This is a genomic window from Shinella zoogloeoides (assembly GCF_030733845.1).
Classification (GTDB): Bacteria; Pseudomonadota; Alphaproteobacteria; order Rhizobiales; family Rhizobiaceae; genus Shinella; species Shinella zoogloeoides_C.
Genome location: NZ_CP132311.1, coordinates 3,561,401 through 3,618,012 on the forward strand (window position 1 = coordinate 3,561,401; position 56,612 = coordinate 3,618,012).

Annotated in this window: 51 protein-coding genes and 1 tRNA gene (2 of these 52 running past the window's edge); 30 read left to right on the plus strand and 22 right to left on the minus strand. The window is 65.0% G+C overall.

What is annotated here, in order from left to right; genetic code table 11:
• The 4 genes in view from Q9316_RS18480 to Q9316_RS18495 are tightly spaced (each overlapping or abutting the next) and all read right to left on the minus strand, a layout consistent with a single transcriptional unit that may run on beyond the window.
• Window positions 1–1,194, minus strand: partial view of a lipopolysaccharide biosynthesis protein gene (locus Q9316_RS18480; RefSeq protein ID WP_306033023.1) — the 5' portion only. 330 nt of this gene lie to the left of the window's left edge; only the first 1,194 of its 1,524 coding nucleotides appear in the window; its start codon is at window positions 1,192–1,194; its stop codon lies off the left edge, out of view.
• Entirely contained in the window at window positions 1,194–3,440 is a 2,247-nt protein-coding gene (locus tag Q9316_RS18485; protein ID WP_306033024.1) for an N-acetylneuraminate synthase family protein, read from the minus strand. Before Q9316_RS18485 ends, Q9316_RS18480 begins: the two co-directional genes overlap by 1 nt.
• Window positions 3,437–4,114 (minus strand): acylneuraminate cytidylyltransferase family protein, encoded by a 678-nt coding sequence (locus tag Q9316_RS18490; protein ID WP_306033025.1) that lies wholly within the window; start codon window positions 4,112–4,114, stop codon window positions 3,437–3,439. Before Q9316_RS18490 ends, Q9316_RS18485 begins: the two co-directional genes overlap by 4 nt.
• Window positions 4,111–5,067 (minus strand): UDP-glucuronic acid decarboxylase family protein, encoded by a 957-nt coding sequence (locus Q9316_RS18495; RefSeq protein WP_306033026.1) that lies wholly within the window; start codon window positions 5,065–5,067, stop codon window positions 4,111–4,113. Before Q9316_RS18495 ends, Q9316_RS18490 begins: the two co-directional genes overlap by 4 nt.
• A 366-nt stretch (window positions 5,068–5,433) precedes the next feature.
• Between Q9316_RS18495 and Q9316_RS18500 the strand changes: the two genes are divergently transcribed.
• Window positions 5,434–6,354 carry an NAD-dependent epimerase/dehydratase family protein gene (locus Q9316_RS18500; RefSeq protein ID WP_306033027.1) on the plus strand — a complete coding sequence of 307 codons (921 nt, stop codon included), beginning with the start codon at window positions 5,434–5,436 and terminating at the stop codon, window positions 6,352–6,354.
• Window positions 6,355–6,391: 37 nt separating this feature from the next.
• Here the strand turns inward: Q9316_RS18500 and Q9316_RS18505 are convergent.
• A tRNA-Ser gene (locus tag Q9316_RS18505) sits at window positions 6,392–6,481 on the minus strand.
• A gap of 345 nt (window positions 6,482–6,826) precedes the next feature.
• Here Q9316_RS18505 and rplU point away from each other — a divergent pair.
• From rplU to Q9316_RS18525, 4 genes are all read left to right on the plus strand, one after another.
• Window positions 6,827–7,198 (plus strand): 50S ribosomal protein L21, encoded by a 372-nt coding sequence (gene rplU / locus Q9316_RS18510; protein WP_306033028.1) that lies wholly within the window; start codon window positions 6,827–6,829, stop codon window positions 7,196–7,198.
• 25 nt (window positions 7,199–7,223) lie between these two features.
• A complete protein-coding gene (rpmA, locus tag Q9316_RS18515; RefSeq protein ID WP_306033029.1) occupies window positions 7,224–7,493 on the plus strand; it encodes a 50S ribosomal protein L27 in 270 nt (89 codons plus the stop codon).
• Window positions 7,494–7,620: 127 nt separating this feature from the next.
• On the plus strand, window positions 7,621–8,253 hold the full coding sequence (locus Q9316_RS18520; protein ID WP_306033030.1) for a GNAT family N-acetyltransferase: 633 nt from the start codon (window positions 7,621–7,623) through the stop codon (window positions 8,251–8,253).
• The gene (locus Q9316_RS18525; protein ID WP_306033031.1) at window positions 8,250–8,840 is read left to right on the plus strand and encodes a GNAT family N-acetyltransferase; all 591 of its coding nucleotides are present in this window, start codon (window positions 8,250–8,252) and stop codon (window positions 8,838–8,840) included. Before Q9316_RS18520 ends, Q9316_RS18525 begins: the two co-directional genes overlap by 4 nt.
• Before the next feature lie 40 nt (window positions 8,841–8,880).
• Here Q9316_RS18525 and Q9316_RS18530 read toward each other — a convergent pair whose 3' ends face one another.
• Complete coding sequence (locus Q9316_RS18530) at window positions 8,881–9,741, minus strand: endonuclease/exonuclease/phosphatase family protein (RefSeq protein WP_306033032.1); 861 nt, start codon at window positions 9,739–9,741, stop codon at window positions 8,881–8,883.
• A gap of 85 nt (window positions 9,742–9,826) precedes the next feature.
• On the opposite strand from Q9316_RS18530, the gene obgE reads away from it, so the two are divergent.
• The 10 genes from obgE to Q9316_RS18580 all read left to right on the plus strand — a co-directional run bounded on the left by obgE (window position 9,827) and on the right by Q9316_RS18580 (window position 19,709).
• Window positions 9,827–10,837, plus strand: coding sequence for a GTPase ObgE (gene obgE / locus Q9316_RS18535; protein WP_306033033.1), 1,011 nt, complete (start codon window positions 9,827–9,829; stop codon window positions 10,835–10,837).
• Between the two features lies 1 nt (window position 10,838).
• Complete coding sequence (proB, locus tag Q9316_RS18540) at window positions 10,839–12,008, plus strand: glutamate 5-kinase (protein ID WP_306033034.1); 1,170 nt, start codon at window positions 10,839–10,841, stop codon at window positions 12,006–12,008.
• Complete coding sequence (locus Q9316_RS18545) at window positions 12,001–13,278, plus strand: glutamate-5-semialdehyde dehydrogenase (protein ID WP_306033035.1); 1,278 nt, start codon at window positions 12,001–12,003, stop codon at window positions 13,276–13,278. The genes proB and Q9316_RS18545 overlap by 8 nt, the downstream gene beginning before the upstream one ends.
• A 40-nt stretch (window positions 13,279–13,318) precedes the next feature.
• Window positions 13,319–13,927, plus strand: coding sequence for a nicotinate-nucleotide adenylyltransferase (locus tag Q9316_RS18550; RefSeq protein ID WP_306035356.1), 609 nt, complete (start codon window positions 13,319–13,321; stop codon window positions 13,925–13,927).
• 81 nt (window positions 13,928–14,008) lie between these two features.
• Complete coding sequence (gene rsfS, locus Q9316_RS18555) at window positions 14,009–14,440, plus strand: ribosome silencing factor (protein ID WP_306033036.1); 432 nt, start codon at window positions 14,009–14,011, stop codon at window positions 14,438–14,440.
• A gap of 76 nt (window positions 14,441–14,516) precedes the next feature.
• Window positions 14,517–14,999 (plus strand): 23S rRNA (pseudouridine(1915)-N(3))-methyltransferase RlmH, encoded by a 483-nt coding sequence (gene rlmH, locus Q9316_RS18560; RefSeq protein WP_306033037.1) that lies wholly within the window; start codon window positions 14,517–14,519, stop codon window positions 14,997–14,999.
• A 160-nt stretch (window positions 15,000–15,159) separates the two neighbouring features.
• Window positions 15,160–16,593, plus strand: a complete 1,434-nt coding sequence (locus Q9316_RS18565; RefSeq protein WP_306033038.1) for a murein hydrolase activator EnvC family protein — start codon at window positions 15,160–15,162, stop codon at window positions 16,591–16,593.
• Window positions 16,583–17,905, plus strand: coding sequence for a S41 family peptidase (locus Q9316_RS18570; RefSeq protein WP_306033039.1), 1,323 nt, complete (start codon window positions 16,583–16,585; stop codon window positions 17,903–17,905). Before Q9316_RS18565 ends, Q9316_RS18570 begins: the two co-directional genes overlap by 11 nt.
• Window positions 17,906–17,969: 64 nt before the next feature.
• Entirely contained in the window at window positions 17,970–19,172 is a 1,203-nt protein-coding gene (locus Q9316_RS18575) for a divergent polysaccharide deacetylase family protein (protein WP_306033040.1), read from the plus strand.
• A gap of 9 nt (window positions 19,173–19,181) precedes the next feature.
• Window positions 19,182–19,709 carry an RNA pyrophosphohydrolase gene (locus tag Q9316_RS18580; RefSeq protein WP_306033041.1) on the plus strand — a complete coding sequence of 176 codons (528 nt, stop codon included), beginning with the start codon at window positions 19,182–19,184 and terminating at the stop codon, window positions 19,707–19,709.
• Window positions 19,710–19,766: 57 nt separating this feature from the next.
• Here the strand turns inward: Q9316_RS18580 and bfr are convergent, their stop codons facing one another.
• Together bfr and Q9316_RS18590 are read right to left on the minus strand one after the other, a co-directional pair.
• Window positions 19,767–20,252 (minus strand): bacterioferritin, encoded by a 486-nt coding sequence (gene bfr, locus Q9316_RS18585; RefSeq protein WP_306033042.1) that lies wholly within the window; start codon window positions 20,250–20,252, stop codon window positions 19,767–19,769.
• Window positions 20,218–20,529 carry a (2Fe-2S)-binding protein gene (locus tag Q9316_RS18590; protein WP_306033043.1) on the minus strand — a complete coding sequence of 104 codons (312 nt, stop codon included), beginning with the start codon at window positions 20,527–20,529 and terminating at the stop codon, window positions 20,218–20,220. The genes bfr and Q9316_RS18590 overlap by 35 nt, the downstream gene beginning before the upstream one ends.
• A 390-nt stretch (window positions 20,530–20,919) precedes the next feature.
• Between Q9316_RS18590 and Q9316_RS18595 the strand changes: the two genes are divergently transcribed.
• Window positions 20,920–21,354 (plus strand): metallopeptidase family protein, encoded by a 435-nt coding sequence (locus Q9316_RS18595; RefSeq protein ID WP_306033044.1) that lies wholly within the window; start codon window positions 20,920–20,922, stop codon window positions 21,352–21,354.
• Between the two features lie 23 nt (window positions 21,355–21,377).
• Here the strand turns inward: Q9316_RS18595 and Q9316_RS18600 are convergent, their stop codons facing one another.
• The gene (locus Q9316_RS18600) at window positions 21,378–21,584 is read right to left on the minus strand and encodes a DUF1737 domain-containing protein (RefSeq protein WP_306033045.1); all 207 of its coding nucleotides are present in this window, start codon (window positions 21,582–21,584) and stop codon (window positions 21,378–21,380) included.
• Window positions 21,581–22,492: an HpcH/HpaI aldolase/citrate lyase family protein gene (locus tag Q9316_RS18605; RefSeq protein ID WP_306033046.1), complete on the minus strand. Its 912-nt coding sequence runs from the start codon at window positions 22,490–22,492 to the stop codon at window positions 21,581–21,583. Before Q9316_RS18605 ends, Q9316_RS18600 begins: the two co-directional genes overlap by 4 nt.
• A 108-nt stretch (window positions 22,493–22,600) precedes the next feature.
• On the opposite strand from Q9316_RS18605, the gene Q9316_RS18610 reads away from it, so the two are divergent.
• The 5 genes from Q9316_RS18610 (at window position 22,601) to Q9316_RS18630 (ending at window position 26,034) form a co-directional block, all read left to right on the plus strand.
• The gene (locus Q9316_RS18610) at window positions 22,601–22,849 is read left to right on the plus strand and encodes a hypothetical protein (RefSeq protein WP_306033047.1); all 249 of its coding nucleotides are present in this window, start codon (window positions 22,601–22,603) and stop codon (window positions 22,847–22,849) included.
• Between the two features lie 157 nt (window positions 22,850–23,006).
• Complete coding sequence (gene leuD / locus Q9316_RS18615; RefSeq protein ID WP_306033048.1) at window positions 23,007–23,612, plus strand: 3-isopropylmalate dehydratase small subunit; 606 nt, start codon at window positions 23,007–23,009, stop codon at window positions 23,610–23,612.
• Window positions 23,613–23,617: 5 nt separating this feature from the next.
• Window positions 23,618–23,998: a RidA family protein gene (locus Q9316_RS18620; protein WP_306033049.1), complete on the plus strand. Its 381-nt coding sequence runs from the start codon at window positions 23,618–23,620 to the stop codon at window positions 23,996–23,998.
• Between the two features lie 108 nt (window positions 23,999–24,106).
• Window positions 24,107–25,216: a 3-isopropylmalate dehydrogenase gene (gene leuB / locus Q9316_RS18625; protein ID WP_306033050.1), complete on the plus strand. Its 1,110-nt coding sequence runs from the start codon at window positions 24,107–24,109 to the stop codon at window positions 25,214–25,216.
• Window positions 25,217–25,338: 122 nt separating this feature from the next.
• Window positions 25,339–26,034, plus strand: coding sequence for a phosphatase PAP2 family protein (locus tag Q9316_RS18630; protein WP_306033051.1), 696 nt, complete (start codon window positions 25,339–25,341; stop codon window positions 26,032–26,034).
• Window positions 26,035–26,091: 57 nt separating this feature from the next.
• On the opposite strand, the gene Q9316_RS18635 is transcribed toward Q9316_RS18630, so the two are convergent.
• Entirely contained in the window at window positions 26,092–27,981 is a 1,890-nt protein-coding gene (locus Q9316_RS18635; RefSeq protein ID WP_306033052.1) for an MFS transporter, read from the minus strand.
• A 472-nt stretch (window positions 27,982–28,453) separates the two neighbouring features.
• Here Q9316_RS18635 and Q9316_RS18640 point away from each other — a divergent pair, with 472 nt between their 5' ends.
• Entirely contained in the window at window positions 28,454–29,488 is a 1,035-nt protein-coding gene (locus Q9316_RS18640) for an aspartate-semialdehyde dehydrogenase (protein WP_306033053.1), read from the plus strand.
• Window positions 29,489–29,708: 220 nt separating this feature from the next.
• The gene (locus tag Q9316_RS18645; protein ID WP_306033054.1) at window positions 29,709–30,530 is read left to right on the plus strand and encodes a lytic murein transglycosylase; all 822 of its coding nucleotides are present in this window, start codon (window positions 29,709–29,711) and stop codon (window positions 30,528–30,530) included.
• Window positions 30,531–30,625: 95 nt separating this feature from the next.
• On the opposite strand, the gene Q9316_RS18650 is transcribed toward Q9316_RS18645, so the two are convergent.
• Window positions 30,626–31,267, minus strand: a complete 642-nt coding sequence (locus Q9316_RS18650) for a carbonic anhydrase (RefSeq protein WP_306033055.1) — start codon at window positions 31,265–31,267, stop codon at window positions 30,626–30,628.
• Between the two features lie 110 nt (window positions 31,268–31,377).
• The gene (gene pdxY / locus Q9316_RS18655; protein ID WP_306033056.1) at window positions 31,378–32,253 is read right to left on the minus strand and encodes a pyridoxal kinase PdxY; all 876 of its coding nucleotides are present in this window, start codon (window positions 32,251–32,253) and stop codon (window positions 31,378–31,380) included.
• 277 nt (window positions 32,254–32,530) lie between these two features.
• Between pdxY and Q9316_RS18660 the strand changes: the two genes are divergently transcribed.
• A complete protein-coding gene (locus Q9316_RS18660) occupies window positions 32,531–37,312 on the plus strand; it encodes an NAD-glutamate dehydrogenase (RefSeq protein WP_306033057.1) in 4,782 nt (1,593 codons plus the stop codon).
• A gap of 89 nt (window positions 37,313–37,401) precedes the next feature.
• Entirely contained in the window at window positions 37,402–38,787 is a 1,386-nt protein-coding gene (locus Q9316_RS18665) for an MFS transporter (RefSeq protein WP_306033058.1), read from the plus strand.
• A 52-nt stretch (window positions 38,788–38,839) separates the two neighbouring features.
• Here Q9316_RS18665 and purH read toward each other — a convergent pair whose 3' ends face one another.
• From purH to htpX, 4 genes are all read right to left on the minus strand, one after another.
• Window positions 38,840–40,450 carry a bifunctional phosphoribosylaminoimidazolecarboxamide formyltransferase/IMP cyclohydrolase gene (gene purH, locus Q9316_RS18670; RefSeq protein ID WP_306033059.1) on the minus strand — a complete coding sequence of 537 codons (1,611 nt, stop codon included), beginning with the start codon at window positions 40,448–40,450 and terminating at the stop codon, window positions 38,840–38,842.
• 98 nt (window positions 40,451–40,548) lie between these two features.
• The gene (locus Q9316_RS18675) at window positions 40,549–42,231 is read right to left on the minus strand and encodes a heparinase II/III family protein (RefSeq protein ID WP_306033060.1); all 1,683 of its coding nucleotides are present in this window, start codon (window positions 42,229–42,231) and stop codon (window positions 40,549–40,551) included.
• 113 nt (window positions 42,232–42,344) lie between these two features.
• Complete coding sequence (locus Q9316_RS18680; RefSeq protein WP_371877935.1) at window positions 42,345–43,745, minus strand: RsmB/NOP family class I SAM-dependent RNA methyltransferase; 1,401 nt, start codon at window positions 43,743–43,745, stop codon at window positions 42,345–42,347.
• Entirely contained in the window at window positions 43,742–44,707 is a 966-nt protein-coding gene (gene htpX / locus Q9316_RS18685) for a zinc metalloprotease HtpX (protein ID WP_306033061.1), read from the minus strand. Before htpX ends, Q9316_RS18680 begins: the two co-directional genes overlap by 4 nt.
• 159 nt (window positions 44,708–44,866) lie before the next feature.
• On the opposite strand from htpX, the gene Q9316_RS18690 reads away from it, so the two are divergent.
• Window positions 44,867–45,064, plus strand: a complete 198-nt coding sequence (locus Q9316_RS18690) for a DUF1674 domain-containing protein (RefSeq protein ID WP_306033062.1) — start codon at window positions 44,867–44,869, stop codon at window positions 45,062–45,064.
• 101 nt (window positions 45,065–45,165) lie between these two features.
• On the opposite strand, the gene acs is transcribed toward Q9316_RS18690, so the two are convergent.
• On the minus strand, window positions 45,166–47,121 hold the full coding sequence (gene acs, locus Q9316_RS18695) for an acetate--CoA ligase (protein ID WP_306033063.1): 1,956 nt from the start codon (window positions 47,119–47,121) through the stop codon (window positions 45,166–45,168).
• 230 nt (window positions 47,122–47,351) lie between these two features.
• Between acs and Q9316_RS18700 the strand changes: the two genes are divergently transcribed.
• Window positions 47,352–48,053: a DUF1013 domain-containing protein gene (locus Q9316_RS18700; RefSeq protein WP_306033064.1), complete on the plus strand. Its 702-nt coding sequence runs from the start codon at window positions 47,352–47,354 to the stop codon at window positions 48,051–48,053.
• Window positions 48,054–48,141: 88 nt separating this feature from the next.
• On the opposite strand, the gene Q9316_RS18705 is transcribed toward Q9316_RS18700, so the two are convergent.
• Complete coding sequence (locus Q9316_RS18705) at window positions 48,142–50,040, minus strand: propionyl-CoA synthetase (protein ID WP_306033065.1); 1,899 nt, start codon at window positions 50,038–50,040, stop codon at window positions 48,142–48,144.
• A gap of 134 nt (window positions 50,041–50,174) precedes the next feature.
• Entirely contained in the window at window positions 50,175–50,834 is a 660-nt protein-coding gene (locus tag Q9316_RS18710; RefSeq protein ID WP_306033066.1) for a YggS family pyridoxal phosphate-dependent enzyme, read from the minus strand.
• A 195-nt stretch (window positions 50,835–51,029) separates the two neighbouring features.
• Here Q9316_RS18710 and leuS point away from each other — a divergent pair, with 195 nt between their 5' ends.
• The 3 genes from leuS to holA are packed head-to-tail and all read left to right on the plus strand — an operon-like array spanning window position 51,030 to window position 55,213.
• Window positions 51,030–53,660, plus strand: coding sequence for a leucine--tRNA ligase (gene leuS, locus Q9316_RS18715; RefSeq protein ID WP_306033067.1), 2,631 nt, complete (start codon window positions 51,030–51,032; stop codon window positions 53,658–53,660).
• Window positions 53,647–54,171, plus strand: a complete 525-nt coding sequence (gene lptE / locus Q9316_RS18720; RefSeq protein ID WP_306033068.1) for an LPS assembly lipoprotein LptE — start codon at window positions 53,647–53,649, stop codon at window positions 54,169–54,171. Before leuS ends, lptE begins: the two co-directional genes overlap by 14 nt.
• A 7-nt stretch (window positions 54,172–54,178) precedes the next feature.
• The gene (gene holA / locus Q9316_RS18725) at window positions 54,179–55,213 is read left to right on the plus strand and encodes a DNA polymerase III subunit delta (RefSeq protein WP_306033069.1); all 1,035 of its coding nucleotides are present in this window, start codon (window positions 54,179–54,181) and stop codon (window positions 55,211–55,213) included.
• A 15-nt stretch (window positions 55,214–55,228) separates the two neighbouring features.
• On the opposite strand, the gene Q9316_RS18730 is transcribed toward holA, so the two are convergent.
• Together Q9316_RS18730 and Q9316_RS18735 are read right to left on the minus strand one after the other, a co-directional pair.
• A complete protein-coding gene (locus Q9316_RS18730) occupies window positions 55,229–56,122 on the minus strand; it encodes a ParB/RepB/Spo0J family partition protein (protein ID WP_306033070.1) in 894 nt (297 codons plus the stop codon).
• A 24-nt stretch (window positions 56,123–56,146) separates the two neighbouring features.
• Window positions 56,147–56,612, minus strand: the 3' portion of a protein-coding gene (locus Q9316_RS18735) for a ParA family protein (protein ID WP_306033071.1). It continues 329 nt past the right edge of the window; the window shows 466 of its 795 coding nt (coding positions 330–795); the start codon falls outside the window, past its right edge; the stop codon is at window positions 56,147–56,149.

The following is a 56,612-nucleotide window of genomic DNA, read 5'->3' on the forward strand; positions in this document are numbered from 1 at the left end:
GAGCCAGGGATAAAGCCCGACCGCAAGCACGAAATAGACGACCGTCGTCACCATGGACAACCGGTTGATTGCGGCCGCCGCCGAGCGGCGCGACAGCAGCATGGTCGAGCCGATGCCGATCGTGGCGACGAGGACCGGCCAGACGAGCGCGACCTGGAGATAGAGGGCAAGCTCGGGATCGGTGATGCCGAGCCAGTAGCGCAGCACATCCGCGCTGAAGATCATGACGGTAACGGACAGCATCGCCACCAGACCCACGACCAGCGTCGTGCCCTCTTCGACGACGCGACGCGCCGACGCCCGGTCACCGAGCGCGTCGGCGCGCGCCGCAAACGGCAGCAGCGCTCCGTTGAACATGCCGCTCACCGTCTTCAGCACCTTCGGGATGCGCATGACGATCTCATAGCTGCCGACGGTCGCGACGGTGGAGAAGATGCCGAGCACGATGGACGGTCCGAAATTGAGCAGCATGGAGAAGAACTTGCCGGAGAAGAGCTGGAACGCATGCGAGAGGAAAGCTGCGTTGCCCGACCAGATGCCCCGCGCCCCGAAGGACACGCCCCTGCCGCCACCGAAAAGCACGAGGCCGACGTAGAGCGCGCTCCTGGCATTCCAGATCCAGACATAGGCGAGCGCCGCATCGACGCTCGTCGTGTCATAGGCGACGAGCATGACGGCGACGACGGCGAGATAGCCGAGATTGCTCAGCACCTCGACGGAGCGCACCAGGGCGAACCGCTCGCTGCCCTCGAAGGCGCCCCGCAGGACGCTGCCCATAAGCTGCAGCGGCAGCGACAGCGCGCTGACTACGACGAGCTGCTCCAGGGCCGGGCGGCCCTCCTCCGCCGAATGGAAGACGAGGTCGACGATGCTGCCGGCGAAAAGCCACAGCACGGCGGCTGCGACCGCGCCGATGGCCGCGGCCATCAGGCTGGCGGCCGAGACCCGGCGGGCGATCTGCGTCAGGTCGCCGGTCGCGCGCGCCGCCGCGACGGCCCGCGCCGTCACCTCGGGAAAGCCCGCCTCGAGCAGGCCGAGAACGCCGCTCGGCAGCAGCAGCCGCGCCAGGATGATGAGGCCGTAGCCATCGAGGCCGTAACCGCGCACGAGCACGGTGACGGCGACGAGCGACAGGATCGTGTTTATGCCGAAAGCCGAAATGTTGTAGTAGGTGTTTCGCGCGAGCGAACCCATCAGAACCACGTTTCGAGACGGTCGAGGGCGATCCAGAAGCCCTCGCCCTCATTCTTGTGCCCCTGCCAAATCTCCGGGATGAAGGACGCCTTCGGCGCCCTGCGCCGCAGGACATCCGCCACCATGCCGAAATCCATGCTGCCCTCGCCGATCTGCAGGCCCTCGCCGTCCACGCCTTCCGCGTCGACGATGTGGAGATGGGCCGAATAGCCGGCGACCTCTTCCAGGAAATCCTTGAAGGAGAGGCCGAGATGGCTGCACGACAGCTGGGAATGCGAGACGTCGAGGCAGATGCGATGGCCGTGCTTCTCGCAGAAGGCCTTGATGTCGTCGGCGCTGACGAAGAGGTTGTGGTAGCGCTGGCCGCCGAAATGCCACGGGTAGGGCGGCATGGTCTGCGGAATGATCTCCACGCCCGCGCTGTCGACCTGCGACAGGCTCTGCGCGATCAAGTCGTAAAGCCCGCCGTGCTGCTCCCTCGGAATGAACCCGTCGAGGCTGAAGCCGCCGGCATTGATGATGATCGGCGGACGCGTCGCGCGAGAGAAATAGCGGGCGAGGCGGCGGGTGACGTCCACGACGCGCTGGAGCTCGCGGATCGAATGCTCGCGGTAGGCGGGGTCCGGCGATGAGAGATCCATGATGTGGTCGCCGGCGAAGAGTTCCGGGCTGTGCACGACGAGATCGAGGTCGTAGGTGCCGGAGAAGTACTTCTCCAGCGGCTCGTCGAGGTCCTTGTAGCTGAGATGGAACTCGAGCATGTCGAAATTCGAGGCGGCGGCCATCCTGCCCATGTCGTGATAGCGCACGGGGATGCCGAACGGCCGGTCGAACCGGTAGTTCCGCGCCGAAACCGCGGCCGCGTCCACGTCGGACGGGAAGAAGAAATCACCCGCCTTGAAATCGCGCCGCGCGGCGCGGCCGATGAGCTCGCGCTTGCGGTAGGGTGTCAGGCCCTTGCCGGGGCTGCGCGTCTCGATCATCTCCTCGGCGATGGTCTCGCCGCGCTGGAGATCGCGATTGATGACGAGGCTCTTGCCCAGGACCTCGCGGTTCATCATCTCGCCCTGCGTGACACGGCGGGTCTCCTTGGCGCCCAGCGCCTCCTCGACCTCGCGGATGCCCTGCACCATCGCCTTGAACTCGTCCGGCAGCAGGCTGACGCGGTGGTCGTTGCCCTCCATGTTGCGGTCGAGCGTGAAATGCTTCTCGACGACGCGCGCGCCCTTGGCGACGGCCGCGATGGCCACCGCGATGCCGCGCTCATGCCCGGAATAGCCGACCGGGCAATCGCCGATGCGCTTCAGGCGGTCGATATAGTTGAGGTGGATATCCTTGAACGGCGCCGGATAGGTCGAATTGCAGTGCAGCAGCACATATTTCGCATTGAGGCGCCGCAGGACGCGCACCGCCTCGACGATCTCGCCCTCGTTCGACATGCCCGTCGAGCAGATCAGCGGCTTGCCGGTGCGCGCCATCGCCTCCAGCAATTCGTGATTGGTAAGATCCGCCGAGGCGAGCTTGAACGCCGGCATGCCGTAGCGGTCGAGGCGTTCCAGGCTCTCCCGGTCCCACGGCGTGCAAAGCGGCATGATGCCCTTCTGCTTGCAGTAGTCGAAGACCTTGAACATGTCGTCCGAGGAAAGCTGGAAGCGGGAGAGCAGGTCGAGCGTATATTGCGCGCCGAGATCCTCGCTGGAATCGGTGGGATTGCCCTCGTTGCGGTAGAGCGCCGCCATGTCGCGCAGCTGGAACTTCGCGCAGTCAGCGCCCGTCCCGATCGCCTCGTCCACCATGCGGTAGGCGAGCTCGATGCTGCCATTGTGGTTGTTGCCGATCTCGGCGATGACGAAGGCGGGCTGGTCGTCGGCGATCACGAAATCGCCGATGCGCATCTGCGCCGGCTCGCGCTTGGCGATGGCGACGAGATGATGGTGCTTGTCGATCAGCGGGATGACCTGGATGCGCTCGCTGAAGGTCGCCTCGATCTCCTCGTGCGAGGCATCGAACGGCAGGCTGGTGAACTGCTTGTTGCTGACGAGGTTGACCGCCACGTCGAGGTTCACCTGGTGGGCCTCGGTCAGCCAGCGCCGGATGTCGCCGTCCGTCAGCACGCCTTCCAGCTTGCCCGCCTCGGAGACGGAGAAGACGACGCGGCTCTTGTTCTCGTTGATGCGCCGGAGCGCGCTGACGAGCGAGTCTTCGCAATAGACGATGTATTTCGAAAGGTTTCTTTCGATAATCATGAAGCACCTGCCATCAAGGCGGAAACGATCTGGAAGTCTGCCAGGCTGTCGATCTCCCAGCTTTCCTCCTCGGTCATCACAAACATGGCAATTTTGCCGCCAAGGCGATTCTTTTCCTGGCGGAAGAGCTGGGTGTTGGTGATGTAGATAGACCCCGTCTCGCGATACCAGCGGTCCTCGGGGCGAATATCCTGCCGGCGCGGCCGGTTTCGGAAGTCGTAGAGCGCTTCCGGCGTGGCCGGATCGCGCCAGAAGAAATGGTGGTTCTCGCAGACGGAAAGCAGGCTGTCCGCCCCTTCGCTCTCGAACGCCGCGATCGCCGCCTTCACCGCGCCCGGCTTGCGGAAGGGCGAGGTCGGCTGCAGGAGGATGATGGCGTCGAAGCGCTGCCCTTTTTCTTCGTAATGGTCGAGCGCATGGAGCAGCACCGGCTCGGTCGCCATCGTGTCGGTGGCGAGCGCGGCCGGGCGCAGGAACGGAACCTCGGCGCCGTGGGCGTTCGCCACGCCCGCGATCTCCTCGCTGTCGGTCGACACCACGACCGTCACGCCTTCGATGCCGAGCGCGGCCTCGATGCTCCAGGCGATCAGCGGCTTGCCGGCGATGTCGCGGATGTTCTTGCCCGGCACGCCCTTCGAGCCGCCGCGCGCCGGAATGATGGCGAGATAGGTCATGCAAGCGTCCTGAAATAATCGATCGTCTTTGCCAGGCCGTCGCGCAGCGCGATCTGCGGCTGCCAGCCGAGCAGGGCCCGGGCCTTCTCGATATCGGGCCGCCGCTGGGTAGGATCGTCGGAAGGAAGGGGAAGCGAGCAGACGGTCGTCGCGGAGCCGGAGATCTCCGTGACGAGATCGGCAAGCTCGCGAATGGTGAATTCGTCCGGATTGCCGAGATTGACCGGGCCGGTGACGTTATCGTCGGACGCCATCAGCCGCACGAAGCCCTCGATCAAGTCGTCGACATAACAGAAGGAGCGCGTCTGGCTGCCGTCGCCATAGATGGTAAGCGCCTCGCCACGCAGCGCCTGCACCACGAAATTCGAGACGACGCGCCCGTCGTTGGGATGCATGCGCGGACCATAGGTGTTGAAGATGCGCGCCACCTTGATGCGGACGCCATGCATGCGGTGATAGTCGAAGAACAGCGTCTCTGCAGCCCGCTTGCCCTCGTCATAGCAGGAGCGGATGCCGACCGGATTGACATGGCCCCAATAGCTCTCGACCTGCGGATGCACCTCGGGATCGCCATAGACCTCGCTGGTCGAGGCCTGAAAGATCTTCGCCCCCGTCCGCTTCGCAAGTCCCAGCATGTTCAGCGCGCCGAGCACGCTGGTCTTCATCGTATAGACGGGGTCGCGCTGGTAGTGGACCGGCGAGGCCGGACAGGCGAGATTGTAGATCTCGTCGATCTCCACCGTCAGCGGCTCGGACACGTCGTGGCGCAGCACCTCGAAATGGGGGTGGGCGAGCAGGTGACGAATGTTGTCGCGCGTGCCGGAATAGAAGCTGTCGACGCAAAGCACCTCGGCGCCGTCCGAAAGAAGCCGCTCGCAAAGATGGGAACCGAGAAAACCCGCCCCACCCGTGACGAGGACCCGCTTGCGATTTGCGACACGATTTCGGTTCATGGAATCCGCTCACCCGGCCATTAGGGCAATTCCCACCGGAGCCGTAGCAACCTGCATCGGGAATTGCATGAAACAAAGAGATGAAGCATCTTCGCATTTCGGGGGGAAAGCGGCAGAGGCTCCGGCAAACACGCGGCCGCTCGTCCGAAATCCCCGGGGCAAGGGGCGCCGCCCGCTCCGGCATGGTCAGGAAACGGGCATCAAGGCAAACGTCCAAGCCCCGCTGATAAGCGCAGCGTGCCCTTTTGTCCACTCCGGCGCGCCCGCCCCGCCAGTTCGGCGGGCCTTCGGCGCCGCACGGCGCGTTCCCTTCGGCGGGCAGCTTTGCTAAAGCAGGCGCGCAAAAGGCGGGCGAAGGAGAAAAGCATGCTGGTCGTGACGGGCGCCTCGGGCTTCATTGGATCGCATCTGACCAAGACCCTCCGGCTGGCCGGGCGGCCGCTCATCCTCTCCGCCAGAAGCCCGATCCCCGCCTTTCCCGACCACGGCTTCGTTCCGGCGAGCCGGCTTGCCGAAAGCGACGTGGAGGCCGACTGCATCATCCACCTCGCCGGCCGCGCGCATGTCCTGCGCGAGGCGAGCGATAATCCGGCCGCCGCCTTCCGCGCCGCCAACACCGACTACCCGCTCGCTCTCGCCCGCGCCTTCGCGCGCAAGGGAACGCGCCGCTTCATCTTCCTCTCGTCGGTCGGCGTGCTGGGCAACGAGACCGCGCCCGGCCATCCCTTCACCCATGAAAGCCGGCCCGCGCCGCACAATGCCTATGCCCTGTCCAAGCTGGAGGCGGAGGAAGGCTTGAAGGCGATCGCCGCCGAGACCGGCATGGAGGTGGTGATCATCCGCCCGCCGCTCGTCTACGGCGCCGGCGCCAAGGGAAATTTCGCCAGCCTTGTCGGCTGGCTGGAAAAAGGCATCCCCCTCCCCCTCGGCGCCATCCACAACCGGCGCAGCCTGGTCGGCATCGACAATCTCGTCGATATCGTCCTGACGACGATCGACCACCCCGCCGCCGCCAACCGGACCTTCCTCGTCTCCGACGGCGAGGACCTCTCGACGACCGAGCTCCTGCGCCGCACCGCCGCCGCCATGGGCCGCCCGGCAAGGCTCCTGCCCGTCCCCGCTGCCTTGCTCGAGGGCACCGCAAGGCTTCTGGGCAAGGCGACGCTCGCCCAGCGCCTGCTCTCCTCACTGGAACTCGAGACAAGCTTCACCCGCCAAACTCTGACCTGGCGCCCGCCCCTGACGGTAACCGAAGGCCTCGCCCGCGCCGTCGGCGCGCGCGCCTGAAAGGCGGCAATAGCGGGAGTTCGGGTTTAGGAAATAATGGCGGAGAGGGTGGGATTTGAACCCACGATACCCTTGCAGGTATGCCGCATTTCGAGTGCGGTGCATTCGACCACTCTGCCACCTCTCCGCATAGTCGGTCGGCGCCCTTAAGCGCGGGGCGGTACATAGCGGGTGTCGGACGGGCTTGCAAGAGGGCAAGCCGGCGGAATATGCATCTAATTGCAACGGTGACGGAAATCCCCTTGACAGTTCCCAGGGGCTCGCCTATTGCGCAAGGTGCAGTGGCATAGGTCCATCCCGTGCCGCGACGCAGGTTCTTTGTGCCGCTTATCCCTGGCTTTTGCAAGCCTGGTGCGCTGGACGGAACCGATTGAGCCGGCGATGCGCCAATGCATCGTCATTTTATCGACTGACAAAAAGACGGCCGTGTCCTCCGGGGCAAAGAGCCGGCACGAACATGAAAGGATATAAAATGTTCGCAGTCATCAAGACCGGCGGTAAGCAGTACCGCGTGGCCGCCAATGACGTCCTGACGATCGAAAAGCTGTCGGGCGACGCTGGCGCGAAGATCGAATTCACCGAAGTGCTGATGGTCGGCGTCGGCGCCGATGCGACGATCGGTGCGCCCTTCGTCGAAGGCGCCATCGTCACCGCGGAAGTCGTCGAGCATGGCCGCGCCAAGAAGGTCATCGCCTTCAAGAAGCGTCGTCGCCAGAACTCGAAGCGTTCGCGCGGCCATCGTCAGCACAACACGACCGTCCGCATTCTCGACATCGCCGCCGCCGGCAAGGCAAAGAAGGCTTCCAAGAAGTCTGAAGCCGCTGCCGAAGCTGCAGCCGAATAATCCGGACAGGTAAAGGAGAACTCCCATGGCACACAAAAAAGCTGGCGGCTCCTCGCGCAACGGTCGCGATTCCGAGTCCAAGCGCCTTGGCGTGAAGAAGTTTGGCGGCGAAGCCGTCCTCGCAGGCAACATCATCGTCCGTCAGCGCGGCACGCAGTGGCATCCCGGTGCCAATGTCGGCCTCGGCAAGGATCACACGATCTTCGCCCTTACAGCTGGCAATGTGAATTTCCGTACGAAGGCCAACGGTCGCATTTACGTGTCTGTAGCCCCGAAAGCGGAAGCAGCGGAATAAGCCGGTAGCGCTCTAAAACAGCCGGCGTCTCATCGACCCGGCTGACGCTACAGGTTTCAGGCCTGAAGAAAAAAGGGAGATGGGGCAAGACCTTATCTCTCTTTTTTCGTTCTGGAGGACTGAAACCATGCAAACCGAATTGTTGAGGGAAGACCAATCACGGTCTCCCAAGGAAAGGCTGAGGCCTGACCGGCCAAGGACCGATTGCCCGATCTTGCTGTCACCGCGGCTCGTCATGAGAGCCCCGCACGAAGACGACATCGACGCCCTTGCCCATCTCGCCAACAACGCCAACATCGCCAACATGGTCGCCCGCATGCCCCACCCCTACACGGTGGCGGATGCCGCCGATTTCGTGCGACGCACACGCGCCGGCGCGATTGGCAAGTGCGTCTATGCCATTACGAAAGCCGACAACGGCGCCTTCCTCGGCTGCTGCGGGATCGAGCCGCACGAGGACGGACGCACGGTCGAGCTCGGTTACTGGCTGGGCGAGCCCTACTGGAACCAGGGCTATGTCACCGAGGCGGCCCACGCGCTGATCGACATGGTCTTCCGCACCCGCGACGTCGAGCAGATCGATGCGCGCTGCCGGGTCATGAACATTCCCTCGCGCCGGGTCATCCAGAAGTGCGGCTTCCAGTTCCAGGCAACCGGCATGGTGCAGAGCCTTGCCGTCGGCGGCATGGTGCCTGTCGAATGGTACAGGCTCGACCGCAAGACCTGGGTTTCGCTGAAGAGCTGGGGAGGCATGCGATGAACGCCATGCAGACCCCGATGGAACGCGAGCACGTCGTTGGACCCGGGCCCTGCCCGACCATCCCGACAGCGCGCCTCGTGCTGCGCCCGCACCGCATGTCCGATGCCGACGCCATCGCCCAGTCGCTGGGCGATTTCGAGGTCTCGCGCATGCTGGCGCGGGTGCCCGCGCCCTATGACCGGCAAGATGCGGCCGAATGGCTTGCCGTAGCCACCAGCGATCTTGCCGAGGACTGGGCCTTCGCCATCACCGCCGGGGACGACGTGCATATCGGCTGCGTCGCCTTCGAGCGGCGCGGCGGCGCATGGCACCTCGGCTACTGGCTGAACCGCTTCTACTGGCGGCGCGGCTATATGAGCGAGGCGGTGCATGCGGCGCTGGCGCGTTTCCTGATGCGCATGCCGGGAACGGAAGTCCATTCCGGCATCTTTGCCGACAACCTCGCCTCGCTGAAAGTGCAGGAAAAGGCGGGCTTCCGCGTCACCGGATGCAGCGACCTGTTCTGCGTGGCGCGCGGGGCGATGGTTCCCCATATCGAGACGCGGCTGGAGCCGGGCGATTTCCGCCCGGCGGCGCCCCGGCGGTAAGCGACAGACGGGGCGGAGAAATCCGCCCCGCCTTCCCTCGTCAGGAAAGCTCGAACCAGGCAGGCATATGGTCGGAGCCGAAGGCGGTCTCGTCGATCCAGGCATCCTTCAGCCGCTCCACCAGGCCATGGCTGAGGAAACAATAGTCGAGGAAGAGGCGGTCGGCATGGTTCTTCGGGTTGATCCAGCTGAAGCTCGCGGCATGGCGCTTGCCGAGGCCGGCGATCGCGTCCACCGGGTTGGTCGCGCGGATCTGCCGTCCGTAGAGCGCATCCACGCCGCCGACCATTTCGCAATATTCCGGCGATTCAGGCACCATGTTGAAATCGCCCATCAGCACGTAATCCTCCGGCGCCGGCGGTTCGGCGAGGCCGAATTCGTGCGCGCCGGAAATCGCCCCGCCCTCCACGCCGTAAAGCCGGGCACGGTCCTTGAGATAGCGGATCTGCGCGATGCGCTCGTCGCGGTGGACATGGTCGAGATGGACGGAATAGACGCGGATCGGCCCGCCCGGCGTCGCGATGACCGCCTCCGTCGCCCCGCGCTGCAGGTTCAGCTTGTCGAGGGTTCGCGTGCGCGGCAATGGGATAAGGCGGGTAGACAAGATGGGCCAGCGCGAGAAGATCATGTTGCCGAACTGAAAGCGGCGGTTGACCACGCGGCCCTTCTCGATGGCCGAGCCAGCATCGAGGTCGCAGGCCGGCCAGAAGACGGAATAATGGTTGGCGAGCAGGGTCTGCAATTCCGCGACCATGTCCACATTGCCGTTGCGGTGGAAGTTGCGGGTCACTTCCTGCAGCGCGATGATATCGGCACCGTGGATCGAGGAGACGATGCGCGGCAGGTCGAACTGGTCATCGAGACCGATGCCATACTGGACGTTGTAGCTGACGAATTTCACGATAGTCTTTGACCTCTGCGGGAAGCGGCTATATCGAAGACGGCAAAATGACCATGACGATCAGAGTAAAGCGAACGGCGAGCCGATGAAGTTCCTGGACGAAGCAAAAGTCTATATCCGGTCCGGTGACGGTGGGGCAGGGGCTGTCTCGTTCCGCCGCGAAAAATTCGTCGAATTCGGCGGGCCCGACGGCGGCGACGGCGGGCGCGGCGGCGATGTCTGGGTGGAGGCCGTCAACGGCCTCAACACGCTGATCGACTTCCGCTTCCAGCAGCATTTCAAGGCCTCGACCGGCACGCACGGCATGGGCCGCAACCGCACCGGCGCGAACGGCGCCAGCGTGACGCTGAAGGTGCCGGTCGGCACGCAGATCTTCGAGGAAGACAACGAGACGCTGATCGTCGACATGGTGACGGAAGGCCAGCGCTTCAAGCTGGCCGCCGGCGGCAATGGCGGCTTCGGCAACGCGCATTTCAAGACCTCGACCAACCAGGCGCCGAACTGGGCCAATCCGGGCCTCGAAGGCGACGAGAAGACCATCTGGCTGCGGCTGAAGCTGATCGCCGATGCCGGCCTCGTCGGCCTGCCGAATGCCGGCAAATCGACCTTCCTTGCAACCTGCACCCGCGCCCGGCCGAAGATCGCCAACTATCCCTTCACCACGCTGCACCCGAACCTCGGCGTCGCGACGATCGACGGGGCGGAATTCATCCTCGCCGACATTCCGGGCCTCATCGAGGGCGCGCATGACGGCATCGGGCTCGGCGACCGCTTCCTCGGCCATGTCGAGCGCACCCGCGTGCTGCTGCACCTCGTCTCCGCGCAGGAGGAGGACGTCGCCAAGGCTTACAAGACGGTGAAGCGTGAGCTGGAAGCCTACGGCGGCGGCATCACCGACAAGCCGGAGATCGTCGCGCTGTCGCAGATCGACGTGCTCGACGAGGAGGAGTTGAAGAAGAAGTCCAAGGCGCTGGCGAAGGCCTGCGGCCAGACGCCGCTGCAACTTTCCGCCGTCGCCAATGTCGGCATGACCGGCACGCTGCGCGCGCTGCGCGACATCATCGTCCAAGCGAAATACACCGGATCCGACGACTGAGATGACGAAACACCGCAAACCGCTCGGAAAATACCGCCGGATTGTGATCAAGATCGGCTCGGCGCTGCTCGTCGACCGGGCGAGCGGGCTCAAGAAGGCCTGGCTCGACGCCATGTGCAGCGACATCGCGGCGCTTCGGGCCGGCGGCACCGAAGTGCTCGTCGTCTCCTCCGGCGCCATCGCGCTCGGCCGCTCCGTGCTGAAGGTACCCTCGGGCGCGCTGAAGCTGGAGGAAAGCCAGGCGGCAGCGGCCGTGGGCCAGATCGCGCTTGCCCGCGCCTGGTCGGAAAGCCTTTCGGCGGACGGCATCGTCGCCGGCCAGATCCTGCTGACGCTTGGCGACACGGAAGAGCGCCGCCGCTATCTCAACGCCCGCGCCACGATCAACCAGTTGCTGAAGCTCGGCGCGGTGCCGATCATCAACGAGAACGACACGGTCGCGACGACGGAAATCCGCTACGGCGACAACGACCGGCTGGCCGCCCGCGTCGCCACCATGACGGGCGCCGACCTGCTGGTCCTGCTGTCCGATATCGACGGGCTCTATACCGCCCCGCCGCATCTCGATCCCGAGGCACGCTTCCTCGAAACGATCGACGCGATCACGCCGGAGATCGAGGCCATGGCGGGCGGAGCGGCCTCGGAACTGTCGCGCGGCGGCATGCGCACCAAGATCGATGCCGGCAAGATCGCGACGGCCGCCGGCTGCGCCATGATCATCGCCTCCGGCAAGGTCGACCATCCGCTGCGCGCCGTCGAGGACGGCGCCCGTTCCTCCTGGTTCGCGCCGTCGGGGTCGCCGGTAACGGCCCGCAAGACATGGATCGCCGGGCAGTTGCAGCCGGCCGGCCGGCTGGAGATCGATGCCGGCGCGGAAACGGCGCTGACCTCGGGCAAAAGCCTGCTGCCCGCCGGCGTGCGCGGCGTCTGGGGCACCTTTTCGCGCGGTGATACCGTGTCGATCTACGGCGCCAATGGCCGCGAGATCGCCCGTGGCCTTGCCGGCTACGATGCCGACGAGGCGCGGCTGATCGTCGGCAAGAAATCGGCGGATATCGCTGCCATCCTCGGCTATGCCGGCCGCGCGGCGATGGTGCACCGGGACGATCTCGTGGTGACCGGCCTTGCGGCATCGGCCGCGGAGGCAGGGAAGGATTTGAGCCATGCTTGACCAGGTGAAGACCGACATCGACAGCCTGATGGCCGAAATCGGCCGCAATGCCCGCGCCGCCGCCCGCCCGCTCGCCATCGCCGCGGCGGAGCAGAAGAACAGCGCGCTCGAAGCCATGGCCGCCGAAATCTTCGCCAACCGTGACGCCATTCTCGCCGCCAATGCCATCGACCTTGCCAATGCGAGGCAAAGCGGCGTCGCCGCCTCCTTCATCGACCGGCTGACGCTGACGCCGGAGCGCATCGAGGGCATCGCCGCGGCGATCCGCGATATCGCTGATCTTAAGGATCCGGTGGGCGACGTCATCGCCGAATGGGACAGGCCGAACGGCCTGCACATCGAGCGCGTGCGCACGCCGCTCGGCGTCATCGGCGTGATCTACGAGAGCCGCCCGAACGTGACGGCGGATGCGGGCGCGCTGTGCCTGAAGGCCGGCAATGCCGTGATCCTGCGCGGCGGTTCGGACAGCGCGAATTCATCGCAGGCTATCCATTCCTGCCTCGTCGCCGGCCTCAAGGCGGCGGGCCTTCCAGAGCATGCGATCCAATATGTGCCGGTGACCGACCGCGCCGCGGTCGGCGCCATGCTGTCCGGCCTTGGCGGCACCATCGACGTCATCGTGCCGCGCGGCGGCAAGAGCCTCGTCGCCCGCGTGCAGAGCGAAGCGCGCGTGCCGGTCTTCGCCCATCTCGAAGGGCTCTGCCATATCTACGTGGACAAATCCGCCGATCTCGACATGGCGAGGAAGATCGCCGTCAACGCGAAGATGCGCCGCACCGGCATCTGCGGCTCGATGGAGACGCTGCTGATCGACCGCGCCGCGGCCGAAAGCCATCTGGCGCCGCTGGTCGAGGGCTTGCTCGCCGCCGGCTGCGAAGTGCGCGCGACCGACGAAATCCGCGCCCGCATTCCAGGCCTCGTCGCGGCAACGGAAACGGACTGGTCGACGGAATATCTCGACGCCATCCTGTCGGTCTCGCTGGTCGATGGCATTTCCGGCGCCATCGGACACATCAACCGCTGGTCCTCCGCCCATACGGAAGCCGTCGTCGCCGAGGATCCGGCCGTGGTCGAGCGCTTCTTCACCGAGATCGATTCGGCGATCCTGCTGCACAACGCCTCCACGCAATTCGCCGATGGCGGCGAGTTCGGCATGGGCGGCGAGATCGGCATCGCGACGGGCAAGATGCATGCGCGCGGCCCCGTCGGCGTCGAGCAGCTCACCTCCTTCAAATACCGGGTGCGCGGCACCGGACAGGTGCGGCCCTGAAGTGACGGCAGCGGACGGGATCGCAGAACGCTATCTGAGGATGCCGCATGTCGAGAAGGGCATGGCGGTGGGCCTGTTCGGCGGTTCCTTCAACCCGCCGCACGAGGGCCACGCGCTCGTCGCGGAAATCGCCCTGCGCCGCCTCGGCCTCGACCAGCTCTGGTGGATGGTGACGCCGGGCAACCCGCTGAAGAGCCACCGGGAGCTTGCGCCGCTCGCAGAGCGCATCCGTCTCAGCGAGGCGCTGGCGCCCGGCCCGCGCGTCAAAGTCACCGCCTTCGAGAAGCGGCTCGGCCAGAGCTATACGGCAAAGACGCTGGAGCGCGTGCAGGCGCTGAACCGCGGCGTCAACTTCGTCTGGATCATGGGCGCGGACAATCTGCGCACCTTCCACAAATGGCAGAACTGGCAGAAGATCGCCTGCACCTTCCCCATCGCCGTCATCGATCGGCCGGGTTCGACGCTCTCCTACCTCTCCTCGCGCATGGCCAAGACCTTCGACTATGCCCGGGTCGACGAGGAGGACGCGATGTCGCTGCCGGGCCGCCCCGCACCGGCCTGGACCTTCATCCACGGGCCGCGTTCTCCGCTCAGTTCCACGGCGCTGCGCACGGGCGCAACCCTAGAGAAAACCATCCCTCAGAAGTGACGTCTTGAAACTGGTACCCATTGGTGCCTACATTTAGTAGGTGCCGGCGCGTTTAGCCGGTACGGGACGTGCTGTTTTGTTATGCGGAAAGGAACGAACCTGACAACAATGCACGCAAAGGGAAACGTCATCGGCGTTTTCTCCAAGAGCGCGGGACGGGGCGACGATGCCGCCGACCGGGCCCTTCAACTGGTCCTCGCAAGCCTCGAGGACTCGAAGGCAGAAGATATCGTCACTATCGACATTGCCGGTAAATCGGCGCTGGGCGACTACATGGTGGTCGTGTCCGGACGCTCCAGCCGTCATGTCATGGCGATTGCCGATCACCTCATCTCCGATCTCAAGGACGAAGGCCTGGGCAATGCCCGCGTCGAGGGCCTGGAGGCGGGCGACTGGGTGCTGATCGACACGGGCGATATCATCATCCATGTGTTCCGGCCGGAAATCCGGGAGTTCTACAACATCGAACGGATGTGGGCGGCTCCCGAGATCGAAGACGGTACGGTTCACTGAACGAATGCCGGGCACCTGTCCGGCGAGGCAAGGCGAGCGCGGCTTGAGCGCTCCCGAAACGGACAGGGCTTGGGCGATGCGGGTTGGACTTTTCGCGGTTGGACGGCTGAAGGCCGGCCCTGAGAAGGAACTTGCGGCCCGCTACCTGGACCGTTTCGCCAAGGCCGGTCCCGCCATCGGCCTGGAACTCGGAAAGCTTGCCGAAGTCGGCGAAAGCCGGGCCGGCAATGCCGAGACGCGAAAGCGCGAGGAAGCGGCGATGCTGGAAAAGGCGCTGCCCGACGGCGCCGTGCTGATCCTGCTCGACGAGCGCGGCAAATCGCTCGATTCGCCCGGTTTTGCCGACCTTGTCGCCGGCTTTCGCGATGCCGGCAAGCGCGACCTGATGATCGCCATCGGCGGTGCCGACGGGCTCGATCCCGCGCTCTACGAGCGCGCCAACGCCACGCTCTGCCTTGGAAAGCTCACTTGGCCACACCAGCTCGTGCGCATCCTCCTGGCCGAACAGCTCTACCGCGCCGTGACGATCCTCTCGGGCCATCCCTATCATCGTAGCTAAGCAATCCAGCAAACGGAAATGCTCCAAGCGTCACCGCCGCGCAAGGCTGAAGGCGCAGGATTGCCGAGGCCGTATTTTTGGCGCTGTTTCCTGAGCAACTGATTCCTTGGCGAAATCGCCAAATCAGCATAGAGCGGGAACAACGGACGTTCGGGGAACGATGAGGAAGACCGGCACAGCCAATCCGGGTGATGGTGTCAGCCGCCTGCTGCGGCCGGCCTTGCTCGCGGCTGCGCTGCTGTCCCTGGCGCTCCTTCCCCATCCCCTTGCCGCCGAGCCGAACGAGGCGGCCGTCACGCTGGAAAAGACCGGCTCGCTGCCGAGGGCCGAGCCCGACCCGGCCGCCGCCCTCGCGCTGCGCCGCGACAGCACGCGGCGGGAGCTGGAAGCGCTCTCCCAGACCATCACCGTCTCCGACGAGAAGACGAAGCAGCTCGAAGCCGAGATCGCCAATCTCGAAAAGTCGCGGCAGACCTTGCGCGACGAGATCGTCAAATCGGCCGCTCTGCGCAAGGAGATGGAGGAGAAGATCCTCGCCGGCGAAAAGCGGCTGGAGGGCATGCGCGAGGAGGAGGCGGGCGTACGCGCCTCGCTGCACGAGCGCCGCGGCCTGCTCGCGGAAGTGCTCGCCGCGCTGCAGCGCATGGGCCGAAACCCGCCGCCGGCCCTGCTGGTAACGCCCGAGGACGCCTTGTCCTCCGTACGCAGCGCCATCCTGCTCGGCGCCGTCGTGCCGGGAATCCGCAAGGAAACCGATGCGCTCGTCGACGACCTCGCCTCGCTGATGGACATCAAGAGCGACATCGACCGGGAAAAGACCGAGCTGACCGACATCATGCAGGTGCGCATCGAGGCGGAGAAGCGCACCGAACTCCTGGTCGCCGAGAACGAGGCGCTGGCCGAGACCAACAGCCGGACGCTCGCCGCCGAGCGCCGCCGCGCCGAAGAGCTCGCCGGCCGGGCGACCAGCCTGGAAGGCCTGATCGGCAGCCTCGAGCGCGAGATCGGCTCGGTGCGCGACGCCGCCGCGCTCGCCCGCGCCAAGGAAGAGGAACGGCGCAGCCAGAGCGAGGCAGAGCGCGAGAAGGCGAGGGCGCTCGCGCGCGATTCGATGCCCGACAAAAACCGCATTGCTCCGGCATATGAATTCCAGGAGCTGCAGGCAAAACTCGACTTTCCCGTGGCGGGCGACGTGCTGCGCCAGTTCGGCGAAGCGGACGGCACCGGCCATGATTCGCAGGGGCTGACGCTCGCGGCCAATCCGGGCGCGCTCGTGACGGCACCGTCGGACGGATGGATCGTCTTTGCCGGAACGTTCCGCAGCTACGGACGCATGATCATCCTGAATGCGGGGGAGGGCTACCATCTCGTCCTCGCCGGCATGGACAAGGTGAGCGTGCGGGAGGGTCAGTTCGTCGTGGCGGGAGAACCGCTCGCCGTGATGGGCGAAAAAAGGGTCGTGAGTGTCAACGCTTTGACGCTGGAAACGGACAAGCCGACACTTTACATTGAATTCCGAAAGAACGGAAAACCGGTTGATTCCCGGCCGTGGTGGTCCGCAAAAAATTCTGGAAAGGCACGCAATGATACGTAGGGCTTCACTTGTTATTGTCGGTGCACTCATGGGTGCCACGGCCATGAGCGTCATCAACACGGTAACGCTGCCTGCCGAAGCCGCCGGCTCGTCGACCTATCGCGAGCTTTCCATCTTCGGCGACGTCTTCGAACGCGTGCGCGCGCAATATGTGACGCCGCCGAAGGAAGACCAGCTCATCGAGAATGCCATCAACGGCATGCTCACCTCGCTCGACCCGCATTCCTCCTACATGAATGCGAAGGACGCCGAGGACATGCGCACCCAGACGCGCGGCGAGTTCGGCGGCCTCGGCATCGAGGTCACGATGGAGGACGAGCTCGTCAAGGTCATCACGCCGATCGACGACACGCCGGCCGCCCGCGCGGGCGTCCTTGCCGGCGACTTCATCGCGAAGATCGACGGTGCTGACGTGCGCGGCCTGAAGCTGGAGGAAGCGGTCGAGAAGATGCGCGGCGCGGTCAACACGCCGATCAAGCTGACGCTCATCCGCAAGGGCGCCGACAAGCCGATCGAGCTGACCATCATGCGCGACATCATCGCCGTGAAGGCGGTCAAGTCGCGCGTCGAGGGCGATGTCGGGTATCTGCGCGTCATCTCCTTCACGGAAAAGACCTATGACGACTTGGAAGCCGCGATCACCAAGATCAAGGAAGAGGTTCCGGCCGACAAGCTGAAGGGCTACGTGCTCGACCTGCGCCTCAATCCGGGCGGCTTGCTCGACCAGGCGATCAACGTCTCCGACGCCTTCCTGGAGCGCGGCGAAGTCGTCTCGACCCGCGGGCGCAACGAGGACGAGACGCGCCGCTTCAACGCGACGCCGGGCGACATCGTCGACGGCAAGCCGGTGATCGTCATGGTCAATGGCGGCTCGGCCTCGGCCTCCGAAATCGTCGCCGGCGCGCTGCAGGATCTGCGCCGCGCCACCGTGCTCGGCACGCGGTCCTTCGGCAAGGGCTCGGTGCAGACCATCATCCCGATGGGCGATGCCGGCGCGCTGCGCCTGACCACGGCGCTCTACTACACGCCGTCGGGCAAATCGATCCAGGGCACGGGCATCACGCCTGACATCACGGTCGAACAGCCGCTGCCGGCCGAGCTTCAGGGCAAGCTGGAAGCCGCCGGCGAATCGAACCTGCGCGGCCACATTCAGGGCCAGAGCGAGACGGAATCCGGCTCCGGCTCCTCGGCCTATGTGCCGCCGGAAGCCAAGGACGACCTGCAGCTTCAGTATGCGCTGGAACTGCTGCGCGGCCAGAAGACCGACCCGTCCTTCCCAGCCAATCCGGAAAAGGCCGAACTGAAGAAGTAAACGACCTGCACGGGGCCCGTGACCGCACGGGCCCCGTTTTCCTTCCGGCCGGCACGGACTGACCTTGGGCACAGACATTCACGCACCGCTCGGCCAGGACCGCAAGGCAAGGCCCGGACCGTCGGGACCGTCACGGTTCCCCGCGCGCAACGTCGTGTTCACACTCGCAGTTGCCGGCATGCTCGGCTTTTCCGGCTGGACCGCGCTCGCGCCGAGCGGCCTGCGCACCGCACCGCTTGCGGAGCCAGTTGAAGACGCCTCCTCCCAGACACCGACCGGCGACAAGACCGACCATAAGACCGCGGAAGCCGGCGACGGCGTGCGCCGCGCGAATGGCCTTTCCGGCGCCCGCGTCGAGGAAACCCGGACCGACAACGGTAATGTCGTACGCAAATATTCGCCCGGCACGCGCGACGGCACCGGCCCGCTCATTATCGAGGCGAACCGGATCGGTCAGGATTCCCGCACGGCAGCCTTCCCGAACGAAGACCTGCTGGAAGAGACCCCGGACGGCAAGATCCCCGTCGTCGGCCTCGACGGCACGCGGCCGATGGATCAATATGCACGACCCTGGTCCGGCGCGCGCGGCACGCGCATCGCCATCGTCGTCGGCGGGCTGGGCCTCAGCCAGACGGGCACGCAGCGCGCGATCCGCGAACTGCCGGGCGAGGTGACGCTCGCCTTCGCCGCCAGCGGCAACAGCCTGCCGCGCTGGATGCAGGAGGCGCGCCGCGACGGCCACGAGATTCTGCTGCAGATGCCGCTGGAGCCCTTCGACTATCCGCAGAACGACCCCGGCCCCTACACGCTGCGCACCGATCTCGGCGAAGCTGGAAATCTCGCCGAACTGCACCGCGCCATGGCGAAGATCACCAACTATACCGGCATCGTGAACTTCATGGGCGGCCGCTTCCTCTCCGATGCCGACGCGCTGGAGCCTGTCATCCGCGACATCGCCGGCCGCGGCCTGCTGTTCCTCGACGACGGCAGCACGGCGCAGTCGCTGTCGGGCACACTCGCGGGCGCCGTCGAGGCGCCGCATGCCTTTGCCGACCTCCAGCTCGATGCCGATCTCTCCGAGGCGTCGGTGCTGAAGAAGCTCGACGAGCTGGAACGCATCGCCCGGCGCAACGGCACGGCGATCGGCATCGCCTCGGCCTTCGATGAAAGTGTGGACGCGATCCGTAAATGGTGCGAGGAAGCGGGAACCCGCGGCATCGAGATCGTCGGCGTCGCCTCGCTCGCAACCGTTCCCGCCAGAAAATAGGAACTTTCGATGGCCAAGGAAAAGCACAAGGTGGTTCGGGCCGAGGACCTGCCCTACCGCCCCTGTGTCGGCATCATGGTGCTGAACGCCGAAAACAAGGTCTGGGCCGGCCGGCGCATTGCCGTCGGCAATTCCGAATACGACGGCTCGCCGCAGCTCTGGCAGATGCCGCAGGGCGGCATCGACAAGAACGAGGACCCGCTGGAAGCGGCCTGGCGCGAACTCTACGAGGAAACCGGCATCAAAAGCGCCTCGCTGCTCGCCGATGCCGGCCGCTGGATCAACTACGACCTGCCGCCGCACCTCATCGGCATCGGCCTCAAGGGCAAGTATCGCGGCCAGACGCAGCGCTGGTTCGCCTTCCGCTTCGAAGGCGAGGAGAGCGAGATCGCCATCAACCCGCCGCCAGGCGGGCACGAGGCCGAATTCGACGCCTGGGAATGGAAGGCGATGCGCGACCTGCCGGGGTTGATCGTGCCCTTCAAGCGCAAGGTCTACGAGGAAGTCGTCGAAACCTTCGCGCATCTGGCCCCCTGACAAACAAAAATCCCCGGCAAAGCCGGGGATTTTCGCATTCGGGATAGGCAGAAAGCTTTATTCGGCTTCGTTGGCCGGCGCGGCGTTGAGCTGGCCGTACTTTTCCTCGCCGAGCTTGCCGAACAGTTCGAGCTGGGTCTCCAGGAAGTCGATATGGCCTTCCTCGTCGATCAGCAGCTCTTCGAACAGCTTCATGGTGACGTAGTCGCCGGCCGCGTGACAGATGTCGCGCGACTTCTTGTAGGCCGCGCGGGCGTCGTATTCGCCGGCAAGGTCGGCTTCCAGCACTTCCTTGACGTTCTGGCCGATGCGCAGCGGTGCGACGGTCTGGAGGTTCGGGTGGCCTTCGAGGAAGATGATGCGGGCGACAAGCTTATCGGCATGCTGCATCTCTTCGATCGATTCGGCGCGCTCCTTCTTGGCGAGAAGCGTGTAACCCCAGTCCTCCAGCAGGCGGTAATGCAGCCAGTACTGGTTGACAGCACCCAGCTCGAGATAGAGCGCTTCGTTAAGCTGCTCGATGACTTTTGTGTCGCCTTTCAAGGTCCGCTCTCCTGTTTTCTTCATGGAATTGTTTGAGGCGGGTCATGAAATCAAATATCTCGTCGTCCGTCGAGTCACGGCGGGCGTGGTACTGCTCGGTTGTGCGGATGATGATGTCCACCACATTGGGAAAACAGCCGCAGCAACGGCCGCGCTTCTGCATCGCGTGATAGACTTTTGCAGGCACGATGAGCTGCCAACAGTCCTCGTCGAGGAGGCTGTTGATCACGTCAACGATTTCCTTATCGGTGATGAAGTTGCAGCTGCAAACCAGCATTTCGTCTTGCCTGTCATACGCAAAGTACTGAGTTTTCGGGATTAAGCAAAAGGGGACCTTTGTTGTCAAGAATGAACAGGTCAGCCTTGTTGACTCATAAATTTAGAGTCGTTCTAATCTTGATTAAAAATATCGCCTTTTCATACGGTTACTGCATGTCAACCGACCGCAGGCCGCGCCCGAGGTGCGTCAAACTGACCGATCACGTTTTGTTGCAAAACGCCTGCCGAGGCCGGATCTTTCGTGCAAGGACACCGTTCCGGAAAATCCCGGGCGATCGAATCGTCCAGCAGGGTGACGCGTCCGCGCGCACCGAACGCAGGCGGTTCATGCAAATTCGACCCTCGAAAAACGCTGGAAATCGTCTATATGACGGGCAAAGGAGAGCCTATGGCCCGCATTGACCAGACCGAGGATTGGCGCAACCGCCATGCCCCGACAATCAGCACGTTCGAATCCCTGGCGCTGGAGGCCTATGGCCACCTGCCGGAAGAGTTCCGTGCGCTGACGGGCAACCTCATCATCGAGATCGCCGAATTCCCGAGCGACGACGTCTTTGAAGACATGGCGCTGGAAACGCCCTTCGACCTGCTCGGCCTGTTCGAGGGCCGCGGCATCAGCGAGCGCTTCACCGTCGAGACCGGCGAAATGCCCAACCGCATCACCCTCTACCGCCGCCCGATCCTCGATTACTGGGCGGAGAACGAGGAAACCCTCGGCGACATCATCACCCACGTCCTCATCCACGAGATCGGCCACCATTTCGGCCTGTCGGACGACGACATGGAGCGCATCGAGGCAAGCGCGGAAATCGCGGCGGGGTGAACCCGCCGCCATTCGCGTCGGGATTACTGCTCGGAAAGCTTGATATCCGGCGTGTATTCCTTGCCCGGAACGTCCTTCACGACCGCCTGGCCGCACTGCATGACCTTGGCCTCGGCATTGTAGGCGTAGCTCGGCGAGCCGTGCAGTTCCCAGCCCTTGTTCAGCGCCAGCGTCACCTTGTGGCAGAACGAGGCGTCGTCGGGGGCGGTCAGGAAGCGGTAGACTTTCATGCGTTCTTCTTTCTCTCGTTTATCAGGTCGGCCTTGGCGAGAAGACGCCCGGCCTGGTCGGCATGGAGTTTTTCGACCATGCGTCCGGCAAGGTTGATGACCGCCTTGCCGGCGTTTTCCGGCGCAGCGAAGGCGGCGACGATAGCGAGCGCCTCGGCCGCCTCGGCCTCCGTCACGCCATAGGCCTCGTTCGCCGCCGCGATCTGCGCCGGATGGATCAGCATCTTGCCGTCGAAGCCCATGTGGCGGCCCTGCCGGCACTCCGCCGCAAGGCCCTCCTCATCGGCAAAATCGTTGAACACGGCATCGACGACATCGAGCCCCGAGGCCCGTGCCGCCACCACGACCTGCAGCAGCAGCGGCACAAGATAGGGTCGGCCGGCAATATCGGCGATGCCGGTCTCCTTGCGCAGGTCGTTGAGGCCGACGACGAAGCAGTCGAGCCGGCCGCCATGGGTGCGGCCCGTCTCGGCGAGCGGCGCGACGTTGAGCAGGCCGGCCGCGGTCTCGATCATCGCCCAGAGCCGCGGGCCGTCGTCCGCACCCGCCTCGGAAAGCCAGTCGGCGACGGTCAGGACGTCCTGGGGTTCCGACACCTTCGGCAGCAGCACCGCATCGGGCATGCATTCGAGCACCGCTTCCAGGTCGAGCACGCCGTCCGGCCCATCGAGCGTGTTGATGCGGATGACGTGCTCGCAGCCGGACGACCGGTCGAGCGTCTCGAAATGTGCGATGAGGGCGGCGCGCGCATCCGCCTTCTTCTCGGGCAGCACGGAATCTTCGAGGTCGAAGATGATTGCGTCGCAATCGAGCGCGGCGGACTTGGCAAGCGCCCGGGCATTTGCGGCGGGAACGCTCAGCACCGAGCGGCGCAGGCGAAGCGGATGGTGGTGGGGTGTCCTGTTCATCCGTCCTTTTTGCCGCGCTTTGTCGCAGGCCGCAAGCACTACGAAATTCGGCCTTGCAATGGACAAAATCGGCCCCCACATTGCTTCTCAGAGAAAGGGCAAATCAAAATGCAGCGTATCCGCTCCATCGTCTTCACCGTCCTCAGCCTGATGATCGCAGGCGCGACCTTCCTGTTCGCCGCCTCCGTGGGCCTTGCCATCGCCGGCATCGTCGCCGTGCTGATGCTCGGCTCCATGCTTGCCGCCAAGCTCCAGCCGGCGCCGGTCCGCGCGACCGCCCGCAACGATCGCAGGGCAGCCGGCCAGCGCGAACCGCGCATCTGGAACGACGGTCGCGGCACGATCATCGATCTCTGAAGCCGCACCCTTCCCGAGGAAGAGACACCCGGGCGCGCTTTCGCGCCCGGCATTTGCGTTTGCAGCCCGGGTTTCCCGAAGATTCTCCTTCAAATTCCGGGAAAACTGATCTAAACGCTTGCACCAACCGATATCACCGCATTTCGAGGGTTTCCGCATGGACAAGTTCGTCAAGCTGACCGGCGTCGCCGCGCCGCTTCCCGTCGTCAATATCGACACGGACATGATCATCCCGAAGGACTACCTCAAGACGATCAAGCGCACCGGCCTCGGCAAGGGCCTCTTCGCCGAAGCGCGCTACAACGAGGACGGCAGCGTCAACGAAAGCTTCGTGCTGAACAAGCCGGCCTACCAGAACGCCACGATCCTCGTCGCCGGCGACAATTTCGGCTGCGGCTCCTCGCGCGAGCATGCGCCGTGGGCGCTGCTCGACTTCGGCATCCGCTGCGTGATTTCCACGAGCTTCGCCGACATCTTCTACAACAACTGTTTCAAGAACGGCATCCTGCCGATCGTCGTCAGCCAGGAAGACCTGGACAAGCTGATGGACGACGCCAGCCGCGGTTCCAACGCCATCCTGACCGTTGACCTGGAAGCTCAGGAAATCACCGGTCCCGACGGCGGCCGCATCGGCTTCGAGATCGACGCCTTCCGCCGCCATTGCCTGCTGAACGGCCTCGACGACATCGGCCTGACGCTGGAAAAGGCGACGTCGATCGACAGTTTCGAGAAAGCCACCGCGTCCTCGCGTCCCTGGGCTTGAAGCGCATGCGCCGGCTGATCTCCTCCGGCTCCCCTTTCGAAGCGACGGCGGGCTATTCGCGCGCCGTCGTCGAGGGCAACTGGTGCTTCGTTTCCGGCACGACCGGCTACGACTATGCCACCATGATCATGCCCGAAAGCGTCGAGGAGCAGACGCGCAACTGCCTTGCCACCATCGGCAAGGCCCTGGAGGACGCCGGCTTCTCCTTTGCCGACGTCGTGCGCTGCCACTACTATGTCACCGAAGCGGCCTTTGCCGACCGCGTCTTCCCGATCCTCGGCGAGACCTTCGGTTCGATCCGCCCCGCCGCCACCATGGTCGTCTGCGACCTCATCCGGCCGGAAATGCTGATCGAGATCGAGATGACGGCGCTGCGCCGCAGCTAGCCAAAAGGCGAAGGCGCCCGCGCAAAATTCTTTCTTCCCGATGATTTTCCTTGAACGGAAGTTGCGCTAAGAAGCGCCCAACCCTTCCGTGACATCAAGGAAAATCCCATGACAGCGCGTAACCTCCTCCTTCTGCCCGGCGACGGCATCGGCCCGGAAGCCATGGCGGAAGTCCGCAAGATCATCGCCTATATGAACGCCGAGCTCGGCGCCGGCTTTGAAACCGACGAAGGCCTCGTCGGCGGCTCGGCCTATGACGCCCATGGCGCGGCGATCTCGGAAGGCGACATGGAGAAGGCGCTCGCGGCGGACGCCGTGCTGTTCGGCGCCGTCGGCGGCCCGAAATGGGATGCCGTGCCCTATGAGGTACGCCCGGAAGCCGGCCTGCTTCGCCTGCGCAAGGACCTGAAGCTCTTCGCGAACCTGCGCCCGGCGATCTGCTACCCGGCGCTCGCGAATGCCTCCTCGCTGAAGCCCGAGCTGGTCGAAGGCCTCGATATCCTCATCGTGCGCGAGCTGACCGGCGGCGTCTATTTCGGCGAACCGAAGGAGATCATCGATCTCGGCAACGGCCAGAAGCGCGGTATCGACACGCAGGTCTACGACACCTACGAGATCGAGCGCATCGCCGGCGTCGCCTTCGAGCTGGCCCGCACGCGCGGCAACCGCGTCTGCTCGATGGAAAAGCGCAACGTCATGAAGTCCGGCGTGCTGTGGAACCAGGTCGTGACGGAAACGCACAAGCGCAGCTATTCCGACGTTCAGCTCGAGCACATGCTGGCCGATGCCGGCGGCATGCAGCTTGTGCGCGCGCCGAAGCAGTTCGACGTCATCGTGACGGACAACCTCTTCGGCGACATGCTTTCCGACGTCGCTGCCATGCTGACCGGTTCGCTCGGCATGCTGCCGTCCGCCTCGCTCGGCGCGCCGGATGCCAAGGGCCAGCGCAAGGCGCTCTACGAGCCGGTGCACGGCTCGGCGCCCGATATCGCCGGCAAGGGCATCGCCAACCCGATCGCCATGATCGCCTCCTTCGCCATGTGCCTGCGCTACTCGTTCAACATGGTCACGGAAGCCGACAACCTCGAAAAGGCGATTGCCGACGTTCTCGACAGCGGCATCCGCACCGGCGACATCATGGCCGAGGGCAGCCGCCAGGTCGGCACCGCCGAGATGGGCGACGCGATCCTCGCCGCCTTCAAAAAGCTTTCCGCCTGAAACAGGCGACACAACTGAAAAGGCTCCCGGCGCACCAGCCCCGGGAGCCTTTTTCGTTTTCCGCCCTTGAAATGCCGGCAACCGCCAGCACATGGAGGCAACGCCGCCTTCAAGGGACGACCATGAACCGATCGCTCGCCACCTCCACGCTCTGGATACTCGCCGCCACCGTCGTGCTCGTCGTGGCCCTCGTTCCCTTCGATCCAACGCTATCGCAACGCGCGCAGGGCCTACCCGGCGGCATCGTCGCCTTCAACGAGCGCATCACGGATTTCGGCACTTTCGCCTGGATGATCTACGGTTCCGGCTTTCTGGTCATCGTCGCCTATATCGTCCACCGGATCAGCCGGAACGAGACCACCGCAGGCCGCGCCAGAACCGCGTGGCGCCTGCCGCTCTACTTCTTCCTGACGATCGGGGCGACGAGCGCGCTGGTCCATCTCTTCAAGCTGATCGTCGGCCGCGCGCGGCCGGAGCTCTTTTCCGAGCACGGCGCCTACAGCCTGACGCCCTTCGCCTATGACGACCTCTATTCCAGCTTTCCCTCCGGCCACTCAGCGGCGGTCGGCGCTTTCTTCGGCGCCTTCTCCATGCTGGCGCCGCGGCTGCGCCCGCTCTTCCTCATCGGCGCCCTGATGATCGGCGCCTCCCGCGTCATCGTCGGCGCGCACTATCCAAGCGACGTGGCCGCCGGCCTGCTGCTCGGTCTGTGGACCGCCGTCGCCACCGCCTTCTTCTTCGCGCACCGGCAATGGCTCTTCCGTTTCGACGAACGCGGCTGGCCGCTGCCCAAATCGCTTCTTGCAAAACCCCAATGAAAAACCGGCCCGTGTCGCCACGGGCCGGCTCGTCATGAACGGATCGGAAGGGGGTGATCAGTCCATGGCGTGGATGTCGCGGTCCTTCGTTTCCGGCAGGAAGAGAAGGCCGATGACAAGGGTGATGCCGGCGAAGACGATCGGATACCAGAGGCCATAGTAGATATCGCCCTGGGCCGCGCTCATCGCGAAGGCCGTTGCCGGAAGCAGGCCGCCGAACCAGCCGTTGCCGATATGATAGGGCAGCGACATGCCGGTGTAGCGGATGCGGGTCGGGAACAGTTCGACCAGCAGGGCTGCGATCGGGCCGTAGACCATCGTGACATAGATCACGAGCACGGTCAGCACGGCGATGATCGTGACCCAGTTCACGTTCGCGGGGTCGGCGACCATGGTGAAGGCGCCGGCCTTGTCGATCGTGTAGACGGCCATGTCGGTGGCGCCGGCGGCTTCTTCGGCCGTCAGCAGCTTGGCCGTGACGAGGTCGGCCGCGGGCATGGTCGCCTTCTCGCCGGCGCGGATGGCGGCGGCATCGAGGGCGAGTTCCGGGTTGGCGGCGACGAAGGCGTCGAGCTTGCTGTCCGGAACCTTGGCTGCGCCGCGGACCAGCGGATAGCCGGCATCGTGAAGCGCGATGTTGACGTCCTTCTTGAACCCGGCGTCGAGCGCCTTTGCCTGGTCTGCCGAGGCGATGGCGTCGTAGCTCGTGATCGTCTTTTCGCCGATCTTGACCGTGGCCGGCGTACCGGCAGCCGCCGTGGTGACGACGTCATAGGGTACGGAGTTGCGGGTCAGGAAGTCGGTCGCGATGTCGCAAGAGGTGGTGAACTTCGCCGTGCCTGTCGGGTTGAACTGGAACTTGCAGTCGCCCGGAGCGGCGGTGACCGTTGCACGGACCGTATCCTGCGCGGTGGCAAGCGCCGGGTTGCCGGCCCAGGTCAGCGCCTTGAACAGCGGGAAGTAGGTCAGCATGGCAAGCAGCAGGCCGGCCATGATGATCGGCTTGCGGCCGATCTTGTCCGACAGCCAGCCGAAGAAGACGAAGAAGCCGGTGCCCAGCAGCAGCGAGGCCGCGACCATCAGGTTCGCCGACTGACCGTCGACCTTCAGCACGCCCGTCAGGAAGAACAGCGCGTAGAACTGGCCGGAATACCAGACGACGGCCTGGCCGACGACGGCACCGAACAGTGCGAGCAGCGCGATCTTGGCATTGCGCCACTGGCCGAAGGCTTCGGTCAGCGGGGCCTTGGAGCCCTTGCCCTCTTCCTTCATCTTCGCAAAGGCGGGCGATTCGTTCATCTTCAGGCGGATCCAAACGGAAACGCCGAGCAGGATGGCCGAGAGCAGGAACGGGATGCGCCAGCCCCAGGCGGCGAATGCTTCCTTGCCGACCATGAACTGCACCGCGAGGATGACCACCAGCGACAGGAACAGGCCGAGCGTCGCCGTCGTCTGGATCCACGATGTGAAGTAGCCGCGCCGGCCGTCCGGGGCATGCTCGGCCACATAGGTGGCAGCGCCGCCATACTCGCCGCCGAGCGCCAGGCCCTGCAGCATGCGCAGCAGGATCAGGATGATCGGGGCGGCGATGCCGATGGACGCGGCACCGGGCAGGAGGCCCACGACGAAGGTCGAGAAGCCCATGATGAGGATGGTGACGAGGAAGGTGTATTTGCGGCCGACGAGATCGCCGAGGCGGCCGAACACCAACGCGCCGAACGGACGCACGAGGAAGCCGGCGGCGAAGGCGAGCAGCGCGAAGATATTGCGCGTCGTCTCGGGATACTGGCTGAAGAAGGTCGCGCCGATATAGATCGCCAGCGAACCGTAAAGATAGAAATCGTACCACTCGAAAACGGTGCCGAGCGAAGAGGCGAAGATCACCTTCTTCTGCTCGCCCGTCATGGGCGTCGCCTTGGCGTTGCCCACCGTCGAAACATTTGCCATTTGTTTGTCCTCCACAAAAACGGCATACCGGGGCAGCCCATGCTGGTCCGGAGTTTCTCCCTAAAACGCCGGACGGGGTGCGCCTCGATGAAAGAATGGCAGAAAACCCATGGCCGCATCAGCGCTGCTTTGGGCTTATGACTTTCGATGTACGACTTAGGTCGCAGGCACACGATCCGTTACGGAACGCTTGACTCTTCGGCAGATGAGCGTATTCAGCACGCACGCAAAGGAACCTGCATGTACCGCCTTGGACAATCCATCGCCCGCATGATCGCTCCGGCCTTCAACGCCGGACGGGTTCGCTATTGCGTATCGATTTCCAAAACAACGGCCAAAACGACGACGAAAACCGTCTGACGTCTCTGGCCCACCGCTCTCTCCCCGGTATGGCCGGGGACCGAAACCCGCGTCACGGCCGGCGGGTTTCCCCTCCTGACCCGCGGAGAGACAGAGAAAGAGAGCTTTAGACATGGGTTTCAAGATTGCAATCGCCGGCGCGACCGGCAATGTCGGCCGCGAGATGCTGAACATCCTCGCCGAGCGCGGCTTCCCTGCCGATGAGGTCGTGGCACTGGCATCCGCCCGCTCGCAGGGCACCGAAGTCTCCTTCGGCGACAGGACGCTGAAGGTGCAGAACCTCGAAAACTACGATTTCTCCGACACGGACATCTGCCTGATGTCGGCCGGCGGCACGGTTTCGCAGAAGTATTCACCGAAGATCGGTGCCCAGGGCTGCGTCGTCATCGACAATTCCTCGGCCTGGCGCTACGACGCGGAGGTTCCGCTGATCGTGCCGGAAGTGAACCCGGACGCCATCGCCCAGTTCAGCCGCAAGAACATCATCGCCAACCCGAATTGCTCGACCGCCCAGCTCGTCGTCGCGCTGAAGCCGCTGCATGACCGCGCCACGATCAAGCGCGTCGTCGTCTCGACCTACCAGTCCGTCTCGGGCGCCGGCAAGGAAGGCATGGACGAGCTCTTCCAGCAGACCCGCGCCGTCTTCGTCGCCGACCCGGTCGAATCGAAGAAGTTCACCAAGCGCATCGCCTTCAACGTCATTCCGCACATCGACAGCTTCATGGAAGACGGCTACACGAAGGAAGAGTGGAAGGTTCTCGCCGAGACCAAGAAGATGCTCGACCCCAAGATCAAGGTGACCTGCACGGCCGTGCGCGTTCCCGTCTTCATCGGCCATTCCGAATCGGTCAACATCGAGTTCGAGAACGAAATCACCGCGGACGAGGCCCGCGAGATCCTGCGCGAGGCGCCGGGTTGCCAGGTCATCGACAAGCACGAGAACGGCGGCTACATCACCCCGTACGAATCGGCCGGTGAGGACGCCACCTACATCTCGCGCATCCGCGAGGACGCAACCGTCGAAAACGGCCTCAACATGTGGGTCGTCTCCGACAACCTGCGCAAGGGTGCCGCCCTCAACGCCATCCAGATCGCGGAACTGCTCGTCGCCCGCGGCCTGATCAAGGCGAAGAAGCAGGCCGCCTGAAAAAAGGTAGGGACGTTCCGCGTTTCGGTGAAAAGTGGCAACGTTCCCTTAACCAACTATAAATAAAAGTCCCGGTTGTTCCGTCTGAGAACAATCGGGACTTCGCTTTGAACCGGTCCGGCAAGGATGCCGGGCATGTTCACGGCATGGTGCGGTGACAGGAACAGGGGAGCATGGCATGCTCCCGCAGCGGAATTTGACGAAGATCACGGGGTTTTTCATGGGCATGACAAAGAGCGTGGCCAAGGTGCTGGCCGCAATGATCGCTACGGCAGCGCTGCCGGCGATGGCTGAAGCAGCAAGCTGCGGCAACGATGCGGGCGGTTTTCCGTCCTGGGTGGAATCCTTCAAGGACGAGGCGGCAAGCCGCGGCATCAGCCGCTCGACGCTGGACAAGGCCTTCGCCAATGTCAGCTACGCCCGCGCCACGATCCGCGCCGACCGCGGCCAGAAGAGCTTCAAGCTCTCGCTCGACCAGTTCATGCAGAAGCGCGGCGGCCAGGCGATCATCCGCCGCGGCAAGAGCCTGAAGCAGCAGAACGCCGCCCTCTTCAAGCGCATCGAGAGCCGCTACGGCGTGCCGGCCGGCCCGCTTCTGGCGATCTGGGGCATGGAAACCGGCTTCGGCGGCTTCCTCGGCAAGGAACACACCATCTCGGCCGTCGCGACGCTCGCCTATGACTGCCGCCGTTCGGACTATTTCACCAATCAGCTCTATGCCACGCTGCAGCTCGTGCAGAACGGCACGCTCAGCACCTCGGCACGCGGCGCGGCGCACGGCGAAATCGGCCAGACGCAGTTCCTGCCGGCCAACGTCCTGAAATACGGCGTCGACGGCGACGGCAACGGCCGCATCGACCTCGTCGGCTCGAAGGCCGACGCGCTCGCCTCCACGGCGAACTTCCTGCGCGGCCACGGCTGGAGCGCCGGCGGCGGCTACCAGCCGGGCGAAGGCAATTTCGGCGCCCTGCAGGGCTGGAACGCGGCAAGCGTCTACCAGCGCGCGATCGCCATCATCGGCGCGGAAATCGACGGCAACTGATCGCCGGCATCTTCCGAATGCAAAAAACCCGGTGCGAGGCTTCGCGCCGGGTTTTTCGTTGAAAGCTTTCGCGATTCGGAAAACGCGAAAATGCTCTAAAGGCTCGGCCGCATGAAATCGCCGGTCTTGGCATCCATGACCCAGAGTTCGCCGGTCGAAATGTCGAACCAGGCGCCATGCAACTGCACACGGCCCTTTTCCTCCAGGATGCGCACGCAGGGGAAGGTCCTGAGGTTGTTGAGCGAGTTGCGGATGGATACGCGCTCCAGCGCCCGCTGGCGCTCGGCCCGAGTGAGGATCTCGGCGCCCTGGATCTGTTCGGCGACCGGCTTCAGCATGCCCATCCACTTACCGATGAAATCGCCGGGCGACAGCGGTTCGGCATCCGGGTCGAGCGCGGCGGAAATGCCGCCGCAGCGGCCATGGCCCATCACCACGATGTCGCTGACCTTCAGCGACTGCACGGCGAATTCGAGCGCGGCCGAGGTTGCGTGGAACTGGCCGTCCGGCTCGTAGGGCGGCACGAGGTTGGCAACGTTGCGCACGACGAAGAGCTCGCCCGGCCCGCTGTCGAAAATCGTTTCCGGCGCGGCGCGGGAATCGCAACAGGCGATCACCAGCGTCTTCGGTTTCTGGCCGGTTTCGGCGAGTGCCCTGTAGCGCGCCGACTGCTCGGCATAGCGGCCGGACATGAAATTGCGATAGCCATTCAGAAGACGATCGGGAAAGCGGTTCATGTGTCGGAATACCCCCGTGATACGATCTGCCGGACGAGGCTCCATCCGGCTTGACGCATAAACCACTCCAAAGGGCACGGCGCAAGGCCGGATCGCGCTACGGCCCCAGCTCACGAACGCCGCGTTTGCGCCGGATGCACGAGGCGGCGCATGTGCACCCTGGCCATCGGCGTCGAGATGCTGGAGGCGTCCTGTTCCAGTGTCAGCTCGTCGGCGCCGCGCTTGGCCGTGCGCGCGACGATCTCGAAGACGCTGGCGGTCGCCGACATCAGGGCCCGCTCGTCCGGCAGGCCCTCCATCATCCGGGAAAGGAAGATCGCAGAGAGGAGATCGCCTGTGCCATTCGGCGGGTTCGGCACGAGGCGGTGCTCGGCGAGCAGCGCGCTGCGCCCGGAAAGATAGAGATTGCCGGTGCTGCCCGCCATCAGCGGCAGCGAAGAGGTGACGAGCATACGCGAGGGCCCGAGCGACAGGGCCGCCTCCATGATCGCCGCGTTCGTCTCCAGCGGTGCGCCGGCAAGCCAGGCCAGCTCGAAGCGGTTCGGCGTCGCGACGGAGGCAAGCGGGATCAGGCCTTCGCGGATCGCCACCGCCGTTTCCTCCGGCACGTAGAGGCCGCGCTCGTCGCCGCAGACCGGATCGCACATGTAAAGAAGGTCGGGGTTGTCGGCGCGCAGGCTCTCGACGAGCCGCGCCACCGAGCGGGCCTGCGCCGCGCTGGCGAGATAGCCCGACAGCACCGCCTTCACCTCGCCGCGCCAGGGCGCGGCGATAAGGTCGGAGACGACCGCATCGAAATCCTCGGCCGGGATGGCGACACGCGTCGCACGACCGTGGCCGGGATGCCAGGGCAGGATGACCGTCGGCAACGCCCAGACCGGATGGCCGAGTGTCTCGAGCGCGAAGACCGCGGCGCGGTTGCCGACCGTGCCGCGCACCACATGGCTCGAAATGACGATGACCGCGCCCTTGTCGCTATCGTTCATGGCCGGCTCCCTTCGCTATGGCCGAGTGATGGCAAGGGGGTGTTTTCCTGTCAACGCCCGCCCCGAAAATCCCTTTCGGCCGAATGACCGGATTGAACGGCTTCGGCGTGTTTTGGGCTGCTTTTCGACGAAAAAACAGGATTTTCATGACAAAACGACAGCAAAACTGACCTATTCCGGACAAAATCGATTGAATTTTCTCGCATAAGCACAAATTTCGTCGCGCGTATTTTTTCTTCTGCTAACGTCCCGGCCATCGGATTCGAGGGAGAATTCCATGGGTGCTAGGACGAACATGAAACGAGAAAAACACATCGAGGCCGCAAAGGCCGCAGCAGCCGCCCTCGGCGCAAAGACGCTCAACCCCGATATCCTTTTCGGGCGTGCCAGCAAGGACGATATCGAGCACTATACCGGCGAGATGCTGGCCGCGGCCGCGGCCCACGCCATGGCCGAAATTGAGGCCTGGGACGGCACCGCACCGCGCGTTACCGTCACCACGCTCGATGACGTCCGGCCGCAGGGTCAGCCGGTCTCCGTGCTCTCCGTCACCGACCGCAACCAGCCGTTCCTCTACGATTCGGTGATGGGCGAGGTGACGAGCACGCATCGCGACATCCACCTTGCGATCCACCCGATCCTCGTCGTGACGCCGGGTGAGGCGCCGAAGCTCTTCTCGCCGGACGAGGAGAGCGACCCGGCGCACCGGGTCAGCCATATCGAGATCCACCTTTCCGAGCTTTCGCCGGCCGAGGCCGCATCGCTCGCCGAGCGCGTGAACACCGTGCTGCACCAGGTCCATCTCGCCGTCGACGACTGGCCGGCAATGGTCGAAAAGCTCGACAGCGCCATGGCCGACATGGAGCGCTATGCCAAGGCCAAGGCCGACAAGGACGAGGCGCTCGCCTTCCTTACCTGGCTGCGCGCCAACAACTTCACCTTCCTCGGCATGCGGGAATACAGCTATTCCGGCAAGGGCGAGGCGGCGACCGTGGAACGCGGCGGCGAAGGCCTCGGCATCCTCTCCGACCCGGATGTGCGCGTGCTGCGCCTCGGCAAGGACGCCGTGACGACGACGCCGGAAATCCTCGAATTCCTCGAAGGCCCGGATTTCCTCATCGTCACCAAGGCCAATGTGAAATCCGTCGTGCACCGCCGGGCCTATATGGATTATGTCGGCCTGAAACGCTTCGACGAGAAGGGCAAGGTGATCGGGGAGCTGCGCATCGTCGGCCTCTTCACCTCCACGGCCTATACGCACGCCGCCGGCCAGATCCCGCTGCTGCGCTCCAAGGTGGAGGCCGTCGTCGAGCATTTCGGTTACGACCCGAAGAGCCATTCCGGCAAGATGCTGATCAACACGCTGGAATCCTATCCGCGCGACGACCTCTTCCAGATCGACACCGGCCTGCTCGCCACCTTCTGTGAGCAGATCAACGAGCTGTCCGACCGCCCGCGCATCCGCGTCCTGCCGCGCATCGACCGCTTCGACCGCTTCGTCTCGGTCATCGTCTACGTGCCGCGTGAGCAATACGATTCGGACGTGCGCGAAAAGATCGGCAACTATCTGAAGTCGGCTTATGACGGCCGCGTCTCGGCCTACTATCCGGCTTTCCCGGAAGGCGGCCTTGCCCGCGTGCACTTCATCATCGGCCGCTCCGGCGGCAAGACGCCGCGCATCCCGCAGCCCAAGCTCGAACAGGCCGTGCGCGAGATCGCGACGCGCTGGACCGATCGCTTCGAGGCGCTTTCCAACGCCGACGGCATGCGCCTCGTCGCCGACCGCGGTTACCAGGAGGACTTCACCCCCGCCGAAGCCCATGCCGACCTCGCGCTCATCACGACCGCGACAGAGGAAAACCCGATCCGCATCGCCTTCTACCGCAAGGCCTGGAACACGGATCTCACCACGGTCGAACTGAAGATCTTCCACGCCGGCGAGCCGGTTTCGCTGTCGCGGCGCGTGCCGCTCCTCGAAAATCTCGGCTTCAACGTCGTCAGCGAGCAGACGCACGATCTCACGCTGGTCGGTCTCGACGGCAGCGAGCGCCGCGTCATCCTGCACGACATGGAGCTGAAGCAGCGCGACGGGCTGGAGGTCAATCTCGCCAAGCTGAGCCCGATGCTGGAGGAAGGCTTCCTCGCGGCCTGGCATGGCGAGGTGGACGACGACGCGCTGAACCGCCTGATCCTCACCGGCGGCCTTTCGGCGCGCGAGATCATGGCGCTGCGCACCTATTCGCGCTACCTGCGGCAGACCGGCATCGCCTATTCGCAGGGCTACATCGCCGACACGCTGAACAAATATCCTTCCATCGCCGCCGAGCTCTTCCGCCTGTTCGACACCCGCCTCGATCCGAAGCTCTCGGATCGCCAGCGCGAGAAGAAGTCGGCGGATGCGGCGGCGGCCATCGAGGCGGCGCTGGCAAACGTGCCGAGCCTCGACGAGGACCGCATCCTGCGCCGCTATGTCAACGCCATCGAGGCGACGCTACGCACGAACTACTTCCAGCGCGACGCGGACGGCAAGCCGCGCAGGACGCTGGCGATCAAGCTCGACCCCAAGGCCCTCGACGGCCTGCCGGAACCGCGCCCCTTCCGCGAGATCTTCGTCTACGGCGCGGAAGTGGAAGGCGTGCACCTGCGCTTCGGCAAGGTCGCCCGCGGCGGCCTTCGCTGGTCGGACCGCGCGCAGGACTACCGCACGGAAGTGCTGGGCCTCGTCAAGGCGCAGCAGGTGAAGAACTCGGTCATCGTGCCGGTCGGCGCCAAGGGCGGCTTCTATCCCAAGCAGCTTCCGGTCGGCGGCAGCCGCGACGCCGTCTTCAAGGCGGGAACCGAGGCCTACAAGACCTATATCCGCACGTTGCTGTCCGTCACCGACAACATTGTCGGGCAGGACATCGTGCCGCCGGCCGACACGGTGCGCATCGACGGTGACGATCCCTATTTCGTCGTCGCCGCCGACAAGGGCACGGCGACCTTCTCCGACACGGCGAACGGCCTTGCCCAGGAAGCCGGCTTCTGGCTCGACGACGCGTTTGCCTCGGGCGGCTCGGCCGGCTACGACCACAAGAAGATGGGCATCACCGCCCGCGGCGCCTGGGAGACCGTCAAGCGCCACTTCCGTGAGATGAACATCGACATCCAGAAGACGCCCTTCACCGTTGCCGGCGTCGGCGACATGTCGGGCGACGTCTTCGGCAACGGCATGCTGCTGTCGCGCAAGATCCGGCTCGTCGCCGCCTTCGACCACCGCGACATCTTCATCGATCCTTCGCCGGATACCGATACGTCCTTCGCAGAGCGCCGCCGCATGTTCAACCTGCCGCGCTCGAGCTGGCAGGACTATGACCGTTCGGTGCTCTCCAAGGGTGCGATGATCATCCCGCGCACGGAGAAATCCGTGACGCTGACACCGGAAGCCATGGCCGTGATCGGCCTCGACAAGGCCAAGGCGACGCCGTTCGAGATCATGACGGCGATCCTCAAGGCCCCCGTGGACCTCATGTGGTTCGGCGGCATCGGCACCTATATCCGCGGCCAGAACGAGACGGACGCGGAGGTGGGCGACCGCGCCAACGATCCGATCCGCATCGTCGGCGAGGACGTGCGCGCCAAGGTGATCGGCGAGGGCGCCAATCTCGGCGTCACCCAGCGCGGGCGCATCGCCTTCGGCCTCAAGGGCGGGCGCAGCAATTCCGACGCCATCGACAACTCGGCCGGCGTCAACTCGTCGGACGTCGAGGTCAACATCAAGATCGCGCTCGCTTCGGCCATGCGTGACGAGCGGCTGACGCGCGCAAAGCGCAACGTGCTGCTCGCCTCCATGACCGACGAGGTGGCCCATCTCGTGCTGCGCAACAACTACCTGCAATCCCTGGCGATCTCGCTGACGGAACGGCAGGGCGCGGCCAACCGCGCGCCGCTGACGCGCCTGATGGACCGGCTGGAAGCCGCCGGCCAGCTCAACCGCAAGGTCGAGACCCTGCCGGACGACCGGACGGTCGCCGAGCGCTACCAGGCCGGCAAGCCGCTGACGCGGCCGGAGATCGGCGTGCTGCTCTCCTATGCCAAGCTGGTCCTGTTCGACGAGCTCATCCATACCGGCCTGCCGGACGAGCCCTATTTCGAGCCGATGCTGACGGGCTACTTCCCGGCGAAGATGCAGAAGACCTATGCGGACGACATCCGCTCGCATCGCCTGCGCCGCGAGATCATCGCGACGATCCTTGCCAACGAGGTGATCAACCGCGGCGGCCCGGCCTTCGTCAACACGCTGACCGACGGCACCGGCTTCGGCCCGGCCGATGCGGTTAAGGCGGCGATCATCGCCCGCGACGGCTATGGCCTCTCGGCGCTCTATGCCGGCGTCGACGCACTGGACAACCAGGTCGCCGGTTCCGTGCAGAACGAGCTCTACGAGGAGATCGGCCGCATCTACGCCACCGTCACCGGCCTGCTCTTGACGACGGGCGCCGTCTCCAGCCCGATGGACCAGGCGGTGGCCAAGCTCAGGCAGGCGCTGAAGCAGCTTCGCCCGAACCTTGCGACGCTGATCTCGGAACAGGCCGGCGACGAGGCCCGCCGCAAGGCCCATGGCTATGAGGACGAGGGCGTGCCGAGCGAACTGGCCGAGGAGATCGCCACGCTCTCCATGCTGACCTTCGTGCCCGAGGTCATGCTGATCGCCGGCGCGACCGGCGACACGCTCGGCAAGACGGCGCAGACCTTCGCCGGCGTCAGCTCGGCGCTGAACATCGGCCGCCTGCTTTCGGCGGCAGGCCGCATCCCGGCCGGCGATCTCTACGAGGCGCTCGCCTTGCAGCGCAGCCTCACCGACATCGCCAATGCTCGCCGCGACCTCGCCAGCGCCATCCTGACCCGCCACAAAAGCGACAAGACCCCGCTCGCCGCCTGGCAGCAGGCCGAGAAGGAACGTCTCGCCCGCGTGACGGCAAACCTCTCGGCCCTGACGGAGGGCGGCGAGGCCACGCTCGCCAAGGTCAGCGTCGCCGCCGGCATCCTGAGCGACCTTGCACAGGAAAGGGCGAAATGAGACAGTCCGCTGCCGGCTGACGGAACATCGTTTCCGTTAGCCGGCTGAGGACGGGCGCGCGGTCGTTGCCCCGCAGTCGAGGAGGGGCGATGACGAGCGTTGTGCAAGGCCGTGAGCCGAAGGTCGGCCGTCTCGGCATAACGGGCTGGATGCTGTTCGACTGGGCGGCGCAGCCCTTCTTCACCGTCATAACCACCTTCATCTTCGGCCCCTATCTCGTCTCGCGCCTCACCGAGGACCATGCCGCCGGTCAGGCCGCCTGGAGCTACACGCTCACCATTGCCGGCATAACGATTGCGCTGCTTGCGCCGATCATGGGTTCGATCGCCGACGCCTCCGGCGCGCGAAAACCGTGGATCGCCGCTTTCGCGGTGATCAAGATCCTGTCGCTTGCGGCCCTCTGGTTTGCCGCGCCCGGCAGCAGCCTTCCCTTCGCCATGGCCATGATCGTGCTCGCGACCGTCGCGGCGGAGTTTTCCATCGTCTTCAACGATTCGATGATGCCGCGGCTCGTCAAGCCCGAGGATGCCGGCCGCATCTCCAACATCGCGTGGGGGCTCGGCTATCTCGGCGGCATGATCGTGCTGATCGCCGTTGTGGCGCTGCTCGCCGCCAACCCGGAAACGGGCAGGACCGCGATCGGCATCGCCCCGCTCTTCGGCCTCGATGCGGCGGCGGGCGAGGACGCACGCATCACCGGGCCGATCTCGGCGATCTGGTATCTCGTCTTCATCCTGCCGATGTTCTTCTTCACGCCGGACCAGAGCAAGGGGCTGCCCATCGCCGCCGCCGTGCGCGCCGGCTTCGCCGACCTTTCCGCCGCGCTGCGCGATCTCCGCAGCAAACCGGGCATATTGCGCTTCCTCGTCGCCCGCATGATCTACCAGGACGGCGTCAACGGTCTGCTTGCACTTGGCGGCACGTTCGCGGCCGGCATGTTCGCCTGGCGGACCTTCGAGCTCGGCATCTACGGCATCATCCTCAATGTCGTCGCCATCGGCGGCTGCCTCTATGCCAGCCGGCTGGACAGGCGCCTCGGTTCGAAGACCGTCGTCGTCGTGAGCCTCGTCTGCCTCACCGTCGCGACCATCGGCATCGTCTCCACCGGCCCCGGCTTCACCCTGTTCGGCCTCGTCCCGCTGCCGATGGCCGATTCCGGCGGCCTCTTCGGCACCGCGGCGGAAAAGGCCTATATACTCTACGGTCTCCTGATCGGCGTCGCCTTCGGCCCCGTGCAGGCGTCGGCGCGCTCCTATCTCGCGCAAAGTATCCATCCCGACGAGGCCGGCCGCTATTTCGGCCTCTATGCCCTTTCGGGCCGCGCCACGTCCTTCCTCGCCCCGCTTTCCGTCGCGCTCGTCACGACGGCCACCGGCTCGGCACGCATCGGCATGATGGCGCTTATCGTCTTCCTCGTCGTCGGCTTCCTGCTCCTGCTGCGTACACCCTATCCGGCGGCGAAGGTCGCACCCTGAAACGCAAAACGCCCCGCAGGCGGGGCGTTTCGACTCCGGCGAAGAATCCGGTTCAGTGCCGGAAATGACGCATGCCGGTGAAGACCATGGCGACGCCGGCCTCGTCCGCTGCGGCGATCACTTCCGCATCGCGCATCGAGCCGCCCGGCTGGATGACCGCCGTCGCGCCAGCGGCGATGGCCGAGAGCAGGCCGTCCGCGAAGGGCAGGAAGGCTTCGGAGGCGACCGCGGAACCGCGCGTCAAAGGCTCGGCAAGGCCCATGGCCTTGGCCGCTTCCTCGGCCTTCAGGCCGGCGATGCGGGCCGAATCGACGCGGCTCATCTGACCGGCGCCGATGCCCGCCGTCTGGCCGTCGTTGGCATAGACCACGGCATTCGACTTGACGTGCTTGGCGACCTTGAAGGCGAACTTCATGTCGATAAGCTCCTGCGCCGTCGGCGCGCGCTTGGTGACGACCTTCAGCTCCAGGTCCTCGACCATGCCGTTGTCGCGGCTCTGCACGAGAAGGCCGCCGGAGACCGTTTTGGCGGAAAGGCCGGGAATGCGCGGATCGGGCAGGGCGCCCGTCACCAGCAGGCGCAGGTTCGGCTTGCCGGCGATGATCGCGCGGGCCTTCTCATCCGCATCCGGGGCGATGATGACCTCGGTGAAGAGCTTGACGATCTCCTCCGCCGTCTCGCCGTCGAGCGTCGAATTAAGCGCGATGATGCCGCCGAAGGCTGAGACCGGATCGCAGGCGAGCGCCCGCGCATAGGCGTCCTTCAGCGTCTTGCCGGTGGCGACGCCACAGGGATTGGCGTGCTTGATGATCGCGCAGGCCGGGCCGTTCTCCGGCAGGAACTCGGCAACCAGCTCGAAGGCGGCGTCCGTGTCGTTGATGTTGTTGTAGGAAAGCTGCTTGCCCTGCAGCAGCGTCGCCGTCGCGACGCCCGGGCGGTTCTCGCCGGTGACGTAGAAACCCGCCTTCTGGTGCGGGTTCTCGCCGTAGCGCATCTCTTCCTTCAGTACGCCGCCGAGCACGCGGTGGCGCGGCATGGATATATCGAGCGCTTCTGCGAACCAGTTGGAGATCGCCGCGTCATAGGCCGCCGTGCGGGCATAGGCCTTGGCTGCCATGCGCTGGCGGAAGGCATAGGCGGTCGAACCGTCGGCCAGTTCCTCCAGCAGCGCCGGGTAGTCGGCCGGGTCGGTGACGACGGTCACATAGGCATGGTTCTTGGCCGAGGCGCGGATCATCGCCGGCCCGCCGATATCGATGTTCTCGACGGTCGTCGGATAGTCGCCGCCCTTGGCGCGGACCTCCTCGAACGGGTAGAGGTTGATGACGGCAAGGTCGATCGCGTCGATGCCGTGCGCCTTCATCGCCGCGACATGCTCCACATCGTCGCGGATGGCCAGCAGGCCGCCATGCACGGAGGGATGCAGCGTCTTGACGCGGCCGTCCATGATTTCCGGAAAACCGGTGACCTCGGAGACGTCGGTCACGGCAAGGCCCGCATCGCTGAGCGCCTTGTGCGTGCCGCCGGTCGACAGCAGGCGCACGCCTTTTTCGGCAAGCGCCCTGGCGAGATCGACGACACCCGCCTTGTCGGAGACCGACAGAAGCGCGGTGCGCACGGCGACACGATCGGGGGCGGGGATTTTCTTGGAAATGACGGCCATGGGGCGCTCCGTTCTGACGGCCCGGGAGGAAGGGCCGGATGGTCATGCGCCCCGTTATCACAGGCGCCGCTGCGAGAAAACCGCGAACGGCCGGAAAATCAGCGCTGTCGCGCCAGCGACCACTGAACCTCGGGCATTTCGGCAAGTGGCATGGTGAGCGTGAGCTGGCGCGAGGCCCGCACGCCCGAGGGATCGGCGAAGAAGACGTCCTCTTCCTCCTCGACGGGCACGTCGAGGCAGGTCAGCGCCCAGGCCTCGCCGTCGGGCGCCACGAGCCGCGTTTCATTGGCCGAAGCGCGGTAGAGCTGGATGGCAGGGTGGATGTGGAACCGCACAACCGCCGTCCCGCGCTCGACCGGCCCACTCGGATTGCCGGGCTTATAGAAGTGCTCGCGCCCGCGAATTTCGCCCCCCGAGGCCGCAACGAGGATATCGCGCTCGTAGAGCAGGCCGAAGCGCTTCAGATAACCGTCATGGGTCGCCGTCACACCGTCGGCGCCGGACTCGCGCTCGGTGCGCGATACATCGACCTTGCTGACGCCGCCGATGACGATCGGCCCGAGGAAGCGGGAGGTGGAGATGCGCGAGGAGGACGTGTCGTTCAGCGTCGCGACCGAATGGGCCGCCGTCATGCGCGACATCTGCCGCATCGCTTCGCCGGCAAAGCGCGGGCGGCCGGAATTGACGATGAAGCGGTTTTTCCCCGACGACATCTCGATGGAAAGCGTACCGGACGCGGCGGTCGAGGAGAGGTCGACGGATTTCGGCAGGCCGGTATCCATCAGCACGACCGTTTCCTTCACCGCCAGCCGATCGTAATTGATAGAGGGCAAGGCCTTGAACGGCGCACCGCCGGTCTCGTCATAGCGCAGCGCCGACATCAATTCGTTCGCCAGCGTATAGGTCGCGCCATTGAACAGCGCGAGCTCGCCCCCCTGGTGGCGGAAGAAACGCAGCGCCGGGTAGATGCGGTCGATGCAGGGAATGAGCTGCAAAGGCATGTCATGGCCGAGATTGACATAGGTCTGGCGCAGCGGCAGCAGGTCGAGCAGGAGATCAAGCGCGGCGCGCGGATTGCGCGAGCAATGGCCGCCGTCGGGCAGGATTTGCCGGTCAAGTTCCTCGTCGAGATGGCGCGCGGCCTTGCGCATCTTGGACGGCGAAGAGGGCATGGCGATGGAGGCCATGGCAAGCGCGATGCGCACGCGCAGCCGCGGTTCCCCGTCGCGGGTCGTCTCCGCCACATGGCGCAGGTAGCGCACCTGGAAGGCGAGGCTCTTCAGGAAGCGCCGGTAGAAGGGGTAGTCGGCATCCTTCAGCACGACCGGCGAATGGGAAAGCCAGGCGATGATGCGCTGGGCCGTGACATCCGGCCGCCAGGCGAGCCCGCCGATGACCCGCCCATGGCTTTGCAGCCAGTCGTCGACGACGAAGCGCGTGGTCTGCGACGCCTTTTCCGGATCGACCAGCCGCATATGGCGCAGCCAGCCGAAGGAATGCAGCCGCACGGCGAATTCTTCCGAGGGAAGCTCCAGCGCGAAGGGCGATTCGTCCTCGCAGTCGAGGCTGCGGCCGGCCAGCGGAAAGCGGCCGGCGGTCATTTCTTCGCCGGCGAAGGAATCGGCCGGATGCAGGTCCGTCGGCGCGACGATCAGCCGGTCCGGCGTGCTGCCGGAAAACCGCATGGCGCTGATCCGGCCCAGGGCAAGCCTTCGCGAGAAGCGACGCCACCCCTCACGCACATACAGATAGAGAAGCCGCTGACGGTCGGAAAGCTGCATGGTTAAAGAATGCCTCCAAACCTATAGGTAGGCCGAGGAGGCGAGCGGCGTCAATTCATTGGCGAGCGATGGACTGTTGATGAAAGCAGCTATATTTTGGAACAAAATTCCACTCAACTGCCATTTCGCAACCGTACCGCGTAAAAACCATCCATTCCGCCCGCATGCGTGGCGGTTGCCGGCAGCATGGCGGGCGTAGTGCGGAATTCGCCGCGGGAGGAGATCGCCGCTTCGAGGCCCGGCCAGTCGGCCGGATCGACCGGATCGATGCGCCAGGCGGGATTGTCGGCCAGCACGCGCGCGATCATCTCCTCGCCCTCGCTCGGATCGAGCGAGCAATTGGAAAAGACCAGCGTGCCGCCGGGCTTCACCAGCGTCAGCGAATGGCGCAGCAAGCGCTCCTGCAGGCGCGCGAGCTTCTCGATGTCTTCCGGCCCCTTGGTCCAGAGCACGTCCGGGTGGCGGCGGATCGTACCGGTGGAAGAGCAGGGTGCATCGAGCAGGATGGCATCGAACAGATTGGCGGGCTTGTAGTCCGCCATGTTCGCCTCGACCGTGGTCGCCGACAGGCCGAGCCGGTCGAGATTGCCGACAAGCCGCTTCAGGCGGTTGCCGGACTGGTCGAGGGCCGTGACCACGCCGCCGGCGAGCGCCAGCTGCGCCGTCTTGCCACCCGGCGCGGCGCAGAGATCGGCAACCTGCTTGCCGGCAAGCGGACCGAACAGTTTCGCCGGAATGCTGGCCGCTGCGTCCTGCACCCACCATTCGCCCGCTTCGAACCCTTCCAGCGCCGGGATGGCGCCGGAGGCGGTGGGCAGGCGCACGGAGCCGGTCGGCAGGACAAGGCCGCCGAGCCGCGCGGCCCAGCCTTCCGGGTCGGACTTGACGGTCAGGTCGATTGTGGAAGGCTCGAGCAGCGCTTCACCGATGCGCGCTGCCCGCTCCTTGCCGTAAACGGCGACAAGCCGCGCCTCGAACCAGGCCGGGATGACCGAGACCGTGCGGGTCGCGCTGAGATGCGAGGCCTTTTCGCGGGAGAGGCGGCGCAGCACCGCATTGGTGAGGCTGGCGAAGCGGCGGTTGCGCGGGTCGATCTGCGCCTGTTCCACCGCAAGGTCGACGGCGGAATGATCCGGCACGTCGAGATAGAGAATCTGCGCGGCGGCGACCGTCAGGACATGGTGCAGCGCTCGCGCGCCTTCCGGCAGGGGCGTGCCGACCAGCGTGTCGAGAATGGCCTCGATGCGGAGGAGGTGGCGCAGCGCCGTGTTGAGAATCGCGCGGACAAGCGCGCGGTCGGCGTCGCTCAGCTGCTTATAGGCCGGATTGCCGTTTTCCAGGTCCAGCATGCCGTCGAGCGGCGTGCGCCGATCGACCACGGCCGCGAGGATCTTGGCCGCCGCCTGCCGGGCGCGCAGGCCCGGCTTTTCGGGGCCGGCAGGCTCCGCGGGCCGCGGGCCCTTGCCGCCATTATGCCGTTTCGGATGCGTTTTCTGTTTTCTGTCGTCGCTCAAGACCAGGGACCCTTGGGTGGTTCGGAACCACCGCGTCCCCAGCCCGTCGTCGGAACGGAGCGCGATTTGCGCACCGGATTATCAGCCCGCACCGGTTCCGTCGAGCGCGCCTGCATGCCGCGGGCCATTTCCTGAAGCGCGGCAATGCGGTTTTCCGTGTTCGGGTGGGTGGAGAACAGGTTGTCCATGCGCTCGCCCGACAGCGGATTGATGATGAACATATGCGCGGTCGCCGGATTGTGCTCGGCGGCATCGTTGGGGATGCGCCCGGCGGCGACGGCGATCTTCTTCAGCGCCGAGGCGAGCCACAGCGGGTTGCCGCAGATCTCCGCACCCCGCTTGTCGGCGGAATATTCGCGCGTCCGGCTGATCGCCATCTGCACCAGCATGGCGGCGAAGGGCGCGACGATCATCGCGATCAGCACGCCAATGAAGCCGAGCGGATTGTTGTTCTCGCGGTTGCCGCTGCCGCCGAAGAACATGGCGAAGTTGGCGAGCATGGAGATCGCGCCGGCGATCGTCGCCGTCAGCGTCATCGTCAGCGTGTCGCGGTTCTGGATATGGGCAAGCTCGTGCGCCATGACACCCGCGACCTCTTCGTAGGAGAGCGCCTGGAGAAGGCCGGTCGAGGCGGCGACGGCGGCGTTCTGCGGGTTGCGTCCGGTCGCGAAGGCGTTCGGCTGGTCGCTATTGATGACATAGACGCGCGGCATGGGCAGGCCGGCGCGCTTGGCGAGATCGCGCACGATGCCGTAATATTCCGGCGCCGAGCGTTCATCCACCTCCTTGGCGCCGTACATGGACAGGACCATGCGGTCGGAATTCCAGTAGGAGAAGAAGTTCATGCCGATCGCGACGAGAAGCGCGATCATCATGCCGCCCTTGCCGCCGATGAGCAGGCCCACGCCCATGAAAAGCGCCGTCATGAAGGCGAGCAGCATGGCTGTGCGAACGATGTTCATGCGTTTTCGGCTCCTGTTGGATCTCGTTGCCAGATTTCCATCCCCTTGCTGTCAAGGGCATGTTTCACGTGAATCACCGCTTTCCACAGTGTCCTCACGCTCCTATATGATGGTAAGCGAAGAGGAGTTCTTCAATATCCCGGAAGGATGCCGAATTTCATGCAAAGCGACAACGACAATCATTCCGACGGCCGCAAGGTGCTTCCGCCCGCGGCGCTGCGCGCCCTTCAGGAGGCGGAAGAGCGGCGCAAGGCCGCACAGCCCGTCGAACGCGAGCCGGAGATCGGCGGACGCGGCGGCGAGGACCCGGCACGCTTCGGCGACTGGGAGATCAAGGGTCGGGCGATCGATTTCTGAGAGCGGGAATCCGGCTCAGGAATAATTGGGGTCTGCCATGACCCGCAACCCTCAAACGAAAACGGCGGCCATCGGCCGCCGTTTCGCTGTTGTCAGGCCGCTCAGCCGACGGCCTTGTTCTGCCGGTTGGCGATCAGGTCGTCCACGACGGCGGGATCGGCGAGCGTCGACGTATCCCCGAGCGCGCCGAAATCATCCTCGGCGATCTTGCGCAGGATGCGGCGCATGATCTTGCCAGAGCGGGTCTTCGGCAGGCCGGGCGAGAACTGGATCTTGTCCGGCGTAGCGATCGGGCCGATTTCCTTGCGCACGTGCTTGACGAGGTCCTGGCGCAGCGCGTCATTGCCCTCCTCGCCGGCCATCAGCGAGACATAGCAATAGATGCCCTGGCCCTTGAGGCTGTGCGGATAGCCGACGACGGCCGCTTCCGAGACGAGATGGTGCGAGACCAGCGCCGATTCGATTTCCGCCGTGCCGAGGCGGTGGCCGGAAATGTTGAGCACGTCGTCGACGCGGCCGGTGATCCAGTAATAGCCGTCCTCGTCGCGCCGGCAGCCGTCGCCGGTGAAATACTTGCCCTTGTAGGTGGAGAAGTAGGTTTCGACGAAGCGCTTGTGATCGCCGTAGACAGTGCGCATCTGGCCGGGCCAGCTATCGACGATGCAGAGATTGCCGTCCGCCGCGCCCTCCAGCACGTTGCCCTCGTTGTCGACGAGTTGCGGCTTGATGCCGAAGAACGGCCGCGTTGCCGAACCGGGCTTCAGGTCCGTGGCGCCCGGCAGCGGCGTAATCAGGATACCGCCCGTCTCCGTCTGCCACCAGGTATCGACGATCGGCGAACGGCCCTCGCCGACGACGTTGTAGTACCATTCCCAGGCTTCCGGGTTGATCGGTTCGCCGACAGAGCCGAGCAGGCGCAGCGAGGAGCGCGACGAGCGCTTCACGAAGTCGTCGCCGGCGCCCATCAGCGCACGGATCGCCGTCGGGGCAGTGTAGAAGATATTGACCTTGTGCTTGTCGATCACTTCCCAGAACCGGCCGGCATCCGGGAAGTTCGGCACGCCCTCGAACATCAGGGTGGTCGCGCGGTTCGCCAACGGCCCGTAGACGATGTAGGAATGGCCGGTGACCCAGCCGACATCGGCCGTGCACCAGTAGATATCGCCGTCCTGATAGTCGAAGACGTATTTGTGCGTCATCGAGGCGTAGACGAGATAGCCCGCCGTCGTGTGCAGAACGCCCTTCGGCTTGCCGGTGGAGCCCGAAGTGTAGAGGATGAAGAGCGGGTCTTCCGCCTTCATCTTGGCCGGCGGACAATCGCGCGGCACGGTCAGCACTTCCTGGTGATGCCAGATGTCGCGGCCGGGCGCCCAGCCGATCTTGCCGCCGGTGCGGCGCACGACGAGCACCTTATTGACGATGACATGCTGCTTGGCGGCGATGTCGATCGCCGTATCGGTGTTTTCCTTGAGCGGGATCGGCTTGCCGCCGCGCACGCCCTCGTCGCAGGTGACGACGAAGGTGGATTCGCAGTCGACGATGCGGCCGGCCAGCGCATCCGGCGAGAAGCCGCCGAAGACGACGGAATGCACGGCGCCGATGCGCGCGCAGGCCAGCATGGCATAGGCCGCTTCCGGAATCATCGGCATGTAGATGGTGACGCGGTCGCCCTTCTTGACGCCGTGCTTCTTCATCACGTTCGCCATGCGGCAGACGTGATCGTAAAGCTCGTTATAGGTGATCTTCTTGTCGATATAGGGGTTGTCGCCTTCCCAGATGATGGCGACGTCGTCGCCATGCGCCTTCAGGTGCCGGTCGATGCAGTTGTAGGAGACATTGGTGATGCCGTCCTCGAACCACTTGATCGGGACCTTGCCGGAAAAGGACGTGTTCTTGACCTTGGTATAGGGCTTGAACCAGTCGATCCGCATGCCATGCTTGTCCCAGAAACGCTCCGGATTCTCGACGCTCTCGCGATACCAGTTCTGATAGGTCTCGTTGTCGATCAGCGCACGGCTTTTCGCGGATTTCAGGACCGGATAGGTCTTTGCGGACATGGTTTCCTCCCTAGACTGCGGATGTACAAGGCCCGATCTCCTCCGGTCCCCGTGCTTCCCGAGCATACATATCAGGTCAAAGTCCTCGGGCAATTAGACAAAAGGTCATTTGCGCTTGAAGAATTGCATTTCTGCGACAGTAGCGTTATAGAGGGCCCGAATTCCCGGAACATAGTGGTTACTACCCACGGCCCGCGACACCGGCGCGGACGGACAAGAGGACTATATCCATGGCTCAACAGCTGCTCATGCCAAAGGCGACCGCGGTCTGGCTGGTCGACAACACGGCGCTGTCGTTCGACCAGATCGCCACTTTCTGCAAACTGCACCCGCTCGAAGTGAAGGCCATTGCCGACGGCGAATCAGCCCAGGGCATTAAGGGCCTCGACCCGATCTCGACCGGCCAGCTCTCGCGCGAGGAAATTGCCCGCGCGGAAGGCAATCCGAACCACAAGCTGAAGCTTTCCGAGCCGAAGGTCCGCGTGCCGGAATCCAAGCGCAAGGGCCCGCGCTACACGCCGGTCTCCAAGCGCCAGGATCGCCCGAACGCCATTCTCTGGCTCGTGCGCAACCATCCCGAACTGAAGGATGCGCAAATCTCGCGTCTCGTCGGCACGACCAAGTCGACGATCGAGCAGATCCGCGACCGCACCCACTGGAATTCAACGAATCTGACGCCGATGGATCCGGTGACGCTCGGCCTGTGCTCGCAGATCGATCTCGACCTGGAAGTCGAGCGCGCCTCCAAGGGCCGTCCGCTGCCGACCGCCGCCGAACTCGGCGCGACGCTCGAAGCCGCCCAGGAAACGGAAAAGCTGCCCTACAGCACCGACCGCGAGGACGAGAAGGAAATCGATGCCGATGCCGTCTTCGCCAAGCTCAAGTCGCTGAAGTCGTCCACGCCTGACGACGACGAGGACGACCGCTTCTAAGCAGCGCATCGTCGAGGAAGATCAAAAACCCGGCCGTTCCAACGGCCGGGTTTTTTATTGGCGCTCTGCCGGCCTGAATCGGAAACCCTCAGCCGATCCGGCGCCCTGCCAGCGCGGCCGCGATCTCGTCGAGAATGGCGGGATCGTCGATCGTCGCCGGCATCTTCCACGCCTCGCCGTCGGCGATCTTCTGCATTGTGCCACGCAGGATCTTGCCGGAGCGGGTCTTCGGCAGGCGCTTCACGCAGATCGCCGTCTTGAACGCCGCGACGGGCCCGATGCGCTCGCGCACGAGCCCCATGACCTCCTGCTCCACGAGCGATGATTCACGTGAAACACCGCTCTTGAGAACGAGGAAGCCGGCCGGCACTTGGCCCTTGACCGCATCGGCAATGCCGATCACCGCGCATTCGGCAACGTCCGGATGGCTGGCGCAGACCTCCTCCATGCCGCCCGTCGAAAGCCGGTGGCCGGCGACATTGATGATGTCGTCCGTGCGCGCCATGACGAAGACGTATCCGTCCTCGTCGACATAGCCGGCATCGGCCGTCTTGTAGTAACCGGGAAACTCCGAAAGACAGGCCGCGCGGAACCGCTCGTCGGCATTCCAGAAGGTCGTCAGGCAGCCCGGGGGCAGGGGCAGTTTCAGGGCGATGTTGCCGAGCGTGCCAGGCGCCACTTCATGGCCGGCATCATCAAGCACGTGCAGCTCGTAGCCCGGCATGGGCACGGTGGGCGAGCCGTGTTTCACCGGAAGCTGTCCGAGACCGATCGGATTACCGACGATCGCCCAGCCCGTCTCGGTCTGCCACCAGTGATCGATGACGGGCACGCCGAGCACGCTCTCCGCCCAGCGGATCGTGTCCGGATCCGCGCGTTCGCCGGCCAGGAACAGCGCGCGCAGGCTCGAAAGGTCATGGCGTTTGACGAGCGCGCCCTCGGGGTCCTCCTTGCGGATGGCCCGGAAGGCCGTCGGCGCGGTGAAGAGCACCGAGACGTTGTATTCCTCGACGACCCGCCAGAAGGCGCCCGCATCCGGCGTGCCGACCGGCTTGCCCTCGTAGAGCACCGTCGTGCTGCCGTTCAGAAGCGGCGCATAGACAATATAGGAATGGCCGACCACCCAGCCGATATCCGACGCCGCCCAGTAGACCTCACCCGGTTCGACCCCGTAGAGCGCCCGCATCGTCCAGGCGAGGGCGACCATGTGGCCGCCATTGTCGCGGATCACGCCCTTCGGCTGGCCGGTCGTGCCCGATGTATAGAGGATATAGAGCGGATCGGTCGCGGCGAGCGGGACGCACGGCACCGTGCGCCCACGCGCCGCCGCCAGCGCCGGCCCGAGATCGACATCGCGGCCCTCCGTGAGGTCCGCCGCCAGCTCGGGCCGCTGCAGGACGAGGCAGTGCTCCGGCTTGTGGCGGGCAAGGGCGATCGCTCCGTCGAGAAGCGGCTTGTAGGCGACCACCCGGCTGGGCTCCACGCCGCAGCTTGCCGTGACGACGAGCTTGGCCGCGCAATCGTCTATCCGCGCCGCCAGTTCGCTCGCGGCAAACCCGCCGAAGACCACCGAGTGAATGGCGCCGATGCGCGCGCAGGCCAGCATGGCGAAGACCGCTTCGGGAATCATCGGCATGTAGAGGATGACGCGGTCGCCCTTGCCGACGCCATGATCGGCCAGCACCGCCGCCATCGCGTTCACCTGCGCCAGCAGCTCGGCATAGCTGTAGCGCGCCTTCCGACCGGTTACGGGACTGTCATAGATCAGCGCGGCCTGCTCGCCCCGCCCGGCCGCCACATGCCGGTCGACGCAGTTGTGGCAGGTATTGCCGGCCGCATCCGGAAACCAGCGCCCGTAGACGCCCTGTCCGCCGTCGAAAATCTGCGTCGGTTCCGTAAACCAGTCGATCGCCCTGGAAAGCTCGGCCCAGTGGCCGCCCGGATCGTCCTTCCAGGCACGATAGATCTCGGCATAGCTCTTCAGCATCGCATCCTCCCTGTCCGGCCAGCGCGTGGCCGGTTCCTCCGAAGGGAAGAATAGGAGAGGGCGGCCTTTCCGCAAAGCCAGACCAAAGCCTCAAGTGGTGGGGTTACCCCTTGCTCTTTGTCAGGACGAGCGTATCAGCGCGAACCGAAGATCGCCGATCCGACGCGCACGCTGGTCGCACCGAGGCCGATGGCGGCCTCGTAATCGCCGGACATGCCCATCGAGAGCTTATCGAGGTTGCAGCGCTCGGCGAGCTTGGCGAGCAGCGCGAAATGCGGTCCGGGATTTTCGTCCGCCGGCGGAATGCACATCAATCCCTCGATGACGAGGCCGAGTTCGTTGCGGCAGAGGGAGACGAAGGCGACCGTATCATCCGGCGCGATCCCGGCCTTCTGCGGCTCCAGCCCGGTATTGACCTGGACATAGAGCCGCAGCGCACGGCCCTGCCGCGCCATCTCGGCGGCGATCGCCCGGGCGATCTTCTCCCGGTCGACGGTCTCGATGACGTCGAACAGCGCGACGGCTTCCGCCGCCTTGTTGGATTGCAGCGGGCCGATTAGGTGCAGCTCGATGCCCGCCGTCTCCGCACGGAGCCCGGGCCACTTGCCCTGCGCTTCCTGCACGCGGTTTTCACCGAAGACACGCTGGCCGGCCGCGATCGCCGGGCGGATCTCCTCCGCGCCGAAGGTCTTGGACACCGCGACGAGGCTCACCGATTCGGGCCGCCGGCCGGCTTCGGCGGCCGCCTTGCGCATCCGGTTGCGAACGTCTTCGAGACGGTCCTGCAGCTCCATGATCACTCTCCATCTGTATCCTCTCCCGGACCTAGCGAAATCGGCGTCGCTTGCCAAGCGCGGGCGGGCGTCGCGCGTGGGTGCGGGGCCGGAAAACTTGACGCTTCGGCGGTTTCATGATGAAGGTCTCGGCACCATATTCGCATGGGCGAACCGCCCGAAAAGACTTCCAAAGACTTCCGGAACATCAAAGACATGGCCACCGAACGTTACAATCCGCGCGATGCCGAGCCCCGCTGGCAGGCAAAATGGAACGACGAGAACGTCTTTCTGACCGACAACGATGACCCGCGCGAAAAGTACTACGTGCTTGAGATGTTCCCCTATCCGTCGGGCCGCATCCATATGGGCCATGTGCGCAACTACGCCATGGGCGACGTGGTAGCGCGCTACAAGCGCGCACGCGGCTTCAACGTGCTGCATCCGATGGGCTGGGACGCCTTCGGCATGCCGGCCGAGAACGCCGCCATGCAGAACAAGGTCCACCCGAAGGGCTGGACCTACGAGAACATCGCCACGATGCGCAAGCAGCTCAAATCCATGGGCCTGTCGCTCGACTGGTCGCGTGAATTCGCCACCTGCGATGTCGAATATTACCAGCGCCAGCAGCACCTCTTCCTCGACTTCCTGGAAAAGGGCCTCGTCTACCGCAAGCAGTCCAAGGTGAACTGGGACCCGGTCGACCACACGGTTCTCGCCAACGAGCAGGTCATCGACGGCCGCGGCTGGCGCTCGGGCGCGCTGGTCGAGCAGCGCGAGCTGACACAATGGTTCTTCCGCATCACCGATTTCAGCCAGGATCTGCTCGATTCGCTGGAGACGCTCGACCAGTGGCCGGAAAAGGTCCGGCTGATGCAGAAGAACTGGATCGGCCGCTCGGAAGGCATGCTGGTGCGCTGGGAGGTTTCCAGCGGCGCGGAGCTGACGAGCGAGAAGGACATCACGGTCTACACGACTCGTCCCGACACGCTGTTCGGCGCGTCGTTCCTCGCCATTTCCGCGGACCATCCGCTGGCACGGGAAGTCTCGGCGAAGAACCCCGAGATCATGGCGTTCTGTGAGGAATGCCGCCGTGCCGGCACCTCGCTCGCCGCGCTTGAGACCGCCGAGAAGAAGGGTCTGGACACCGGTATCCGCGTCCGTCATCCCTTCGATCCGAGCTGGGAACTGCCTGTTTATGTCGCCAACTTCGTGCTGATGGATTACGGTACGGGCGCCATCTTCGGCTGCCCCTCCGGCGACCAGCGCGACCTCGATTTCGCCCGCAAGTACGACCTGCCAGTCGTACCCGTCGTCATGCCCGGGGATGGCGATGCCGCCACCTTCGCGATCGGCGACGAGGCCTATGTCGGCGACGGCGTGATGATCAATTCGCGCTTCCTCGACGGCCTCGGCACCGAGGAAGCCTTCGAGGAGGTGGCAAAGCGCCTTACCGCCGCCATGCTCGGCAACGCGCCGGTGGGCGAGCGCAAGGTGAATTTCCGCCTGCGCGACTGGGGTATTTCGCGCCAGCGCTACTGGGGCTGCCCGATCCCTGTCATCCATTGCGACGGTTGCGGCGTGGTTCCCGTGCCGAAGGCCGACCTGCCGGTCAAGCTGCCCGACGACGTGACCTTCGATAAGCCGGGCAACCCGCTCGACCGGCACCCGACCTGGCGCCACGTCGCCTGCCCGCAGTGCGGCAAGGACGCCCGCCGCGAGACGGACACGATGGACACTTTCGTCGATTCGTCCTGGTATTTCGCCCGCTTCACCGCGCCCTGGGAGAACGACCCAACCGATCCGGCCGCCGCCAACGCCTGGCTGCCGGTCGACCAATATATCGGCGGCATTGAGCATGCGATCCTGCATCTGCTCTATTCGCGCTTCTTCACCCGCGCCATGCAGGTGGCCGGCCATGTCGACCTGAAGGAACCCTTCAAGGGCCTCTTCACCCAGGGCATGGTCGTGCACGAAACCTATAGCCGCGCCGTCGACGGCAAGCGCGAATGGGTGACGCCCGCCGAGATCCGCATCGAGGAAGCGGACGGCAAGCGCCGCGCGACCCATCTCGAATCCGGCGAAGAAATCGCCATCGGCTCGATCGAGAAGATGTCGAAATCGAAGAAGAACGTCGTTGATCCCGACGATATCATCGCCTCCTACGGCGCCGATACCGCCCGCTTCTTCGTGCTCTCCGATTCGCCGCCGGACCGTGACGTCATCTGGTCGGAAGCCGGCGTCGAAGGCGCGCACCGCTTCGTCCAGCGCGTCTGGCGCCTCGTCGCGGAGGCCGCGCCTGTCCTGAAGGCCGCCGAAAGCCGCCCGGGCAGCGAGGGGGAAGCCCTCGCCGTCTCGCAGGCCGCCCACAGGACGCTAAAGGCCGTTCAGGCCGATTACGACAAGCTGGCCTTCAACAAGGCTGTGGCGCGCATCTACGAATTCGTCAACGCGCTCGCCGCGCCGCTGACGGCCGCCGCCGCCGGCAAGGCCTCGCCGGAATTGGCCTCGGCCCTACGCGAGGCCGTGGCCATCCTCATCCGCATCGTCGCCCCCATGACGCCGCACCTGTCGGAAGAATGCTGGCGCGAGATCGGCGGCGAGGGCCTCGTCGCCATGTCCGGCTGGCCGGCCTATGACGACCGGCTCGTCGCTGAAAACGAGATCACCCTGCCGGTGCAGATCAACGGCAAGAAACGCGCGGATTTGACAATCGCCCGCGACGCGGACCAGAGTGCGGTCGAACAGGCCGTGCTCGCGCTCGAGGCGGTCCAGGCCGCGCTTGCCGGCCAGAGTCCCAGGAAGATCATCGTCGTACCGCAGAGGATCGTGAATGTTGTTGTCTGACGGAACCGGCCTCTCGCGGCTTGCAAAAGTGCTTGCCGGCGTCGCGCTTATCGGTGCGCTCGCCGGCTGCCAGGTGCGGCCGCTCTACTCCACTCCGAGCGGCACGGAAGGCAAGCTTGCCTCCATCTCCCTGTCGGAGGCGGGCGACCGCGTAGAACAGCAGGTCCGCAACGACCTGATCTTCCTCTTCACCGGCGGTGCCGGCGAGGCGCAGAATGCGGTCTACCATCTGGAAATGGACGTGACCTCCAAAACCGTCGGCGTGCTGAACGACGTGCGGACCGATACCGCGCGCTCCGGCCGGGTCACCGTGACGGCGGATTACAACCTGACGAAGTCGGACTCCGGCGAAACGATCGCCTCCGGCAAGCGCTCCGCCGTCGCCATGGTCGATTTCCCGTCCCAGGAATTCGCCAAGCTGCGCGCGATCCGCGATGCGGAGAACCGCGGCGCCCGTGAGCTCGCCGAGCTGATTCGCGCGGATGTCGCTTCGGCGCTGGCGCGGCGCTGAGCCGGCTATGGCGGAAGTAAAGTCGCACGAATTCGATGCTTTCCTGAAACGGAAGCCTCTGCCCGCGCGGCTTCTCCTCGTCTACGGCCCCGACAGGGGTCTTGTTTCCGAGCGCGCCTCCGCGCTTGCCGTCACCAGCGGAGTCAATCTGGATGACGCCTTTTCTGTTGTGAAACTCGACGCCGGCGATATCGGCACCCAGCCCGGCCGCCTGATCGACGAGATGAACGCCATCGGCCTCTTCGGCGGCGATCGTCTCGTCTGGATCCGCAACGCCGGCAGCGAGAAGGGACTTTCCGACGGGCTCGAAATCCTCGCGGGCCAGCCCGCCGGCCCTTCCACGCTGATCATCGAGGCGGGCGACCTGAAGAAGGGGGCCGCCCTGCGCAAGGCCGCGGAATCCAGTTCCCAGGCCGTCGCCATCGCCTGCTACGCCGATGACGGCCGCGCCCTGCAGGCGCTCATCGACCAGGAACTCGCCGCCGAGGGCATGCGGATTTCACCGGCAGCGCGCGAACGCCTCGTCGAGACGATCGGCGGCGACCGGCTCGCTTCGCGCAATGAGGTCCGCAAGCTCGCGCTCTACTGTCGCGGCAAGGAACTGATCGAAGAGCAGGACGTGGAGGAGATCGTCGGCGATGCCAGCGCGATTTCCACGGACGACGCCATTGACGCCATCCTGAAGGGCGACCGGGACGGCTTTATGCACGCGATCCAGAAGATCGTTTCGTCGAAAACCCCTGTCTTCCTCGTCCTGCAGGGCTGCATGCGGCAGTTCCAGCTTCTCGAGTTGATGCGGGCCGAAATGGATGAGAAACGGGCGCCGGCCGCGCAAGCCATGGCGACCTTCGGCCGCCATCTTCACTTCCGGCGCAAGCCGATCATCGAGAACGCGCTGAAAACATGGACAGGCCCCGCCATCCGCCGTGAAACCCAGCGCCTGCAAGCCGCTATCCTGCAAAGCCGGCAACGGCCGGCGCTGGAAGACACGATTGCCATGCAGACCATGCTGGCCACCGTCCTGCAATCCGGTCGCCGCTGAATCCGGCTAACGAATCTAGCGGCGCTCCAGAAGCCGGCAGATTTCTTCCAGCTGTTCCAAGGTCTTGTAGGCGATGCGCAAATTGCCGCCATTGCCCTTGTGGTTCACCGTGACATCGAGCCCGAGAACGTCCGAAAGCGTGCGCTCCAGCGCCAGCGTATCGGCATCCTTCTCGTCCTTGTGTGCCACGGCCTGGCCGTGGTTGGGGTCGCTCTGCGCCTTGATGTCGTTCTGCGCGATCCGCTCGGCATCGCGCACCGACATGCCCTTGGCCACGATATTCTTCGCCAGGGCAACCGGATCGGAGGTCGGGATGAGCGCGCGGGCATGTCCGGCGGAGAGCGTGCCCGAAGCCAGCATTTCACGCACCGGCTCCGGCAGCTTCAGCAGCCGAAGGCTGTTTGCCACATGGCTCCGGCTCTTGCCGATGATCTCGCCGAGGTCGTTCTGCGTGTAACCGTGATCCGCGATCAGCAGCTCGTAGCCCATTGCCTCTTCAAGCGGGTTGAGGTCGGAGCGCTGGACGTTTTCCACGATGGCGATTTCCAGCGCCGTCCGGTCGTCCACATCGCGGATGATGACGGGAATATCCACCAGCCCCGCGAGCTGCGCCGCACGCCAACGCCGCTCACCCGCAATGATCTCGTAGCGGTTGTCCGCGATGGTGCGCACGACGACCGGCTGCACGATGCCGTGCTGGCGGATCGACGAGGCGAGGTCCTGCAGCTCCGATTCATCGAAATAGCGCCGAGGATTGCGGGGGTTTCGGCCGACGAACTCGATCGGAACCAGCCGATCCGGATTGACCGCCGCTTGGTTGCCGATATCGGCCGCCGGAAGCTGGTCCATTTCACCGATCAGGGCGGCAAGGCCGCGGCCGAGGCGCCGCTTGGAGTTGTCTTCATTCATCGGTTCTACTCACGAATACTGGAATCAGGCAGCCTTGCGCTGCCTCTCACGCTGGATCACTTCGGAGGCGAGCTGAAGGTAGGCCTGGCTCCCGGCGCATTTGAGATCGTAGAGAATGGCCGGCTTGCCATAGGATGGCGCTTCGGAGACGCGCACATTGCGCGGAATGAGCGTGTGATAGACCTTTTCGCCGAGATGAGTGCGCACGTCATTGACCACTTGCTGCGCAAGATTGTTACGCGAGTCGAACATGGTCAGCACGATACCCTGGATATCGAGCCGTGGATTAACGGTGCGGCGCACCTGATCGACGGTTTCCAGCAACTGGCTGAGGCCTTCGAGCGCGAAGAACTCGCATTGCAGCGGCACCAGGACTGAATGCGCCGCAGCCAGCGCGTTCATGGTGAGGAGATTGAACGAGGGCGGGCAATCGACCAGCACGTAAGAGTAAGACAGCGCATCGGCGGCGGCGAGCGCCCGCTTCAGCCGG

Bases quoted from the DNA above. Each gene is read 5' to 3' on its own strand.
- Q9316_RS18485 (WP_306033024.1), bottom strand. From the start codon at position 3,440: ATGATTATCGAAAGAAACCTTTCGAAATACATCGTCTATTGCGAAGAC.
- Q9316_RS18490 (WP_306033025.1), bottom strand. From the start codon at position 4,114: ATGACCTATCTCGCCATCATTCCGGCGCGCGGCGGCTCGAAGGGCGTG.
- Q9316_RS18495 (WP_306033026.1), bottom strand. From the start codon at position 5,067: ATGAACCGAAATCGTGTCGCAAATCGCAAGCGGGTCCTCGTCACGGGT.
- Q9316_RS18500 (WP_306033027.1), top strand. From the start codon at position 5,434: ATGCTGGTCGTGACGGGCGCCTCGGGCTTCATTGGATCGCATCTGACC.
- rplU (WP_306033028.1), top strand. From the start codon at position 6,827: ATGTTCGCAGTCATCAAGACCGGCGGTAAGCAGTACCGCGTGGCCGCC.
- rpmA (WP_306033029.1), top strand. From the start codon at position 7,224: ATGGCACACAAAAAAGCTGGCGGCTCCTCGCGCAACGGTCGCGATTCC.
- Q9316_RS18520 (WP_306033030.1), top strand. From the start codon at position 7,621: ATGCAAACCGAATTGTTGAGGGAAGACCAATCACGGTCTCCCAAGGAA.
- Q9316_RS18525 (WP_306033031.1), top strand. From the start codon at position 8,250: ATGAACGCCATGCAGACCCCGATGGAACGCGAGCACGTCGTTGGACCC.
- obgE (WP_306033033.1), top strand. From the start codon at position 9,827: ATGAAGTTCCTGGACGAAGCAAAAGTCTATATCCGGTCCGGTGACGGT.
- proB (WP_306033034.1), top strand. From the start codon at position 10,839: ATGACGAAACACCGCAAACCGCTCGGAAAATACCGCCGGATTGTGATC.
- Q9316_RS18545 (WP_306033035.1), top strand. From the start codon at position 12,001: ATGCTTGACCAGGTGAAGACCGACATCGACAGCCTGATGGCCGAAATC.
- Q9316_RS18550 (WP_306035356.1), top strand. From the start codon at position 13,319: ATGCCGCATGTCGAGAAGGGCATGGCGGTGGGCCTGTTCGGCGGTTCC.
- rsfS (WP_306033036.1), top strand. From the start codon at position 14,009: ATGCGGAAAGGAACGAACCTGACAACAATGCACGCAAAGGGAAACGTC.
- rlmH (WP_306033037.1), top strand. From the start codon at position 14,517: ATGCGGGTTGGACTTTTCGCGGTTGGACGGCTGAAGGCCGGCCCTGAG.
- Q9316_RS18565 (WP_306033038.1), top strand. From the start codon at position 15,160: ATGAGGAAGACCGGCACAGCCAATCCGGGTGATGGTGTCAGCCGCCTG.
- Q9316_RS18570 (WP_306033039.1), top strand. From the start codon at position 16,583: ATGATACGTAGGGCTTCACTTGTTATTGTCGGTGCACTCATGGGTGCC.
- Q9316_RS18580 (WP_306033041.1), top strand. From the start codon at position 19,182: ATGGCCAAGGAAAAGCACAAGGTGGTTCGGGCCGAGGACCTGCCCTAC.
- Q9316_RS18590 (WP_306033043.1), bottom strand. From the start codon at position 20,529: ATGCTGGTTTGCAGCTGCAACTTCATCACCGATAAGGAAATCGTTGAC.
- Q9316_RS18595 (WP_306033044.1), top strand. From the start codon at position 20,920: ATGGCCCGCATTGACCAGACCGAGGATTGGCGCAACCGCCATGCCCCG.
- Q9316_RS18600 (WP_306033045.1), bottom strand. From the start codon at position 21,584: ATGAAAGTCTACCGCTTCCTGACCGCCCCCGACGACGCCTCGTTCTGC.
- Q9316_RS18605 (WP_306033046.1), bottom strand. From the start codon at position 22,492: ATGAACAGGACACCCCACCACCATCCGCTTCGCCTGCGCCGCTCGGTG.
- Q9316_RS18610 (WP_306033047.1), top strand. From the start codon at position 22,601: ATGCAGCGTATCCGCTCCATCGTCTTCACCGTCCTCAGCCTGATGATC.
- leuD (WP_306033048.1), top strand. From the start codon at position 23,007: ATGGACAAGTTCGTCAAGCTGACCGGCGTCGCCGCGCCGCTTCCCGTC.
- Q9316_RS18620 (WP_306033049.1), top strand. From the start codon at position 23,618: ATGCGCCGGCTGATCTCCTCCGGCTCCCCTTTCGAAGCGACGGCGGGC.
- leuB (WP_306033050.1), top strand. From the start codon at position 24,107: ATGACAGCGCGTAACCTCCTCCTTCTGCCCGGCGACGGCATCGGCCCG.
- Q9316_RS18630 (WP_306033051.1), top strand. From the start codon at position 25,339: ATGAACCGATCGCTCGCCACCTCCACGCTCTGGATACTCGCCGCCACC.
- Q9316_RS18635 (WP_306033052.1), bottom strand. From the start codon at position 27,981: ATGGCAAATGTTTCGACGGTGGGCAACGCCAAGGCGACGCCCATGACG.
- Q9316_RS18640 (WP_306033053.1), top strand. From the start codon at position 28,454: ATGGGTTTCAAGATTGCAATCGCCGGCGCGACCGGCAATGTCGGCCGC.
- Q9316_RS18645 (WP_306033054.1), top strand. From the start codon at position 29,709: ATGGGCATGACAAAGAGCGTGGCCAAGGTGCTGGCCGCAATGATCGCT.
- Q9316_RS18650 (WP_306033055.1), bottom strand. From the start codon at position 31,267: ATGAACCGCTTTCCCGATCGTCTTCTGAATGGCTATCGCAATTTCATG.
- pdxY (WP_306033056.1), bottom strand. From the start codon at position 32,253: ATGAACGATAGCGACAAGGGCGCGGTCATCGTCATTTCGAGCCATGTG.
- Q9316_RS18660 (WP_306033057.1), top strand. From the start codon at position 32,531: ATGGGTGCTAGGACGAACATGAAACGAGAAAAACACATCGAGGCCGCA.
- Q9316_RS18665 (WP_306033058.1), top strand. From the start codon at position 37,402: ATGACGAGCGTTGTGCAAGGCCGTGAGCCGAAGGTCGGCCGTCTCGGC.
- purH (WP_306033059.1), bottom strand. From the start codon at position 40,450: ATGGCCGTCATTTCCAAGAAAATCCCCGCCCCCGATCGTGTCGCCGTG.
- Q9316_RS18675 (WP_306033060.1), bottom strand. From the start codon at position 42,231: ATGCAGCTTTCCGACCGTCAGCGGCTTCTCTATCTGTATGTGCGTGAG.
- htpX (WP_306033061.1), bottom strand. From the start codon at position 44,707: ATGAACATCGTTCGCACAGCCATGCTGCTCGCCTTCATGACGGCGCTT.
- Q9316_RS18690 (WP_306033062.1), top strand. From the start codon at position 44,867: ATGCAAAGCGACAACGACAATCATTCCGACGGCCGCAAGGTGCTTCCG.
- acs (WP_306033063.1), bottom strand. From the start codon at position 47,121: ATGTCCGCAAAGACCTATCCGGTCCTGAAATCCGCGAAAAGCCGTGCG.
- Q9316_RS18700 (WP_306033064.1), top strand. From the start codon at position 47,352: ATGGCTCAACAGCTGCTCATGCCAAAGGCGACCGCGGTCTGGCTGGTC.
- Q9316_RS18705 (WP_306033065.1), bottom strand. From the start codon at position 50,040: ATGCTGAAGAGCTATGCCGAGATCTATCGTGCCTGGAAGGACGATCCG.
- Q9316_RS18710 (WP_306033066.1), bottom strand. From the start codon at position 50,834: ATGGAGCTGCAGGACCGTCTCGAAGACGTTCGCAACCGGATGCGCAAG.
- leuS (WP_306033067.1), top strand. From the start codon at position 51,030: ATGGCCACCGAACGTTACAATCCGCGCGATGCCGAGCCCCGCTGGCAG.
- lptE (WP_306033068.1), top strand. From the start codon at position 53,647: ATGTTGTTGTCTGACGGAACCGGCCTCTCGCGGCTTGCAAAAGTGCTT.
- holA (WP_306033069.1), top strand. From the start codon at position 54,179: ATGGCGGAAGTAAAGTCGCACGAATTCGATGCTTTCCTGAAACGGAAG.
- Q9316_RS18730 (WP_306033070.1), bottom strand. From the start codon at position 56,122: ATGAATGAAGACAACTCCAAGCGGCGCCTCGGCCGCGGCCTTGCCGCC.